Annotated in this window: 46 protein-coding genes and 5 pseudogenes (1 of these 51 cut by a window edge); 25 read left to right on the top strand and 26 right to left on the bottom strand. The window is 70.6% G+C overall.

The genetic code is table 11. The annotated features are described in order from the left end of the window. From ACIBCM_RS10955 to ACIBCM_RS10915, 9 genes are all read right to left on the bottom strand, one after another. Positions 1–1,617 carry the 5' portion of an ABC transporter substrate-binding protein gene (locus ACIBCM_RS10955; protein WP_399241703.1) on the bottom strand. The gene continues 12 nt to the left of window position 1, outside the view, so the window shows 1,617 of its 1,629 coding nt (coding positions 1–1,617); the start codon lies at positions 1,615–1,617; its stop codon lies beyond the left edge, outside the window. A gap of 196 nt (positions 1,618–1,813) precedes the next feature. Then, positions 1,814–2,764, bottom strand: a complete 951-nt coding sequence (locus tag ACIBCM_RS10950) for a GNAT family N-acetyltransferase (protein ID WP_399241701.1) — start codon at positions 2,762–2,764, stop codon at positions 1,814–1,816. A 208-nt stretch (positions 2,765–2,972) separates the two neighbouring features. Further along, positions 2,973–4,088, bottom strand: coding sequence for an ABC transporter ATP-binding protein (locus ACIBCM_RS10945; RefSeq protein WP_399241700.1), 1,116 nt, complete (start codon positions 4,086–4,088; stop codon positions 2,973–2,975). Between the two features lie 14 nt (positions 4,089–4,102). After that, positions 4,103–5,164: an ABC transporter ATP-binding protein gene (locus ACIBCM_RS10940; RefSeq protein ID WP_399241699.1), complete on the bottom strand. Its 1,062-nt coding sequence runs from the start codon at positions 5,162–5,164 to the stop codon at positions 4,103–4,105. A 10-nt stretch (positions 5,165–5,174) separates the two neighbouring features. Beyond that, complete coding sequence (locus ACIBCM_RS10935; RefSeq protein ID WP_399241698.1) at positions 5,175–6,152, bottom strand: ABC transporter permease; 978 nt, start codon at positions 6,150–6,152, stop codon at positions 5,175–5,177. 163 nt (positions 6,153–6,315) lie between these two features. Then, positions 6,316–8,106 carry an ABC transporter substrate-binding protein gene (locus tag ACIBCM_RS10930; RefSeq protein WP_399241697.1) on the bottom strand — a complete coding sequence of 597 codons (1,791 nt, stop codon included), beginning with the start codon at positions 8,104–8,106 and terminating at the stop codon, positions 6,316–6,318. Between the two features lie 106 nt (positions 8,107–8,212). Further along, entirely contained in the window at positions 8,213–9,247 is a 1,035-nt protein-coding gene (locus ACIBCM_RS10925) for an ABC transporter permease (RefSeq protein ID WP_399241696.1), read from the bottom strand. 944 nt (positions 9,248–10,191) lie between these two features. Next, positions 10,192–12,093 carry a translational GTPase TypA gene (typA, locus tag ACIBCM_RS10920; RefSeq protein ID WP_399241695.1) on the bottom strand — a complete coding sequence of 634 codons (1,902 nt, stop codon included), beginning with the start codon at positions 12,091–12,093 and terminating at the stop codon, positions 10,192–10,194. A gap of 605 nt (positions 12,094–12,698) precedes the next feature. Beyond that, positions 12,699–15,158 (bottom strand): ABC transporter family substrate-binding protein, encoded by a 2,460-nt coding sequence (locus ACIBCM_RS10915; protein WP_399241694.1) that lies wholly within the window; start codon positions 15,156–15,158, stop codon positions 12,699–12,701. A 329-nt stretch (positions 15,159–15,487) separates the two neighbouring features. Between ACIBCM_RS10915 and ACIBCM_RS10910 the strand changes: the two genes are divergently transcribed. The 6 genes from ACIBCM_RS10910 (at position 15,488) to ACIBCM_RS10885 (ending at position 22,040) form a co-directional block, all read left to right on the top strand. Further along, positions 15,488–15,748, top strand: a complete 261-nt coding sequence (locus ACIBCM_RS10910) for a hypothetical protein (protein ID WP_399241693.1) — start codon at positions 15,488–15,490, stop codon at positions 15,746–15,748. Positions 15,749–15,758: 10 nt separating this feature from the next. Further along, on the top strand, positions 15,759–16,580 hold the full coding sequence (locus tag ACIBCM_RS10905) for a hypothetical protein (RefSeq protein WP_399241692.1): 822 nt from the start codon (positions 15,759–15,761) through the stop codon (positions 16,578–16,580). Between the two features lies 1 nt (position 16,581). After that, positions 16,582–18,534: a fumarate reductase/succinate dehydrogenase flavoprotein subunit gene (locus ACIBCM_RS10900; protein ID WP_399241691.1), complete on the top strand. Its 1,953-nt coding sequence runs from the start codon at positions 16,582–16,584 to the stop codon at positions 18,532–18,534. Further along, positions 18,531–19,304, top strand: coding sequence for a succinate dehydrogenase/fumarate reductase iron-sulfur subunit (locus ACIBCM_RS10895; protein ID WP_399241690.1), 774 nt, complete (start codon positions 18,531–18,533; stop codon positions 19,302–19,304). The genes ACIBCM_RS10900 and ACIBCM_RS10895 overlap by 4 nt, the downstream gene beginning before the upstream one ends. Before the next feature lie 394 nt (positions 19,305–19,698). Then, positions 19,699–21,603 carry a TPM domain-containing protein gene (locus tag ACIBCM_RS10890; protein WP_399241689.1) on the top strand — a complete coding sequence of 635 codons (1,905 nt, stop codon included), beginning with the start codon at positions 19,699–19,701 and terminating at the stop codon, positions 21,601–21,603. Positions 21,604–21,659: 56 nt separating this feature from the next. Continuing rightward, positions 21,660–22,040 (top strand): hypothetical protein, encoded by a 381-nt coding sequence (locus tag ACIBCM_RS10885; protein ID WP_399241688.1) that lies wholly within the window; start codon positions 21,660–21,662, stop codon positions 22,038–22,040. Positions 22,041–22,174: 134 nt separating this feature from the next. Here ACIBCM_RS10885 and ACIBCM_RS10880 read toward each other — a convergent pair whose 3' ends face one another. From ACIBCM_RS10880 to ACIBCM_RS10860, 5 genes are all read right to left on the bottom strand, one after another. Continuing rightward, complete coding sequence (locus ACIBCM_RS10880) at positions 22,175–24,790, bottom strand: SpoIIE family protein phosphatase (RefSeq protein ID WP_399241687.1); 2,616 nt, start codon at positions 24,788–24,790, stop codon at positions 22,175–22,177. A gap of 147 nt (positions 24,791–24,937) precedes the next feature. Further along, positions 24,938–25,354 (bottom strand): ATP-binding protein, encoded by a 417-nt coding sequence (locus ACIBCM_RS10875; RefSeq protein ID WP_399242088.1) that lies wholly within the window; start codon positions 25,352–25,354, stop codon positions 24,938–24,940. A 125-nt stretch (positions 25,355–25,479) separates the two neighbouring features. After that, on the bottom strand, positions 25,480–25,896 hold the full coding sequence (locus tag ACIBCM_RS10870) for a (deoxy)nucleoside triphosphate pyrophosphohydrolase (protein ID WP_399241685.1): 417 nt from the start codon (positions 25,894–25,896) through the stop codon (positions 25,480–25,482). A 19-nt stretch (positions 25,897–25,915) separates the two neighbouring features. After that, the gene (locus ACIBCM_RS10865) at positions 25,916–26,095 is read right to left on the bottom strand and encodes an SPOR domain-containing protein (protein WP_399241684.1); all 180 of its coding nucleotides are present in this window, start codon (positions 26,093–26,095) and stop codon (positions 25,916–25,918) included. 764 nt (positions 26,096–26,859) lie between these two features. Further along, positions 26,860–27,612, bottom strand: coding sequence for a GntR family transcriptional regulator (locus ACIBCM_RS10860; RefSeq protein ID WP_399241682.1), 753 nt, complete (start codon positions 27,610–27,612; stop codon positions 26,860–26,862). A gap of 319 nt (positions 27,613–27,931) precedes the next feature. Here ACIBCM_RS10860 and ACIBCM_RS10855 point away from each other — a divergent pair, with 319 nt between their 5' ends. After that, positions 27,932–29,374, top strand: coding sequence for a glycoside hydrolase family 18 protein (locus tag ACIBCM_RS10855; RefSeq protein ID WP_399241681.1), 1,443 nt, complete (start codon positions 27,932–27,934; stop codon positions 29,372–29,374). A 292-nt stretch (positions 29,375–29,666) separates the two neighbouring features. On the opposite strand, the gene ACIBCM_RS10850 is transcribed toward ACIBCM_RS10855, so the two are convergent. Then, on the bottom strand, positions 29,667–30,845 hold the full coding sequence (locus ACIBCM_RS10850) for a DUF4190 domain-containing protein (RefSeq protein ID WP_399241680.1): 1,179 nt from the start codon (positions 30,843–30,845) through the stop codon (positions 29,667–29,669). Between the two features lie 666 nt (positions 30,846–31,511). Here ACIBCM_RS10850 and ACIBCM_RS10845 point away from each other — a divergent pair. The 5 genes from ACIBCM_RS10845 to ACIBCM_RS10825 all read left to right on the top strand — a co-directional run bounded on the left by ACIBCM_RS10845 (position 31,512) and on the right by ACIBCM_RS10825 (position 36,151). Beyond that, positions 31,512–32,795 carry a pyridoxal-phosphate dependent enzyme gene (locus tag ACIBCM_RS10845; protein ID WP_399241679.1) on the top strand — a complete coding sequence of 428 codons (1,284 nt, stop codon included), beginning with the start codon at positions 31,512–31,514 and terminating at the stop codon, positions 32,793–32,795. Positions 32,796–32,925: 130 nt separating this feature from the next. Continuing rightward, entirely contained in the window at positions 32,926–33,252 is a 327-nt protein-coding gene (locus ACIBCM_RS10840; protein WP_399241678.1) for a DUF4326 domain-containing protein, read from the top strand. Next, complete coding sequence (locus tag ACIBCM_RS10835; RefSeq protein ID WP_399241677.1) at positions 33,249–34,511, top strand: sigma-70 family RNA polymerase sigma factor; 1,263 nt, start codon at positions 33,249–33,251, stop codon at positions 34,509–34,511. The genes ACIBCM_RS10840 and ACIBCM_RS10835 overlap by 4 nt, the downstream gene beginning before the upstream one ends. Positions 34,512–34,656: 145 nt before the next feature. Continuing rightward, positions 34,657–35,253 carry a dihydrofolate reductase family protein gene (locus tag ACIBCM_RS10830; RefSeq protein WP_399241675.1) on the top strand — a complete coding sequence of 199 codons (597 nt, stop codon included), beginning with the start codon at positions 34,657–34,659 and terminating at the stop codon, positions 35,251–35,253. 310 nt (positions 35,254–35,563) lie between these two features. Continuing rightward, positions 35,564–36,151, top strand: coding sequence for a Uma2 family endonuclease (locus ACIBCM_RS10825; RefSeq protein ID WP_399241674.1), 588 nt, complete (start codon positions 35,564–35,566; stop codon positions 36,149–36,151). Between the two features lie 217 nt (positions 36,152–36,368). Here ACIBCM_RS10825 and ACIBCM_RS10820 read toward each other — a convergent pair whose 3' ends face one another. From ACIBCM_RS10820 to ACIBCM_RS10805, 4 genes and pseudogenes are all read right to left on the bottom strand, one after another. Further along, positions 36,369–36,584 (bottom strand): hypothetical protein, encoded by a 216-nt coding sequence (locus ACIBCM_RS10820; protein ID WP_399241672.1) that lies wholly within the window; start codon positions 36,582–36,584, stop codon positions 36,369–36,371. Between the two features lie 10 nt (positions 36,585–36,594). Continuing rightward, positions 36,595–36,909, bottom strand: a pseudogene (locus ACIBCM_RS10815) (sensor histidine kinase); the annotation flags it as partial. Between the two features lie 207 nt (positions 36,910–37,116). Next, positions 37,117–37,704: pseudogene (locus ACIBCM_RS10810) on the bottom strand (HAMP domain-containing protein); the annotation flags it as partial. A 380-nt stretch (positions 37,705–38,084) separates the two neighbouring features. Continuing rightward, entirely contained in the window at positions 38,085–38,804 is a 720-nt protein-coding gene (locus ACIBCM_RS10805) for a response regulator transcription factor (RefSeq protein ID WP_399241671.1), read from the bottom strand. A 480-nt stretch (positions 38,805–39,284) separates the two neighbouring features. Between ACIBCM_RS10805 and ACIBCM_RS10800 the strand changes: the two genes are divergently transcribed. Genes ACIBCM_RS10800 through ACIBCM_RS10785 form a run of 4 tightly spaced genes read left to right on the top strand, consistent with a single transcriptional unit; the run spans position 39,285 to position 42,887 of the window. Next, the gene (locus ACIBCM_RS10800; protein ID WP_399241670.1) at positions 39,285–39,776 is read left to right on the top strand and encodes a hypothetical protein; all 492 of its coding nucleotides are present in this window, start codon (positions 39,285–39,287) and stop codon (positions 39,774–39,776) included. Then, positions 39,773–40,930 (top strand): peptidoglycan-binding protein, encoded by a 1,158-nt coding sequence (locus tag ACIBCM_RS10795; RefSeq protein WP_399241669.1) that lies wholly within the window; start codon positions 39,773–39,775, stop codon positions 40,928–40,930. The genes ACIBCM_RS10800 and ACIBCM_RS10795 overlap by 4 nt, the downstream gene beginning before the upstream one ends. Positions 40,931–40,956: 26 nt before the next feature. Then, positions 40,957–41,658 carry an ABC transporter ATP-binding protein gene (locus ACIBCM_RS10790; protein WP_399242086.1) on the top strand — a complete coding sequence of 234 codons (702 nt, stop codon included), beginning with the start codon at positions 40,957–40,959 and terminating at the stop codon, positions 41,656–41,658. Further along, entirely contained in the window at positions 41,655–42,887 is a 1,233-nt protein-coding gene (locus ACIBCM_RS10785) for an ABC transporter permease (RefSeq protein WP_399241668.1), read from the top strand. The genes ACIBCM_RS10790 and ACIBCM_RS10785 overlap by 4 nt, the downstream gene beginning before the upstream one ends. A 236-nt stretch (positions 42,888–43,123) precedes the next feature. Here ACIBCM_RS10785 and ACIBCM_RS10780 read toward each other — a convergent pair. Both ACIBCM_RS10780 and ACIBCM_RS10775 read right to left on the bottom strand, forming a co-directional pair. Next, positions 43,124–43,404 (bottom strand): annotated as a pseudogene (locus ACIBCM_RS10780) (ATP-binding protein); the annotation flags it as partial. A gap of 49 nt (positions 43,405–43,453) precedes the next feature. Further along, positions 43,454–43,831 (bottom strand): hypothetical protein, encoded by a 378-nt coding sequence (locus tag ACIBCM_RS10775; RefSeq protein WP_399241667.1) that lies wholly within the window; start codon positions 43,829–43,831, stop codon positions 43,454–43,456. Positions 43,832–43,917: 86 nt separating this feature from the next. On the opposite strand from ACIBCM_RS10775, the gene ACIBCM_RS10770 reads away from it, so the two are divergent. Next, positions 43,918–44,226: an ArsR/SmtB family transcription factor gene (locus tag ACIBCM_RS10770; RefSeq protein WP_399241666.1), complete on the top strand. Its 309-nt coding sequence runs from the start codon at positions 43,918–43,920 to the stop codon at positions 44,224–44,226. Between the two features lie 173 nt (positions 44,227–44,399). Here ACIBCM_RS10770 and ACIBCM_RS10765 read toward each other — a convergent pair. Further along, positions 44,400–44,552 (bottom strand): annotated as a pseudogene (locus tag ACIBCM_RS10765) (tetratricopeptide repeat protein); the annotation flags it as partial. On the opposite strand from ACIBCM_RS10765, the pseudogene ACIBCM_RS10760 reads away from it, so the two are divergent. Together ACIBCM_RS10760 and ACIBCM_RS10755 are read left to right on the top strand one after the other, a co-directional pair. After that, positions 44,552–44,890 (top strand): annotated as a pseudogene (locus tag ACIBCM_RS10760) (hypothetical protein); the annotation flags it as partial. The pseudogenes ACIBCM_RS10765 and ACIBCM_RS10760 sit on opposite strands and share 1 nt — an antisense overlap. Positions 44,891–45,016: 126 nt before the next feature. Continuing rightward, a complete protein-coding gene (locus tag ACIBCM_RS10755; RefSeq protein ID WP_399241665.1) occupies positions 45,017–46,444 on the top strand; it encodes a hypothetical protein in 1,428 nt (475 codons plus the stop codon). Positions 46,445–46,800: 356 nt separating this feature from the next. Here ACIBCM_RS10755 and ychF read toward each other — a convergent pair whose 3' ends face one another. Further along, positions 46,801–47,889 carry a redox-regulated ATPase YchF gene (ychF, locus tag ACIBCM_RS10750; protein WP_399242084.1) on the bottom strand — a complete coding sequence of 363 codons (1,089 nt, stop codon included), beginning with the start codon at positions 47,887–47,889 and terminating at the stop codon, positions 46,801–46,803. 317 nt (positions 47,890–48,206) lie between these two features. Between ychF and ACIBCM_RS10745 the strand changes: the two genes are divergently transcribed. Continuing rightward, a complete protein-coding gene (locus ACIBCM_RS10745; protein WP_399241664.1) occupies positions 48,207–48,791 on the top strand; it encodes a DUF6542 domain-containing protein in 585 nt (194 codons plus the stop codon). Between the two features lie 398 nt (positions 48,792–49,189). Here ACIBCM_RS10745 and ppgK read toward each other — a convergent pair whose 3' ends face one another. Continuing rightward, on the bottom strand, positions 49,190–49,930 hold the full coding sequence (gene ppgK / locus ACIBCM_RS10740; RefSeq protein WP_399241663.1) for a polyphosphate--glucose phosphotransferase: 741 nt from the start codon (positions 49,928–49,930) through the stop codon (positions 49,190–49,192). Positions 49,931–49,960: 30 nt separating this feature from the next. Next, positions 49,961–50,974 carry a 4-hydroxy-3-methylbut-2-enyl diphosphate reductase gene (locus ACIBCM_RS10735; RefSeq protein WP_399241662.1) on the bottom strand — a complete coding sequence of 338 codons (1,014 nt, stop codon included), beginning with the start codon at positions 50,972–50,974 and terminating at the stop codon, positions 49,961–49,963. 80 nt (positions 50,975–51,054) lie between these two features. On the opposite strand from ACIBCM_RS10735, the gene ACIBCM_RS10730 reads away from it, so the two are divergent. From ACIBCM_RS10730 to ACIBCM_RS10715, 4 genes are all read left to right on the top strand, one after another. Continuing rightward, positions 51,055–52,437, top strand: a complete 1,383-nt coding sequence (locus ACIBCM_RS10730) for an APC family permease (protein ID WP_399241661.1) — start codon at positions 51,055–51,057, stop codon at positions 52,435–52,437. A gap of 434 nt (positions 52,438–52,871) precedes the next feature. Beyond that, entirely contained in the window at positions 52,872–54,080 is a 1,209-nt protein-coding gene (gene xseA / locus ACIBCM_RS10725; protein ID WP_399241659.1) for an exodeoxyribonuclease VII large subunit, read from the top strand. Between the two features lie 72 nt (positions 54,081–54,152). Beyond that, complete coding sequence (locus ACIBCM_RS10720) at positions 54,153–54,422, top strand: exodeoxyribonuclease VII small subunit (RefSeq protein WP_399241658.1); 270 nt, start codon at positions 54,153–54,155, stop codon at positions 54,420–54,422. Positions 54,423–54,630: 208 nt separating this feature from the next. Next, positions 54,631–55,221, top strand: a complete 591-nt coding sequence (locus ACIBCM_RS10715) for a malonic semialdehyde reductase (protein ID WP_399241657.1) — start codon at positions 54,631–54,633, stop codon at positions 55,219–55,221. A 261-nt stretch (positions 55,222–55,482) separates the two neighbouring features. Here ACIBCM_RS10715 and ACIBCM_RS10710 read toward each other — a convergent pair whose 3' ends face one another. Beyond that, positions 55,483–56,064, bottom strand: a complete 582-nt coding sequence (locus ACIBCM_RS10710; protein ID WP_399241656.1) for a DUF4245 domain-containing protein — start codon at positions 56,062–56,064, stop codon at positions 55,483–55,485. A 123-nt stretch (positions 56,065–56,187) separates the two neighbouring features. Between ACIBCM_RS10710 and glpX the strand changes: the two genes are divergently transcribed. Next, entirely contained in the window at positions 56,188–57,222 is a 1,035-nt protein-coding gene (gene glpX / locus ACIBCM_RS10705) for a class II fructose-bisphosphatase (protein WP_399241655.1), read from the top strand. Positions 57,223–57,457: the final 235 nt, after the last annotated feature.

Below are 57,457 nucleotides of genomic sequence, written 5' to 3'. Positions count from 1 at the left end.
GATCTCGTTGTAGACCGGGACGCTGAAGGGGTTGAGCGAGACGTCGGAGAGCCGCTGGGAGTAACCGGCGCTTCCGTTCTGGTACCAGAGCGGAATGGCCGCCATCTGGTCGCGTACGACTTCCTCGGCCTTCTGGAAGGTCTCGACGGCCTTGGCGGTGTCGCTCTCGGCGTTGGCCTGGTCGATGAGCTTGTCGAAGTCCTTGTTGCTCCACTTGCCGTCGTTGGAGGAGGCGTTGGTGTAGTAGAGCGGCTGGAGGAAGTTCTGGATCAGGGGGTAGTCCATCTGCCAGCCCGCGCGGAAGGGGCCGGGCATCTTGGACTGGGTGATCCGGTTGCGGAAGTCGGCGAAGGTGCCGATGGGGTTGCCGACGCAGGCGCGGTCGTTGCCCAGCGCGTTGTTGATGCTGTTGCAGACGGCGTCGACCCATTCCTTGTGGGAGCCGGTGTCGGCGTTGTACGTGAGTCTCATCGTGCCGCCGGGGATGCCGCCGCCCTCGGTGACGAGCTTCTTGGCCTCGGCCGGGTCGTACTCGCAGGCGCTGCCGCAGAGCGTGTCGCTGAAGCCGCCGTCCTTGCCGAGCACGGGTGAGGTCCAGTCCTTCGCGGGGGTGCGCGTCTTCTGGAAGATCGTGTCCGTGATCTGCTGACGGTTGATCGCCATCGACAGCCCGGTACGGACCTTGGCGCCGTCGGGGGTGTTCCACGCGGGGTCGTAGAAGGGGAAGGCGAGGGTCTGGATGATGCCGGCCGGGGTGTTGATGTAGCGGTCGCCGAGGTCCGCCTTCACGTTCTTGAGCTGGGAGGCGGGTACGTCGTCGACGAGGTCGAGGTTGCCCGCGACGAGGTCCGTGTAGGCGGTGTTGTTGTCGGTGTAGACCTTGAGATCGACCCCGTCGTTGCGCGCCTTGTCGTCACCCATGTACCCGTCCCACTTGCGCAGGGCCATGGTGGAGCCCTTGGTGTACGAGTCGACGGTGTACGGGCCGTTGCCCACGGGCTTGGAGAGCCAGGCGGCGTGGTTGTCGAAGAACGCCGTGGGCAGCGGCGCGAAGGCGGCGTAGCCGAGGGTGTCGGGCCAGGTGGAGAACTTCTGGGTGAGCTTGACGGTGAAGGTGCGGTCACCGGTGACCTTCAGGCCGGACATGGTCCCCGCGGTCGGCTCCCCGCTGTCGGGGTGGACCTGGGAGTAGCCCTCGATATAACCGAAGAAGTAGGCGTTCTTCTGGTTGTTCCTGAGGTTGGCACCGTAGTTCCAGGCGTCCACGAAGGACTTGGCGGTGATCTTCTCGCCGTTGCTGAAGGTCCAGCCGTCCTTGACCGTGATGGTGAAGTTGGTCGAGTCGGCGGTCTCGATCTTCTCGGCGAGCATGTCCTTGGCCTCGCCGGTCTTGGGGTCGTACCGCTTGAGACCGCGGAAGATCATGTCGAGGACCTTGCCGCCCTGCACCTCGTTGGTGTTGGCGGGCTCCAGGGGATTCTGCGGATCTCCCCAGGAGGAGCTCACGATTCCACCGGTGCCGCTTCCGCCGTCGCCGCCGCCCCCTCCACAGGCCGTCGCCGCGAGGGCTACGGCCACCGCGCATGCGGCCATCCGGGCGTGCGTGGCTCCACGCATGAACTGCCTCCTCGGTCCTGAGTCCTACTTAGGACCGAATATCACCCTATAAAGGAGTAATCCGCATGTCCGCTCACCCGTCCGGAGGAGTCGGCGATCGCTCCGGCCGGCACGGGCACCACACCGGTGACCGGGGCGCGGGACCGCGCCGACGGAGCCGCCGGCGCCTTCCGCGGAGCGCCGGACCGCCGCGTTCTCAGTCCCCGGAGACCGGAAGTGTGACCTCCCAGGTGTCCACCGCGAAGTGGAGCGCCATGCCGTGCGCTTCGTAGAGCCGCAGCGCGCCGGTCTCGTTCCCGGTGTCCACGCCGAGGCCGACGGTGTCGCGGCCGAGACCCGCGTACACGGCGAACGCGTGGCGCAGCAGATACCCGGCGACGCCCTGGCCGCGCGCGTCCTCGCGTACACCGAGATTGCGGATCCAGCCCATCGAGGCGCGGTCGTTCCTCGTCAGCATCACGGCCGCGTCGCCCTGCGGACCCGCCGGGCCGCCGAAGGAGGCGATCCACGCGAGGGACCAGTCGACGGTGGGACCGAGGTCGTCCAGCCACTGCTGATATGTACGGGACTGATGGTCGAAGTGCCCGGCGAAGGTCTCCTCGACCAGCTCATGGGCGCGGATGCGGTCGGCCTCGTCCCGGCAGTCCCGCAGGGTGAGGCCCGGCGGCGGCGCGGGGGCGGGGTCGGCGGCCCGGTTCACGGGACGGCTCATGACGTTGTAGCGGCGTACGGTTCGCCAGCCGCGCCGGGTCAGCAGGGCGGTGTCCAGGGTGGGCCGGACATTGAGGTGCAGATGGACGACGGCCCGGTCCGCGCCGTTGTGCCCGGCCCGCTCGGCGGCCCTGGCCTCCATCAGTTCGAGCAGACGCGCGGCCGCGGGCTGGTGTCCGGGCAGGACGTACTGGTCGATGTCGATGCGCTCACCGCCGGAGTCGTCCCAGAGCAGCCCGTACGCGACCAGTTCGCCGCCGTGGAAACCGAGCCAGGAGTTACGGGGGAGGTCGGCCTCGGGATGGGCCAGATCGTTCTCCACCTGGTGCAGGTCGGTCTCGGGGCGTCCCACCTCGATGGTGTCGACGGCGTTGAGCAGCGCGCAGACGGCCGGGGCGTCGTCGGTCGTGGCGGGGCGGACTGCGAGGTCATCCATCGCATCACTGTCCGGGGAGCGGTACGGACGCCGCAACACGTTTTCCCGTGGCCCGGCGAGGGCCACCGGCCCGGGGAAGACCCGGAACACACCGCCCCCGGGAACCCCTGGCACCCTCCGGCAAGGGAACGGCCCCGGACACCGGGACGGCGTCCGGGGCCCGGGGCCTTCGCCCGGTGGTACGGCCGGTGTCGCGGCCGCAGGGACCTCAGCCCCCGGAGTCCTTCCGGTCCTCCAGAGCCGCGAGCGCCGGGTCGAGGATGACGTCCTCGGTACGCTCCGTCGTCGGGTCCTCCGGGAAGTGGCAGGCCGTCAGATGCCCGTCGAGGTTGCCGGAGAGCTGCACCAGCGGCGGCTCGTCCGTCGCGCACTTGTCCTGCGCCTTCCAGCAGCGGGTGCGGAAGCGGCAGCCGGACGGCGGCATGATCGGCGAGGGGACATCGCCCGAGAGCCGGATCCGCTCCTTCTTCCCGCTGTCCACGTCCGCCTCGGGCACGGCCGACAGCAGGGCGTGGGTGTACGGGTGGCGCGGCCGGTTGTAGAGGGAGTCCCGGTCGGCGATCTCCACGATCTTGCCCAGGTACATCACGGCGACCCGCTGCGAGAAGTGCCGTACGACCGCGAGGTCGTGGGCGATGAAGAGGAAGGCGATGCCCATCTCTTCCTGGACCTTCTGGAGCAGATTGACGACCTGCGCCTGGATGGACACATCCAGCGCGGAGACGGGCTCGTCCGCGACGATCAGCTTCGGCTGGAGCGCGAGCGCGCGCGCCACCCCGATGCGCTGGCGCTGGCCGCCGGAGAACTCGTGCGGGAAGCGGTTGAAGTGCTCGGGGTTGAGACCCACGATCTCCAGCAGCTCGCGCACCCTGGCGTCCCGCCCGCCGGGCGGGTGGATGCTGTTGACCTCCATCGGGCTCTTGATGATGGTGCCGACGGTCTGGCGGGGGTTCAGCGACGAATAGGGGTCCTGGAAGATCATCTGGATCTCGGACCGGATCGGCGCCAACTGCCCGCGCCCGGCGTGGGTGATGTCCTGGCCGGCGTAGGTGATCTTCCCGCCGGTCGGCTCCAGCAGCCGGGTGATCAGCCGTCCGGTGGTCGACTTGCCGCAGCCGGACTCACCGACGAGGCCGAGGCTCTCACCGCGGTAGACGGCCATGTCGACGCCGTCCACGGCCTTGACCGCGCCGACCTTGCGCTTGATGGGGAATCCCCCGTAGATGGGGAAGTGCATCTTCAGGTCCTCGACCCGGAGCAGTGGCTCGCCCCGGTCGGTCCCCGTGCCGGAGCCCTGCTTCGGCAGAGTGACGTTCTCGCTCATGTCTCCGCGTCTCCCTAGCCCAGCCGGGGCTTGATCTGATCGATGAAGATGGACTGCTTCTGCTGGGCCGAGAGGTGGCAGGCGGCGGCCCGCCCCTTCTCCAGCGACGGGCGCTCGCCCGAGCACCGCCCGTCGCTCACCTGGTCCTTGAAGGCGCAGCGGGGGTGGAAGGGACACCCGGTCGGCGGGTTGAGGAGGCTCGGCGGGCTGCCCGGGATCGGGGTGAGCTCCTCGCTGATGTCGCTGCTGAGGCGCGGCATCGAGCTGAGCAGACCCCAGGTGTACGGGTGCCGGGGGGTCTGGAGCACCTCGCGGACGCTGCCGCGCTCCACCGCCCGTCCCGCGTACATCACCAGGAGGTCGTCCGCCATATTGGCGATGACGCCGAGGTCGTGGGTGATGAAGACGATCGCCGAGCCGAACTCCTGCTGGAGGTCCTTGAGCAGATCGAGGATCTGGGCCTGGACGGTCACATCGAGCGCGGTCGTCGGCTCGTCGGCGATCAGCAGATCGGGGTCGCAGATCAGGGCCATGGCGATCATCGCGCGCTGGCGCATACCGCCGGAGAACTGGTGCGGGTAGTCGTTGAAGCGGATCGCGGGCTGCGGGATGCCGACCTTCGCCAGCATCTCGATCGCGCGTGCCTTCGCCTCCTTCTTGGAGGCGCCGGTGTGCTTCACATACGGCTCGGCGATCTGCCGGCCCACGGTGTAGTACGGCGACAGGGCCGTCAGCGGGTCCTGGAAGATCATCGCGATCTTGTTGCCGCGGAGCTTCTCCATCTCCTTCTCGGGCGCGTCGACCAGTTCCCGGCCGTCGAGGTAGATCTCCCCGTCGACGGCGGTGGTCCGCTTGCTGTGCAGCCCGAGGATGGTCAGATTGGTGACGGACTTGCCGGAGCCCGATTCGCCCACGATGCCGAGCGTCTTGCCGCGCTGTACGTCGAAGGAGAGTCCGTCGACTGCCTTGACGATGCCGTCCTCGGTGGAGAACCGCACCCGCAGGTCGCGGACCGAGAGGAAGGCGTCCGGCCCGGTCGGGGCCGGGGTGCCCTCGGTCTTGGTCAGAGTGGTCACGGTCGTTCTCCTAGGCGAGGCGCACGCGCGGGTCGATGTAGGCGTAGGTGAGGTCCACGATGATGTTCAGAATCAGGATGAAGAAGGCTCCGAACAGCATCACGCCCATGGTCAGCGGCAGGTCCTTGCTGAGCGAGGAGTCCACCGCGAGACGTCCGACTCCCGCGAGGTCGAAGGTGAACTCGGTGACCACCGCGCCGGTCAGCAGCGCGCTGAGGTCCATGCCGAGGATGGTGACGATGGGGGTCAGCGACCCGCGCCAGGCGTACCGGAAGAATACGTACCGCTGCCTCATGCCCTTCGCCCGGGCCGTGCGGACGTGCTCCTCCTGGAGCTGCTCGATCATCGTGGAGCGCGACATACGGGTGTACTGCGCGGTGAAGATCGTCGCCATGACCGCCCAGGGGATCAGCATGCCGACCGCCCAGCCCGCGGGGTCGTCCAGGAACGGCACGTACTTGGGGTTCTCCATCCAGCCCGTGCTGTAGACGAGGATGCCGAGGACGATCGGGCCGAGGACGTAGATCTGGATCGAGCTGAGCACCATCGAGGCGCCGGAGACCGCCTTGTCCACCGCCGTACCGCGCTTCCAGGCGGCGAGCATGCCCGAGCCGAGGCCGAGGATCAGGAAGATGACCAGTCCGCCGGCGGTCAGCGAGAGCGTCAGGGGGAAGCGGTCGATGATCGAGTCCCAGACGAACTCACGGGACTCGAAGGAGACTCCCAGACAGGGAGCCGAGCAGTGCCCCTGCGCGAAGTCCCGGCCCGTCAGAATGCCCCCCATGAACTCCCAGAACTGGGTGGCGATGGGCTTGTCGAGGCCGAGGTTCTCGCGGATGACCGCGATGTTCTCCGGCGAGCAGTTCTTGCCGCAGGCCAGCTCGGCGAAGTCCTGGGGGATTGTGTAGAACAGGAAGAACGTGAACGCGCCGATCAGGAACATGATGACGACGGCGCCGGTCAACCTGCGGATGAGGAACTGAAGCATCGCGGGAGGCTGCTCTCTTCGGAATGCGGCGGGGGGTGTGAGACGTGGCCCGTGGGGGTGCGCTCCGCCTGGCGCGCACCCCCACGGATCAGCCGTGGGACCGGAGGGTGGTGGACCGGTGCTGCTGGTCGGGTCCTGCCCGTTGAGTCCCCCGGGTCGAGTCCTACGGGTTGATCAGGAACAGCCTGTTGATGTCGATGTAGCTCGACTCGGTGCTGTACCGGGAACCACCGATGTTGGAGCCGGAGAGCTGGATCTGCTTGGCGTAGTAGACCGGGGCGGCCGGGTTGATCTCCTCGACGATCCGGTGGTGGGTCTTCTCCCACTCCTTGGCCGCGAGCGTGGGCGAGAGCTCGGAAGCCAGCTTGATGCCCTCGTTGACCTTGGGGTCGTTGATGTGCGAGTAGTTCGGCTGACCGTCGCCGATCAGTTCACCGTCGTAGACCGGGGTGATGACCGTGGACGGCGACGGCCAGTCCTGGCCCCAGCCGGTCATGTACAGGTCGTAGGGGTTCTTGAGCTTGCCGATCTGCTCGTAGAACGTGGCCCGGTCGATCTCCTTGGCCTGGACGTCGTAGCCGAGCTTGGTCAGCGTCTCCTTGATGATGACCATCTGCTTCTGGCTGCGCGGCGCGGTGGCGTAGGCGTAGGTGAGCTTGGTGCCCTTCTTGACGCCGGCCTCCTCCAGCAGCTCCTGGGCCTTCTTCAGGTCGCCGTTGGGCTTCTTCAGCTTGCCGTACGGGTCGTAGTTGGGGTCGTAGCCCGGCAGTGTCGGTCCCATCAGACCGCCGGCCAGCTCACCGCCGTACTTACCGCCGTCCGCGGCGATCATCCGCTTGCTCGGGATCGCGTGGGTGATGGCGTCGCGGACCTTCTTGTCCTTCATCTTGGGAGAGTCCAGGTTGAAGGACATCTGCCAGACGTAGGGCTGGAAGCCCTTGATGCTGCGCTTGTTGACCGCGGGGGTGTTGATGACATCCTTGATCATGGTCGGATCGACCGAGTCCGTGAACTGGATGGCGTTCTTGGCCTCGCCCTGGTCGGCGATCAGGCGCTTGGTCTGGCTGGCCTGGTCGACCGTCAGGTTGAAGTTGTAGCCGTTCGGGTACTGGTGGCGCACCGCGTCCGTCTTGGGGTCCCAGTTGGTGTTCTTCACCAGCGTCATGGACTTGCCCGGCTTGCGGTCCGCGATCTTGTACGGGCCGAGGGCGACGGGCTTCTTGTCGTACGCCTCCTTGGTGTCCGCCTTCTCCGGCACGATGCTGTATCCGGCCATGGCGAGCGCCTGGGGCAGGTCACCCTGGGGCTGCTTGAAGTTGAAGACGACGGTCTTCGCGTCCGGGGTCGCGAGCACGGTGTCCGGCAGGTGCTTGCCCTTGTACGGGCCGTCCGGCAGCGCCTTGCGGTAGTCCTTGCCGGAGAGCCAGCTCTGGACGTAGCTCGGACCGTCGAAGATCATCTTCGAGTACATGCGCTCGATGGTGTGCCGGACGTCGGCGGACGTGATGGGGTTGCCGTTCTCGTCCTTGATGTTGTCCTTGAGCGTGTACGTCCAGGTCTTGTTGTCGTTGCTCGCCTTGCCGGCGTCCGTGGCGATGTCACCGACGACGGTCAGGTTGCCCTTCTCGTCCTCCTGGAAGTTGGTCAGCCCGCGGTGGACCAGGTTGGAGAACTGGCCCGCGTCGCTGACATAGATCTGAGCCGGGTCCAGATGGCTCATGTCGGCTTCCATGTACACGGTGATCGTGCCGCCGGGCTTGGCTCCGGTCACCGGCGCGGCCGGGCCGGTGGAGGCGGCGGCGTCGCCGTAGACGACGGGTTTCGACTGGGCCGCGGCGTCCTGCTTGGACTTGGACTCGTCCTTGGTGTCGCCGTCGTCCTTGGCGCAGCCGGTGAGCGCCAGGGATCCGGCCGCTGCCGCGGCGATTATGACGCGCGTTGAGCGCGATCGCATGTTCATGATGCTCGATGCACCTACCTGTCCGTTGTTGTTCATCGAAGGGCTGCCCGACCGACCGGTTGCCCGGCGCGGGGGCGGCAGCGGCCCCCGCCCACGGGCGTCACCGTCCGGTCTTGGGATCGAAGGCGTCCCGAACCGAGTCGCCGAGGAGGTTGAAGGCGAGGATGAAGATCACCAGGGCCACACCCGGGAAGAGCAGGAACGCCGGGTTCTGCTCGTAGACCTCGCTGCCGTCGGCGAACATCCGCCCCCAGTCGGGGGTGGGCTCCACGAAGCCGACACCGACGTACGAGAGGAACGCGATGGTCAGGATGGTGGAGGGCAGCATGTAGGTGCCCTGCACCAGGATCGGTGTGACGATGTTCGGCAGGATCTCCTTGAAGGCGATCCGCCACCGGGAGGCTCCCGAGACCTTGGCCGCCTCGACGAACTCCCGTTCCCGCAGGGAGAGTACGGAGCTTCGCACCAGTCGCGCCAGGCTCATCCAGCCCAGGAACCACATCACCAGGATGATCGCGACGGCCCGCAGATAGGTCGGGGTCTCGTCCGTGGGAGAGACGAACAGCGCGGTCACCACGGGCATGAAGGCGATGAAGAACAGCTGCTGGGGGAAGGCCAGGAAGAAGTCGGTCATCCGGCTGAGCCAGTAGTCGACCTTGCCGCCAAAGTAGCCGCTGACCATGCCGATGATCACGCCCGTGATGACCGTCAGCAGGGTGACGATCAGCGCCATGAACAGCGAGGTGCGCATGCCGTAGAGCAGCATGGTGAACACATCCCGGCCCAGGTTGGGCTCGACGCCGAACCAGAAGTCGCCGGACACACCGCCGAAGGAGCCGGACGGCATCGAGAAGTCGTCGAGGATGTCCTCGTAACCCGGCTCGCTCGGGTAGAGCGTGTACGGGTCCTTGCCGTACAGCGCGGAGATCACCGGGGCCAGCGCGGAGATCGCGAAGTAGAAGAGCACGACGGCGGCGGCGATCATGCCGACGCGGTCGCGCCGGAAGCGCGCCCACATCAGCTGGCCGGGCGAACGGCCGATGTGGCCCTTCTCCCCGGCGGAGTCGGTCTCGGTCGCGGTCTTCTTGTCCAAGGCGACGGAGGTGGCGCCCTCAGTCTCGATTGGACTGGTCATGATGTGTCCATTCACGGGTGTCGGGTGACCCGCGTCCTGCGCACGGCAGCGTCGACGGCCGAGTGGGTGCACTCGTACGTCTGGTACTGCCGCGTGACGATCCCTGTCACCGGCCGACACCTTTCGGGCAGGTGTGGGCCGTACTACCTCACGCCGGTGGGATCACCCACGGGCAAATCGGTAGGAAAGAGTGTCAATAGGGATTGATTCCACCCTCAGGAGCGCGAGCCGAGCGGTTGACCGGGGCTCAGAATCGCTGTCCGCTGCCGCCGCCGGCGGCGCGACCGGATGGAATGCGCTGGAAACCAGCCGTCCAGGCATGCTGTGACGACCCGACCCCACTGGCGCTCGCGGCACCGCGCATGGGTTCCTCCTCATGAGTCCACGTGTTCACTGCAAGGTTGGGCACAAGACAATCCACCGACACCCCTGACGGTGGAGAGCTGTACCCCGTGTGCTCGTGAGTCAGCACTCCCCACAGCGCATGACCCGTTGACCCGAGCTCAGTGAAGCCAACTATTGGGTAAGTTCGGGCCGTAAACCACACTTAAAGCATCTCGTTTTGGCAACATCAGTCAGCCCCTGAGGCCCAAAATTCGGACAAAGGGATCGCAGACAGACACCCCCGAAACGGACTGTTAATACAGGTTTCCGGTGAGCTACGCCCGATAGTCGGACGGGCGGGGTAGAAAACCCGTTTGACGCCGGGCCCCCGAACGCGGTCCAATCCATCAGTTTTCCACCCTCCGGACAGAGGCAAACGGCTGGGGCGGCCCCAACTCCCGGGACCGCCCCAGCCGTTCGTCGTCTCGTGCCTCACCCTGCGCTCACCGCACCACGGTGCGCCCCCTCTACCGGGGAGCGTGTGACCCCTGGGGGGCTCCTGTGTGCCTTCGGGGGCGCCTGCCCGCTCGGAGGGCGCGCGGCCGCTCGGAGGGCGCGCGTCAGCCGTGCTTGGCGCGCGAGGCCGCGCGGGCGCGCTCGCGGGCGTCCAGGTTCACCTTGCGGATCCGGACCGCCTCGGGGGTCACCTCGACGCACTCGTCGTCACGGCAGAACTCCAGGGACTGCTCCAGCGAGAGCTTGCGCGGCGGCACGATCGACTCCGAGACGTCGGCCGTGGAGGAGCGCATGTTCGTGAGCTTCTTCTCCTTGGTGATATTCACGTCCATGTCGTCGGAGCGGGAGTTCTCGCCCACGATCATGCCCTCGTAGACCTCGGTGCCCGGCTCGACGAAGAGGACACCCCGCTCCTGGAGGTTGGTCATCGCGAAGGCCGTGACGGCCCCGGACCGGTCCGCGACGAGCGAGCCGTTGTTGCGGGTCGTCAGGGCGCCGAACCAGGGCTCGTGGCCCTCGTGGATCGAGTGGGCGATACCGGTACCACGGGTGTTGGTGAGGAACTCCGTACGGAAGCCGATCAGACCGCGCGACGGCACGACGAACTCCATGCGCACCCAGCCGGAGCCGTGGTTGGACATATTGTCCATCCGGCCCTTGCGGACGCCCATGAGCTGGGTGACCGCGCCCATGTGCTCCTCGGGGACATCGATCGTCATCCGCTCGACGGGCTCGTGGACCTTGCCGTCGACGTCCTTGGTGACCACCTGCGGCTTGCCGATGGTCAGCTCGAAGCCCTCCCGGCGCATCTGCTCGACCAGGATGGCCAGCGCCAGCTCACCTCGGCCCTGCACCTCCCAGGCGTCCGGGCGCTCGGTGTCGAGGACCCGGAGCGAGACATTGCCGACCAGCTCGCGGTCGAGACGGTCCTTGACCTGGCGGGCGGTGACCTTGCGGTCCTTGACCGCGGCCTTGTTCTCGGCGCCCTTGCCGGTGCCGCCCCGGCCGACCAGCGGCGAGGTGTTCGTACCGATGGTCATGGAGATCGCGGGCTCGTCGACCGTGATCAGCGGCAGCGCGACCGGGTTCTCCGGGTCGGCCAGCGTCTCGCCGATCATGATGTCCGGGATGCCGGCGACCGCGCAGATGTCGCCGGGGCCCGCGACCTCGGCGGGCTTGCGGGTGAGCGCCTCGGTCATCATCAGCTCGCTGATGCGGACACTGGCGACGGAGCCGTCACGCTTGATCCACGCGACCGTCTGCCCCTTGCGCAGTTCGCCCTGCTCCACACGGAGCAGGGCGATCCGGCCGAGGAAGTTGTCGGCGTCCAGGTTGGTGACATGGGCCTGGAGCGGCGCGGACTCGTCGTACTCGGGCGCCGGGACGGTCTCCAGCAGCGTGGAGAAGAACGGCTCCAGGCTGTCGCTGTCGGCCGGGACCGTGCCGTCGGCCGGCTTGGTCAGCGAGGCGACGCCGTCGCGGGCGCAGGCGTAGACGATCGGGAACTCGATCTGGTCCTCGTCGGCGTCCAGGTCCAGGAACAGGTCGTAGGTCTCGTTGACGACCTCGTCGATACGGGAGTCCGGGCGGTCCGTCTTGTTGATGCAGAGGATCACCGGCATCCGGGCCTGGAGGGCCTTGCGGAGTACGAAGCGGGTCTGCGGGAGCGGGCCCTCGGAGGCGTCGACGAGCAGCACGACCGCGTCCACCATCGACAGGCCGCGCTCGACCTCGCCGCCGAAGTCGGCGTGGCCGGGGGTGTCGATGATGTTGATCGTGATGGGCGCACCGCCCGCCTTCGGGTGGTACTTCACCGCCGTGTTCTTGGCGAGGATCGTGATGCCCTTCTCACGCTCCAGGTCGTTCGAGTCCATCATGCGGTCGTCGAGCTGCTGGTGGGCCGCGAAGGCTCCGGCCTGCTTCAGCATGGCATCGACCAGGGTGGTCTTGCCGTGGTCGACGTGGGCGACGATGGCGACGTTACGGATGTCGTGGCGCGTGGGCATAGCTGGCTGGCGCTTCTCTCGATCGTGGGATGCGGCGTTCGTGAGGGCGGTGTGGTTCTCGTATTCCTCGTACGTTCCTCGTACGCCCCGCCGGGGCGGACACGCCACGGCTCGTCCCATGGTACGGGCCCGTGGGATTCCGGGCTTCCTCGTCCGGTGCGGGAGACGCCGGGCGGCACGGGCGGGGCCGTCCGGCGTGGGCGGGGCGCGCTGGTGGGAGGGGGTGCGCACGGATGCGCCGGAGCGTGGAACTGCGGCGGCGGAGCTTTTGAACCACGGTCAAACGGCCTGCCCGTGATCCTGTCCCGGGGGCCCTCCGGCGGCCCTCCGGCGGGCAGGCCGCCGGGCACCGGAAAGCCCCGGGGGTGCCGGGGCTTTCGGGTGTGCCGGGGTGCGGGAAGGCAGGTGTCGGGCCCGGGATGTGGGGGTGCGGATGTCGGGCCGGGGTGCGGGGATCCGGGGTACGGGGATCCGGGGTGTCGGGGGTGTCGATCCGGGGTGCCCGGGGTGTCGGGCCCGGGAGGCAGGGGTCCCGGCGGCGGGCCCCGGGGGTTGCCGGGGCCCGTGGGTCCGCGGGGGCCCTGGGAAGTGCCCTCGCGCGGGGCCTACTCCTCGGTGGAGTCGCCGGACTCCGGGGTGGCGTCCGCCCCGTCCCCGTTCGCGGCCCCCTCGGGGGCGCTGGGCACGGTCCGGGCGGGTGCCGCCTTCTTGAGCGCCGACTTCTTGAACCCGACGTCCTGGTAGCGGGGCGTGGCGAAGCCGAAGGCACCGGCGTTGAGGACGGTGGACCTGACCGCCACCAGCTCGGGCCGCTGGTAGAGCGGGATGGACCCGGCGGCGGCCCAGATCCGGGCGTCGGCCCGGCGTACCAGCTCACGGGCCTCGTCCTCGTCCAGCTCGGAGGCCGCCTGGTCGAAGAGCTGGTCGATGTAGTCCGTACCGACACGGGTGTAGTTCTGCTCGACCAGCAGGGAGCCGTCGCTCGCGGGCTCGGGCTTGGAGTAGATCGGCCGGGCGTCGGTCGCCGGGTAGGCGGTGGCGGGCCAGGAGTAGAGGGCCAGGTCGTAGTGGCCGGAGGCCACATGGTCCGTGAAGTAGCTCTCGTCGCTGACCTTGGTGATCTGGGTCCGTACGCCGATCTTGTCCAGCATCCGGACGATCTTCTCACCGACCGCGCGCACCGCCTCGGTGCCCGGGCCCGAGGGCAGGACCAGACGGAGGGAGAGCGGCTTGCCATCCTTGCCGAGGCGGCCGCCCGCGGCGACGGGGGCGGCGGTACCCGCCGGTGCGTACGCCCCCGTGGCCCCGCCCTTCCCCTTGGCGCCCTCGGTGTCCTTGTCCTCCGTGTCGGCGGAACCGCCGTCCCCGCCGTCGGTCTCGGCCCGGGGCTGGCGCGAGAGGTCCACGTAGTCCACGGGGGCGGGTGCCAGGACGAACGAGCCGTCGGTTCCCCTGCCGGGCCGGGCCTTCTCGTCGCCGACGACGTACAGCCCGTCGGCGGACGGCGCGTCGGGCCCGGCGCGCATGGCCCGGTTCCCGCCCTTGTTCTTGCCGTCGTTCTTCTTGCCGTTCTTGCCGTTCTTGCTGCCGTTCTTGCCGTTCTCGTCGTCCGACTCCTCGGACGGGGAGGGACCGGCGCTGCTGCCCGACGCGCCCACTTCCCCGCCCGCCTTGGCCGGGGCGGGCTTCTTCAGCGCTCCGCCGGGGGTCCAGCCGGCGTCGGCGAGCAGCGCCTGCGCCTCCTGGGTGTTCTGCTCGCCGAGCGCGCCGCTGTTGTCGGTGTACGCGCGCTGGCCCTCGAGCGCCAGATGGCTGCCGGGCGGGCTCGCGGGAAGCCCGAGCGGGCGCAGTACGGTCTCGGCCAATTCCTTGCGGTCGAGCGCGCGGGCCACGGCCCGGCGCACCCGGTCGTCGGAGAGGGGTCCGGTCTCCCCGTTGAGCGCCAGCTGGGTGTAGGCGGGCTCCAGGGACTTGCGGACCACGAAGCTCCGCAGCGCCGCCTGCTGGGTGCCGTAGACCCGGATCGCCTCGGCGGTCCGCTTGCGCGCGGCCAGGGCCACCTCGGCCTGCTCCTCGTCGGAACCGTTGGCCATGGCCCAGGAACGCAGCAGGGCCGACGGGGGCTGGGCGGCGGCGGGCCCGTGGCCCGGCCGGCTGCCGCCCGTCTGCTTGTGCCGCAGGGCGAGGGAGATGCGGTCGGCGGCCGTCCGGTCGACCTCGGCGACGTCCACCCGGCCGTCGGCGAGGGCCGCGGCACGCTTGTCGCGCGGTACGGCGGCCAGGACGAGGCGCTCCAGTTTGGCCTGGTCACCCCACCAGCGGGGGTTCCGTACCAGGGTCGCGGTCCTGGCCTTGCGGTTGATCGCCTCAAGCTGGAACGGCCCCGCCATCGCCTTGAGCCTGGTGCGCGCTCCGTCGTTGAAGGCGGCCGGTGTGCCGGTGATGTCCTTGGGGTAGAGCGGGGTGAACAGCGACTGCCAGTCCGCGTACGGCTTGGAGAAGGTGACCTTGACCTGGAGGTCGTTGGCGCCCTTCTGGATCTTCTCGATCCGCTCGTACCCGGCGTTGCGTGCCGTCCAGTACGCGCTGTTCCTGCCGTTGAGCGCCCGCCACTGGGCGACGAAGTCGGGCGCACCGATCTCCCGGCCGTCGCTCCACACCGCCTTCTGGTTGAGCTTGTAGAGCACGACCTGCTTGGGCTCGCGCTCGACGATCTCGGCGGACTCCACATAGTCGGGGTTGCGCTGCGGCCGGCCGTTCTGGTCGAGCGTGAAGAGGGCGGGGAGCACCGCCCCGGCGATCCTGGTGGTGGAGCTGTCGGCGTCGGCCTGGAAGGCGTTGAGCGTGGTCGGCATGGTGTCGACGGCCCAGCTCAGGGTGCCGCCGTCGCCGACCCGGTCGCGCGAGGTCGCGGCGATGTCCTGGGCCGTGGCCTGGCCGGTGCGCTCGGTTTCGTCGGCGCCGCACCCCGCCAGAGCGGGGATCGTGAGCACCCCGCTGGTGAACAGCGCTACGGAGCGGAGCTTCCGGGTCCGGAGGGTCTTGGAGGTCCGGGCCTGGGCCATGGGTCTACCTCTTCGTCCTGGTCATTCCGTTTCGCGGAATTTGGAGATGATCACACCGATTCCGCCCCACTGAAGTGGACGGAGTACGCCAGGGGGCGCATCCTCCGGGCGACGCGCGGCAAAGTCACCCGAGCAGACCAGCAAAAAACCGGTCACAACCGTACAAACATGGTGAAAATAGGAACAGCGAGAATCAGACAACACTGGGCGCACTGGCAACGCCTGCGCTGGGAATCCACTGCACGTCCCTTCACAAGGGGGGAAGTGACGCGCAACACTCGCAGGCGCATGAACGACGCCACCGCACCCTGCGGAAGTGAGGGCAAGTCATGTCCCAGCAGGAAGAACTGACCACGATCACGCGCCGCCTCGACGAACTGGTTCAGCGTGTCGGAGAGCTGGAGCGGACCGTCGATCAGCTACGTGGCGCAGGCGATCAGCCCCGTGGCACCCGTCCGGCCGCACAGCGAGGACCGAAGCCGGCAGCCCGCCATGAGCTGGTCACCATCCCCGACGCTCCGTACAACAACGCTCTGTGGACGGACTCGGACGACGAGGGGCTGGGCGTCCGAGACCGGCACGCTCCCTAGGAGACCTTCGTTGTCCACTGGTACCGAACCACCACAAATCCATACGGGTGTGCACAGCGCCACGCGCGCCGCCATCGCCCCCCGTCATCTGCGGACGGACCGCTGGTGGCTGTCACCGGCCCTGACCGCCGGTGGTCTGGTCGCCTTCATCGTCTACTCGACCTGGCGGGCGTTCTCGAACGCCGACTACTACGCGGCGCCGTATGTGTCGCCGTTCTACTCGCCCTGCCTGGCCGAGAGCTGCGAGCCGATGAAGGGCGGCCCCAACTGGGAGATCTTCGGGAGCTGGTGGGGCCTGTCCCCCGCGCTGCTGATCCTGATCTTCCCGTTGGGCTTCCGGCTGACCTGCTACTACTACCGCAAGGCGTACTACCGGGGCTTCTGGGCCTCGCCCCCCGCCTGCGCGGTCGCCGAGCCGCACAAGAAGTACACCGGTGAGACCCGCTTTCCGCTCATCCTCCAGAACATCCACCGGTACTTCTTCTACGCGGCCATCCCGGTCGCCGCGATCCTCACGTACGACACCGTGCTCTCGTTCCGCAACGAGGACTACGAGTGGGGCCATATGGGCCTCGGCACGCTCATCTTCCTGGTCAACATCGTGCTGATCTGGGCGTACACCCTCTCCTGCCACTCCTGCCGCCACATCATCGGCGGCCGGCTGAAGCACTTCTCCAAGCATCCCGTGCGCTACCGCCTGTGGGGCTGGGTCGGCAAGCTGAATGAGCGTCACATGCTCCTCGCGTGGGCCTCCCTGATCAGCGTCGCGCTGGCCGACTTCTACGTGTATCTCGTGGCGTCCGGTGCCATCGACGATCCGAGGTTCTTCTGACATGACCCAACTCGAACGCCAGCAGTGGGACGTTGTCGTGGTGGGCGCGGGCGGGGCGGGTCTGCGCGCCGCCATCGAGGCCCGCGAGCGGGGCGCCCGCACGGCGGTCATCTGCAAGTCCCTCTTCGGCAAGGCCCATACGGTCATGGCGGAGGGCGGGATCGCCGCCTCCATGGGCAATGTGAACGCCGGAGACAACTGGAAGGTTCACTTCCGCGACACCATGCGCGGCGGGAAGTTCCTCAACCAGTGGCGGATGGCCGAGCTGCACGCCCAGGAGGCCCCCGACCGGGTCTGGGAGCTGGAGACCTGGGGTGCGCTCTTCGACCGCACGGCCGACGGCAAGATCTCCCAGCGCAACTTCGGCGGACACGAATACCCCCGGCTCGCCCATGTCGGCGACCGCACCGGCCTGGAACTGATCCGCACCCTCCAGCAGAAGATCGTGGCCCTGCAGCAGGAGGACAAGGCCGAGTTCGGCGACTACGAGGCACGGCTGAAGATCTTTCAGGAGTGCACCGTCACCCGGATCCTGAAGGATCAGGGCGGCGCCGACGACGAAGGCGGCGCCCGGGTGGCGGGCACCTTCTGCTACGAGCGGGAGTCGGGACGCTTCTTCGTCCTGGAGGCACCCTCGGTCGTCCTCGCCACCGGGGGGATCGGCAAGTCCTTCAAGGTGACGTCCAACTCCTGGGAGTACACGGGCGACGGGCACGCCCTCGCGCTGCTGGCGGGCGCACCGCTGCTCAATATGGAGTTCGTGCAGTTCCACCCGACGGGCATGGTCTGGCCGCCGTCGGTGAAGGGCATCCTCGTCACGGAGTCGGTGCGCGGCGACGGCGGGGTACTGCGCAACTCCGAGGGCAAGCGGTTCATGTTCGACTACATCCCGGATGTCTTCAAGGAGAAGTACGCGCAGACGGAGGAGGAGGGCGACCGCTGGTACGAGGACCCGGACAACAACCGGCGTCCCCCCGAACTCCTGCCGCGCGACGAGGTGGCCCGCGCCATCAACTCCGAGGTCAAGGCCGGCCGCGGCTCACCCGCGGGCGGGGTCTTCCTCGATGTCTCGACCCGGATGCCCGCCGAGGTCATCCGCCGGCGGCTGCCGTCGATGTACCACCAGTTCAAGGAGCTGGCGGACGTCGACATCACCGCCGAGGCGATGGAGGTCGGCCCGACCTGCCACTATGTGATGGGCGGTATCGCGGTCGACTCCGACAGCGCCGCCGCCGTCGGGGTCCCGGGTCTGTTCGCCGCGGGCGAGGTCGCGGGCGGTATGCACGGCTCCAACCGGCTCGGCGGAAACTCACTCTCCGATCTCCTGGTCTTCGGCCGCCGCGCGGGACTGCACGCGGCGCAGTACGCGGAGGACATCGAGACACCTCCTCTGGTGGACGACGATCAGCTGGACACGGCGGCGGCGGAGGCACTGCGCCCCTTCAGCGGCGAGGGCCCCCCGGACGGCGGGCCACCGGAGAACCCGTACACCCTCCACCGGGAACTGCAGCAGACCATGAACGACCTGGTCGGCATCATCCGCCGCGAGGGCGAGATGGAGCAGGCGCTGGAGCGGCTGGCCGGCCTGCGGGTCCGCGCCCGCCGGGCCGGTGTCGAGGGCCACCGGCAGTTCAACCCCGGCTGGCACCTCGCGCTCGACCTGCGGAACATGCTGCTGGTCAGCGAGTGCATCGCCCGCGCCGCCCTGGAGCGCACCGAGAGCCGTGGCGGGCACACCCGTGAGGACTGTCCCACGATGGAACGCGACTGGCGGCGGGTCAATCTGCTGTGCCAACTGGTCGATCCCACGGGCGGATCGGCGACGGCCGATCCGGCGGCGGACCAGATCGCGCTCGTACGGAAGACGACCGACCCCATCCGTCCGGACCTGCTCGCCCTCTTCGACAAGGAGGAGCTGGTCAAGTACCTCGCCGAAGAGGAGCTCTACGAGTGAGTTCGTACCAAGCCAGCTTCAGGGTGTGGCGGGGTGACCAGGAGGGCGGTGATCTCGAGGATTTCTCCGTCGAGGTCAATGACGGCGAGGTCGTCCTCGACATCATCCACCGGCTCCAGGCCACCCAGGCGTCCGATCTCGCGGTCCGCTGGAACTGCAAGGCGGGCAAGTGCGGTTCGTGCAGCGCGGAGATCAACGGCCGGCCGCGGCTGATGTGTATGACACGGATGTCCGTGTTCTCGCGTGAAGAGACGATCACGGTGACTCCTCTGCGCGCCTTCCCCGTGGTGCGCGATCTTGTGACGGATGTGGGCTTCAACTACACCAAGGCACGCGAGGTGCCCTCGTTCGTCCCGCCGCCCGGGGTGGCGGCGGGTGACTACCGCATGCAGCAGGTCGATGTGGACCGGTCGCAGGAGTTCCGCAAGTGCATCGAGTGCTTCCTGTGCCAGGACACCTGTCATGTGGTGCGCGACCACGAGGAGAACAAGGCGGCGTTCGCCGGACCGCGCTTTCTGATGCGGGTGGCGGAGCTGGACATGCACCCCCTCGACGCGGCGGCCGAGACCGGTCTCGACCGCAAGAAGACCGCGCAGGACGAGCACGGGCTCGGCTACTGCAACATCACCAAGTGCTGTACGGAGGTGTGCCCGGAGGGCATCAAGATCACTGACAATGCGCTCATCCCCCTGAAGGAGCGTGCGGTGGACAGGAAGTACGACCCGCTGGTGTGGCTCGGTAACAAGATCAAACGACGGGGCGAGTCCTAACCGGCCGACAGTGTCGTCGCGGCCGCGGTCGCGGCCGACCGTCCCGGTCCCGGTCGGCCGAGTCGTCGCGGTCCCGTCCGCCCGGTGCGCTCTCCGGGCGGGCGACACTGCTGTGACGGCACTCCCCGGCCGGCCGCGGCCCGCCTCGGCTCGTGTGCCGGCCGGCCGTCCCCGTACCTCCTCCCTGCCTCCCTTCTCCCGGACGGTCCCGGTGACGGTGTGTGCGCCCGAGTCCCAGCCGGGCGCGGCATACCGCGGCCGGGACCGCTCGGCGTCCGTCCGCCGTTGGGCGTCCTCTGGTCTTCAACCGTAGGCGCGACTACGGACAGTGACGAGCCCTTGGCGACTTCACGCCAGGTCGCACCCCTCAAGGGGCGGACATAATCTCCCAAATGTGACGCAAACGGCTTTGGGATTCCTCGCTGCCGCGGTGCTGGCGGCAGGGTGGCCGGGCGTGCCCGCCGCCTCCGGCATGGTCGCCCCACCCGTCAAGACCCCCGTAAACGCCGGACCCGGCGCTCCCGCCGATGCCCCCGCCGCCCCGGCCCGCGACGGTCGGATCCCCGGTCCCGCGGGCGCGCCCGGTGCCCACGGGCCGGAGGCCGCCCGGCCGCCCGGCCCGCTCTTCCACGACGAACGGCCTCAGCTCTTCTCGTTCTCTGTGCGGGACACCTCCGCCCGGCCCGTAACCGTCCCCGCCGTGATTCCGGGCGGCCCGGGTGCGGCGCCGGCCCGGACCGGGGCCGGGGACCTGGTGCTCCCGGTCGCGCTGATCGTCGGCGCGGGCGCGGTCGCCGCGTACAGCCAAGTCAAGCGCAGAAGACGTACGGCGACCCGCAGCACACCGCGGGGCGGACAGACCGGCTGGGGCGGCGGTGAACTCCCGGAGCCTTCCGCACCGCCGCTCGCCGAACTGGACGCCCGGGCCCGGCAGGCACTCGTCGCCGCCGACGACGCGCTGCTGACCAGCCGGGAGGAGCTGGGCTTCGCCACCGCCCAGTTGGGGGAAGCCGCGACGGCGCCCTTCACCGACGCGGTCGCCGACGCGGGGAACGAGCTGACGGCGGCGTTCCGGCTGCGCCGGGAGCTGGACGACGCCGCCCCGGAGGGCGACGCCACCAGGCGGCGGCTGCTGGAGGAGATCCTGGCGCGCTGCGCCGTCGCCGACCGGCGGCTGGACGCGGAGTCGGAGGACTTCGACCGGCTGCGGGCCCTAACAGACACCGCCCCGCAGGCACTCGCCGCGGCACAGGGCGTCTACAGCGAGCTGAACGGACGGATGATCACGGCGGAGGCCACGCTGACGGTCATGCGCGGCCGCTACGCCCTCTCGGCCTCCGCACCCGTCGCGCACCACGCCGAGGAGGCCCAGAACCGGCTCGTCTTCGCGAAGACCGCTCTCGACCGCGCCCGTACGGCGATCGAGGCATCGGGCGACGGCACGGCCGCCGTACAGATACGGGCGGCCGAGGGCGCCCTCGCGCAGGCGGGCCTGCTGATCGACGCGGTGGACCGGCGGGCCCGGGAACTGGCCGAAGCGGCGGGCAGGCTGCCGGGCGCGCTGACCGAGGCGGACGGCGATCTGGCGCAGGCGCGCGGAACACCGCGGGACACCCCGGCCGGGCAGCCGGCGGGACTCCAGGGCCTGATCGCCCGCGCGGACGCGGTGGCGGTGGGGGTACGCGGGGAGATGGAGGCCGGTCCGTACGACCCGATCGACGCGCTGCGGCGGCTCGGGGAGGCGGCCGCGGCCCTGGACGAAGTGCTCGCCGGGGCGCGCGGCAGCCGCGAGGCGGCGCGGGCGAGGGCGCTGCTGGACCTGGCGGCACTGGTCGCCGAGTCCTCGGCCGCTGCCGCCGACGACTACATCACCACGCACCGGGGCGCGGTCGGCTGCGAGGCGCGGACCGGGCTGGCGGAGGCGCTGTGGCGACTGGCGCGGTCCCGGGAGGCCGCGCGGACGGGGAAAGCGCGGGACGCGCTGGCCGAAGCGCGGCAGGCGGAGGGCCCGGCCCGGCGGGCGCAGGACCTGGCCGAAGAAGATGTGCGCGGATTCGGGAACCCGTTCGGTCCGGGCGGTGTAGAAGAAGCAGGAAGCGCGGGGGGTGGGCTCGGGGGCGCGGTGCTCGGCGGGATCATCCTCGGCGGAGTGTTCGACGGGGGAAGGGGCGGAAGCCGTGGCGGAGGTTTCGGGGGCGGGAGCCCCGGGAGTGGACTCGGGTACGGCGCCGGCGGCGGCGGACCCGGCAGTTTCGGCGGCGGGGGCACCCGTGGCCGGATGGGCGGGGGGCGGTTCTGAGGGCCGTTGTCCTCCCGGGCGCGGCTCCTCCCGCGGTGCCCGGCGGGAGAAGCACGATGACCGGCCCGGCCATCCCCGGCCGGGGCGCCTCGTCGGCGAGGACCGGCATCAGTGCCCTGTCCGGCCTGGCCGAGGTTCCCCGGAAGACGCTCGAACGGCTGATCCGGGACGGTACGCAAGGCATCGGCGAGGCGGAGCACACCGCCGGGGACATCCTCGGCGATCCCCGGAAGCAGGAGCAGGACCACCGGGAGGGCGGGATCACGGCGGGGCAGTGGCGCGACGAGGCGCTCACGCCGGGCGGCGAGACGGACGGGCCGATGGGCGCGGGCAGGCGCCCGGCGGGGGACACCTCCTGCTCTCCGGCCGAGGTGGGGCCGGGGCGGAGGCCCGGATCCCGGAGCCTGCCCCGCGCCCGACGGCCCGGGGCCGGGTGAGGACCCGGGGGCCGGTGGCCGTACGGGCGTGGCTGCGGTTGGTCGTATGGCTGTGGACTGCCGTACGGGCCCGGGGCGCCGTACGGATGGTGGCCGCACGGGCCCGGGGGCGGGTGCCCGCGCCCGGGCCCGGGTCAGAACATACTGAGGAGCTGTTCCACCGTGGGCTCGGTGGCCGAGTCCCCGTCCGGCAGGGCGAGTTCGAACCAGACCGTCTTGCCGCGCGGGGTACGGCGGGACCCCCAGGCCGCGCTCAGCAGGCCGACGAGCTGGAGGCCGCGCCCGCCCTCGTCGGTGTCGCGGGCCCGGCGGCGGCGCGGCTGGACGAGACCCGAGTCCCAGACCTCACAGACGAGGGTGCGGTCGCGGAGCAGCCGGAGCCGTATCTCGCCCTCGCCGTAGCGCAGGGCGTTGGTGACCAGTTCACTGACGAGCAGTTCGACCGTGTCCACCAGCGCTTCCAGGTCCCAGGAGACCAGCAGGGCGCGGGCCAGCTCTCGGGCGCGGCCGACCGAGCGCGGTTCCCGGGGCAGCTGCCAGTCGCCGACGGCCTCGACGGGCAGCCCCTGGATGCGGGCCATCAGCAGGGCGATGTCGTCCTCGCCGTGCCGGGTGTCCAGCGTGCCCAGCACATGGTCGCAGACGTCCTCCAGCGACCGGGAGAGATCGGCGCGCAGCGCCGCCGTCGGGGAGTGGTGGCCGGGCGCCGGGCGGGAGGGGTCGGTGAGCGCGTTGCGGAAGGCCCGCAGCCCCTCGTCGAGCGGATGGTCACGGGATTCGACCAGCCCATCGGTGTAGAGCGCGAGGAGGGCGCCCTCGGGAAGCTCGACCTCGACCTCCTCGAAGGGCTCCCCGCCGACACCGAGCGGCATCCCGGGCGGGACGTCGAGCAGCAGCGCCTCCTCGCCGGGTTCGACGAGGACGGGCGGCAGATGGCCCGCGTTGGCGAAGGTGCAGCGCCGGGTGACGGAGTCGTAGACGGCGTAGACACACGTCGCCAGATAGACCTCGGAGAGATCGGCCTCGCGGGCCTTGTGGGCCACCCGGGACGCCTGCTGGGTGCCGCTGGGGCTGCCGAGCCCCCGGGCTATCTCGTCGAGCGCGGACAGCACCTCGGCGGGTTCGAGGTCCAGCAGCGCCAGGGTCCGTACGGCCGTGCGCAGTTCGCCCATGGCGACCGCGGCGCGCAGTCCCCGGCCCATGACATCACCGACGACGAGGGCGGTACGGTGGCCTGGCAGTTCGATGACGTCGAACCAGTCCCCGCCGACCTCGGTGGCGGTGTTGCCCGGAAGATAGCGGCAGGCGATGTCGAGGCCCGCGGCCTCGGGGTCACCGGGCGGCAGCAGACTGCGCTGGAGGATCAGGGCCCGTTCGTGCTCCCGGCGGTAGAGCCGGGCGTTGTCGATGCAGACCGCGGCGCGGGCGGCCAGTTCGACGGCGAGTGCCCGGTCGCGTTCCCCGAAGGGTTCGCTCCCCTTCGTCCGGGAGAACTGCACGAGTCCGACGACCGCGTCGTGCGCCACCATCGGCACGGCGAGCGTCGACCGGACGAGACTGCCGTCCTCGCCCGGTATGGACTGCACCCGCGCGGTGCGCAGGGCGCTGGCGCAGGGCGAGTTGAAGGAGTAGCGGTGGACCTCGCCGACGGCGGTGGGGGTGTCGCCCTTCGATCCGCAGCCCGGCGTGGTGATCAGCGGGGCGTCGGACACGGCGCTGGAGAAGGCGACCCGGCGCAGTTCTGCGCTGCCGCCGCCGTAGCGGTCCGACCGGGGGCTGTCCCAGCGGCCGGGCGGGGCCTCGTCACCGGTGAGGAGTCCTTGGTAGAGGTCTACCGACGCCAGGTCGCAGAAGCCCGGGACGGCGAGGTCGAGAAGTTCGCGGGCGGTGGTCTCCAGATCGAGGGAGTTGCCGATCCGGGCGCTGGCCTCGTTGAGGAGGGCGAGATTGCGCCGGGCGCTGGCGGCCTCACGGGCGGCGACATGACGGCGGGTCACATCCGTGCCGACTCCCGCCACCCCGATGGGCCGGCCGCTCCCGCTGTGCACCCGGTAGAGATTGATGGACCAGTGCCTGCGGTCCGTGCTGTTGGGGGCCGCCCCGACGAGTTGGAGGTCGATCGCGGCCTCGCCCGTCTCCAGGACCCGGCGGAGCGACGCGGTCATCCGGTCGGCCTCGGAGCGGGAGAGGTAGTCGTGGACGGTCCTGCCGCGGTGTTCCTCGACGGAGCCGCCGAAGACCGTGGCAAACCGCTGGTTGGCGCGTTGCACGGTGAGGTCCGTGCCGAAGAGGAGGAAGCCGAAGGGGGATTGGCCGAATATCGCCTGCGAGGCGGCGATGTCGGTCTCGATCCGGCGCAGGGCGCGGACGTCCACGACGATACAGAGGGCGGCCCGCTCGCCGGACTCCGTTTCGCTCGGCATGACATAGACCTCGGCGACACCGCCCGGGCCTTCGGCTCCCGGCGCCCGGAAGGGCACCAGCCCGGTCCACTCCTTGCCGTCGAGGATCTCTTTCATATGGCGGTGGCCGCGGGGACGCAGCTCCGGAGGAAGGAGGACCTCGACCGGGTCCTTGCCTCTGACCTGGGCCGCCGTGATCCCGAAGAGATCGGCGGCACGTCGGCTCCACTGGTCGACCAGGCCGTCGGGGCCTATCGAGAAGGAGGCCACCCTGATGTAGTCGTAGATCGAGCCAGGCGGGCTGCTCTGCCACACGACATCGCCCGTCGTCTCAGGTATCTCGCTCACGCGACCGTCCCCTCCAGCTCACCGCACCGGACCGGCCATGACCGCAGTATTCAGCACTACGGCTCCGAGGCGCACGGCGTTCACGATCACAGCACGGTCTCGTTCATTTTGCGCCGTGCGGGCCGTGATCGTTGTCCCTTCACACTTTTAACCGGTGAGAGCCAGCTCGAACCACACGGTCTTGCCCGTCGTACCGCGCCTGGTTCCCCACCGCCGGGCGGAGCGCGCGACCAACTGCAGTCCGCGGCCGCCCTCGTCGTCGGGGGCCGCGATTCTCTCGGTGGGAGGGTCCGGAAGGGGATCGGACACCTCCACGAGCAGCGCGGGGTGGTCGTCCGGGGGCGACTGGCGCGCCAGCCGGACGCCGATGGGCCCCGACGCGTAGCGCAGGGAGTTGGTCACCAGCTCGCTGACCAGCAGCACCGTCATATCGCAGACCGAGGGTTCCAGTTCCCAGGCGCGCAGGGTGTCCCGGACGGCATGGCGTGCGGCACGGACGGCATCGGCTTCGGCCGGGAAGGTCCATGCGGCACGGACGCCGTCTGTGTCGATCACGCGGCTCACTTCCCGGACCAGCAGCGGACCCACGCCCCTTTTCGGGTGGTCAATCACCACATACCCGAAATATGGGGCAAGGTATCCCGTCCGGTCCGGTTGGGGGCACACCGTTGACGCGAACGGCGTACGCGTCAGTCGTGCGCGCCTCCCCGCCGGCTCTCCCGGAGCAGCCGGGCGGCCTCGGCGACGGCGGGCCGGTCCTGGTCGAGCCAGTCGACGGCGTCGGTCTCGTCCGGGGCGAGCCATCGAAGGGCGTCATGGTCCTCCAGCGGCCGGGGCTCACCCGAGACCAGACGCGCGGTCCACACCTGGAGCACATAGCCCGGCTTGAGGGGCCATTCGCCGGGGATCCGGGCCAGGGGCTCCGTCTCGACGCCGAGTTCCTCGCGCAACTCACGGACGAGAGCTTCCTCGGGGCGCTCCCCCGGCTCCAGCTTGCCGCCGGGCAGCTCCCATCGGCCGGCCAGCTCCTCGGGGGCGCTGCGGCGCGCGGCGAGCAGACGCCCCCGGTCGTACACGGCTCCGGCAACCACTACACGGTCTGTCATGCGCCGGAGCGTACTGGTGTCAGCGCGCCGTCCTCGAGATGCGCTCCACCCAGTAGAGCTGCCGATGACCCTTGGCATCGAGGGTGTCGACGATCTGCTGCGCCTCGTCCTCGGTGGCGTACCGGCCGACGCGGTAGCGGTTGCCGTTGTCGTCCTGGCGTATGACGAGCCACGGGAGCACTGTGGTGCTGTCGTTCATCGCGCCCCTCCCTCGGTGGGTCCGCAGGTCCGTAAAGATCGCCGGGAAACCGCACTAAGCATATGCCGGAGCCTACGCCTGACCTTCACTCAGCGGATACGGATTTTCACAAAGAGATAGGAAACAGGGGCGCACCAGGCTGGATGCGCCCCTCTTTGGCCGGATCCGACAGCTTCTCCCAGCTTCCCTCCACCCCCGCGTACGCCGGATCGCGCCGCCACCGCCCCAGGCCCTCCTGGTGTCGTCGCCCCGCGACCGCCCCCGCGGTGCCACTCATCCGGGGCTCCCGGCGCCAGCCCCCACCACCCGCGCGGTCGGCGGGCCCGAGGCGGTGGCACCGATGGGCGAGCCGACCGGTACGAGGAGGGTAGTGGGGGCGGCCCTGCCGGCATCGCCCGGACCGGGCCGGACCGCGCCGGGCAGGGCAGGGCCGCGCCGAGCGAGGGCACGGGTGCCGAAACTCGCGTACAGCACCCCGGTGACCGCCCGGACCCGGTGCCATGACACGGGTAGCCCCACGGACCCGACACCGACGCCGGACCTGGGACACAGCACCGCACCGACGCGCCCCCGCCAGGCCCGCCGGGCCCGCCGGACCCGGCGGGCAGTGGCCGGTTCCGGGGCATACGGTCTCGGCACCCCGTACACCACGGCGTGATGCCAGGCCGACCCCGGGCTACCTGGTGCGCCCCCGGGCCCGCCCCGGCCCGCCCGGCGCACCCCCGGCCCGGCCCGGGGCACTCAGCGCGTCCGGGGCGCCGGCGTCACTTCACCGGAAGGCGGTAGGCGATCCGGAAGCGGTCGGCCGGGACGACGATGTCCGCGGTCTCGACCGCGCGCCCGGATGCGAAGTACGTACGGGCGACGACCATGACGACATGTCCCGGTACGCCACCGAGCAGCAGGAGTTCCTCCGCCAGACCGGGCCGGGCGCCGACCTCCTCGGAGACGTTGTCCACGACGACATCGATGGCGGCCATCCGTTCGACGACCCCGCACCCGCCGAGGGGCCCTTCCTCGGGGAGCATCACGGGAGTGCGCCCGGTGACTTCGAGGGGCTCCCAGGAGGTGGACAGCATCATCGCCTCTCCCCCGTCGCGGAACACATAGCGGGTACGCATCACCCGCGCCCCGGCGGCCACACCGAGCCGGGCGGCGATCTCCACACCCGCCGCCTCCTGTTCGCTGCTGGACTCCCAGGTGCCGCGCGCTCCGTCGGCCGCCTGCTCCTGCCGGAACGGGTTGGCGCCTGCCGGCGGACGGTAGCCGGAACGGGCGATGGGGCGCGGGACCGGACGCTCACGGACATATGTCCCCGAACCGGAGCGGCCCTCCACCAGCCCCTCGGCCATCAGGACCTTGCGCGCCTCCAGGGCGACGGTGTCGGAGACCCCGTACTCCTCGCGGATACGGGCCTGCGAGGGAAGGCGGGTGTGCGGCGGCAGCGAGCCGTTGACGATCTTCTGGCGGAGATCGCTCGCAACGCGAAGATAGGCGGGCTGCTCACCGAATGTCACTGGCCACTCCCATCACATTGACAGACAGCGACAGCCTGACAACCGTGGGTTGTTGCCCGCAACCATAGGCCAAAACATAACCCGAGGTGACAACTTGCCGGGAGGCGGGCACCTCGCGCCTGCGGAGACGCACCCTTACCCCCGGTAGCGGCGACGACCGTGTCCGAAAGCATTGACCTTAATGGTCCAGACCAATACGGTCCTGTGCTGCACGACGCCCCTTCACGTAACTGTCCCGGCACCGGTGTGCGCTGTCGCGCGTGCCATGTAGGCGCTGCCCGCGCACGACTGCCGGAATCACGCACAGGAGAGCCCCCCCATGCGTCGAAGAAGCCTTGTCCGAACGGCTGTTGCAGCCGGTTCGCTCTCTCTCATCGCCACCCTCGCGCCGGCGGCGTCCGCGGATTCCCCCACGGCGGCTCCCGCCGCCCGCGCCGACCGTGATCACCAGCCCGCGTACAAGCGCGTCGGCTACTTCACCCAGTGGGGTATCTACGGCCGGGACTTCCAGGTCAAGGACCTGGACACCAGCGGCCAGGCCGCCAGGCTCACCCACATCAACTACGCGTTCGGCAACGTCAGCCCCGACGGCAAGTGCTTCGTCGGCGGCCCCGCGGGCGAGGGCGACTCCTGGGCCGACTACGTCCGCCCGGTCCCGGCCGCCGATTCGGTGGACGGCGTCACCGACTCCCCCGGCCAGAAGCTCGCGGGCAACTTCAACGAGCTGCGCGAGCTCAAGGCCAAGCACCCCGGCCTCAAGGTCATGATCTCCCTCGGCGGCTGGAGCTGGTCGACGCACTTCTCGAACGCGGTCCTCACCGAGGCCAAGCGGAAGGCGTTCGTCTCCTCCTGCATCGATCTCTACATCAAGGGCAATCTGCCCGTGGACGGCGCACGCGGCGGTGCGGGCGCAGCGGCCGGGGTCTTCGACGGGATCGATCTCGACTGGGAGTGGCCCGGTTCCGCAGGCGAGGACGACACGATCTACCGGCCCGAGGACAAGAAGAACTTCACCGCGCTGGTACGGGAGTTCCGCACGCAGCTCGACGTGTACGCGAAGAGCGAGGCGCGCGAGCAGAGACAGCAGCGGGAACAGCGCGGGGACCGGCGGGACCAGCAGGACCTGAACCAGGACCGGCGGGACCAGAACCAGCAGCGGCACGGGCAGCGGAAGCACTACGAACTGTCCGCGTTCGTACCGACCGCTCCCGCGAAGATCGACGCGGGCTTCGAGGTACGCAAGATCATGCGCGACTTCGACTTCGTGAACCTCCAGGGCTACGACTTCCATGTCTCCGGCGAGAAGACCACGGCCCAGCAGTCGGCGCTGTACGCGAAGAACGACTTCAGCGTCGACCAGACCGTGGGGGACTGGCTGCGGCGAGGTGCGCCGGCGCACAAGCTGGTGATGGGCATGCCGTTCTACGGGCAGGGCTGGACCGGGGTGACCGGCGGCGGCGACGGCATGGGGCAGCCGGCCGCGCGGCCCGCGCCGGCGACCTACTCCGCGGGTTACGAGGACTACAAGGCGCTCAAGAAGCTCGCCGGCTCCGGGGCGTACAAGGTGCACCGGAAGTACGGGCAGGCGTGGCTGTTCGACGGCAACACGCTGTGGACGTACGACGATCCGCAGGTGCTGCGGGCCAAGACCTCGTACATCCGTGACCGGGGGCTTGGCGGCGCGATGTTCTGGTCGCTGGACGCGGACACGGCGGACGGCGAGCTGACGAAGGCCGTCGACCGGGGGCTTTCCCAGGGCTAGAGGGCGGGGCGCGAACTGGGCAGGGGCCGGTTCGCGCCCGGGTCGAGGCCGGTGCGGGGGCTGTCGGTGGCTCCCGGCACCGGCCTCTTCCATGGGGAGGGCCGGAGTCCCGGTTCCATGAGGGAGGGCCGGAGTCCCGGAACACGAATCACCGAGCCCCGAACAGGGAACAGGGATTGCGGCTCCCGCACCGGAAGGGCCCGGACAGGAAGGTCCTCGGCAAGGACGGTCCTCGGCAAGGACGGCAACCGTGACCGGTGCTGTCGGTGGGTCGGGAGACCCCGGCGCCGGGTCAGGCCCTGGTGTCAGGGCCGGGCGGGGTCGACTTCAGGTCGAGGAGCTTGCGGATGGCGGTCTCGGTGCGAACGTCGAGGGCCTCCTCCGCGGCCAGGACGTGGTCCCAGAAGGTGTCCTCGTCCTCGGCCGCGGCCGCCTTGTCCCAGTTGCGGGCGGCTTGGTCGAACTCGCCGGCCCGCTGAGCGGCGAGTTCGGCCGGGCCGGGCGCGAACCCGTAGGTCCGTAGGGCGTCCGCTCCCTCGGTCAGCGCCCCCGAGGTGACGCGGGCCCAGGCACGGTAGGCGTTCGCGGCCTGGGGGAAGTCGTCCTCGGGCTGCTCGAAGGCCGTACGGACGACCCCCGTCTCCGCCTTGAGATAGGCGAGCTGGTGGCCGTCCAGATCGCTCTCGTCGCGCCGGACGGACCCGCGGGTCCTGTCGCCCTTGACCGTCCCGAACCCGCAGGTGACCCCGCGGTCGCCGAGCTTCCAGCCCTCGGGGGTCGGCAGGTAGTAGTACGGCTCGACCGTGGCCGGGATCTCCCAGGGGTCCATGGCGTACGAGAACTCGATGTCCTCGCAGCGCCGCTCGGCCACGGGTCCGAGGACCGCTTCACCGGGGTACCGGTCGTAGGCGGTCAGCTGGAAGGTGCCGGAGACCTCGGCCTCGTGCGGATCCTCGCAGGTCACGATCTCGACCTGGTACGTCTCCTCCTTCGGCTCGCCGCTGCCGGGCGCGTTGAAGCAGTCGCCCTGGCGCAGATCCGTCACGGGGCGGGAGCGGGCCGCTTCGTTCACCCCGTCCTTGAAGCCGTTCCACAGATCACCCGCCGCTCCGCTCAGCAGGCCGACCGTGACCAGAAGGGTGGCGATCGCGGAGAGCACCGTGCCAGCCACGGCCAGACCCTTGCCCCGCTGGTTCTTCTTCTTGATCTGGGAGAAGGCGACCAGCCCGAGGACCAGACCGAGCGGCGGCAGACAGCAGACGATCCCGCTCACCAGGGACGCGATGGAGAAACCGTTCACCGGGGGCGCCACAGGAGGTATGGGGTACGGCGGGAACTGCTGGTACTGCGGGAACTGCTGATACGGCTGATACGCCGGATGAGGCTGCCCCGGTGGCACGGGTTGCGGCGGGAACGGCTGCTGTCCGCCCGGCTGCTGCGGCTGCTGTCCGCCCGGCTGCGCTGGGTCCACGGGTGCGGCGCTCCTCGGAGTGGCAGGGAGAAGGAAAATGGGCCCGACCCTCGCCCTCCCGCACCTCGACCGGACCGACCGGCCGACCAGACCGGCACAGAGCCTGAACCGGACCTGAAGGCCGGACCGGTCGGATCCGGCGAACGGAACCGAAGCCGGAACCGAGTAGCCGGAACCATCAGGCGGAACCCACATCGGAATCAGAAATCGGAACCGCAGTCGGGTCGGGCAAGGGAACGCATCGGGATCAATCCGGAATCGTACAAACACCGGCGGGGTCCCCGGCAGACCGGGGGCGGGAGTGACGGGAACCATGGAACTGAGAAGCCGGGAAACCGGCGTACCGGGGAGCCCCGCAAGCCGCAAGAATCGGAAAGCGCGGAAGCGGAGGGCCAAGCAGCCGGGCCGTCAGGAGAGCCGGAACAGCCGGGTGTCCAGGACAGCAGGACACCCTGAATAGCAGGACACCCTGAACAGCAGGACACCCTGAACACCCGGGCACCCCGGATCCCCAGGCACCCGGGCGCGGGGGACGGTCCCGTCCACGGGCCCCGGTGCGGGACCGGAGCCGGGATCCGGGGCGCCGGACAAGGGGCACGCGGTGCGAGCGAGCCGGCGGGCCACACATGGGCCGCACACGCAACACGGCTGTCATGCTGAGGCACCATGACCTCCGCTCCTGCCGCGCGTTCCCTCCAGGGCTCCCCGGCCCATCTGCCCCCGTACCGCTGTCCCGGCTGTCACCTCACCTCCCCCGTCGAGGAGCTGAAGTGGTGCTGCCCGCGCTGCGGCGGGCCCTGGGACCTGGACTTCAGCGCCGGAGCGGTACCGGGGACAGCCCTGTCCGGCCGGGTCGACTCCCTCTGGCGGTACGAGGAGGCGCTGCCGCTCTCCTCCCCCGCGACCTCCCTCGGCGAGGGCCGCACTCCGCTCGTGCCGCTCGTCCCCGGTGTCTCCGCCAAGCTCGACTACCTGATGCCGACGCTCTCCTTCAAGGACCGGGGCGCGGTGCTGCTCGCGGAACTGGCGCGCGCGGTGCGGCCCCGGCGGGTGATCGCCGACAGCAGCGGCAACGCGGGCACCGCCGTCGCCGCGTACTGCGCACGGGCGTCTCTCGCGTGCACGGTGTACGTCCCCGAGGGCACCTCGGCGAAGAAGGCCGAGCAGATCGAGGCGCACGGCGCCCGCCTCGAACGTGTCCCCGGTGACCGCGAGGCGACGGCCGGGGCGGCGCGGGCGGCCGCAGGCGCGCCCGGCACGTTCTACGCGAGCCATGTGTACAACCCGTACTTCCTGCACGGCACCAAGACCTATGTCTACGAACTGTGGGAGGACCTGGGCGGCTCGCTGCCCGGCACGATCGTCGTCCCCGTCGGCAACGGCACCCTGCTGCTCGGCGCGGCGCTCGCCGTCGACGAGCTGTACGGCCACGGGCTCATCGGCCGCCGCCCCGCGCTGGTCGCGGTCCAGGCGGCGGCCGTCTCTCCGCTGGCGGCGGCGTTTCGAGCGGGGGCCGACGACCTGCTGGACGGAGGGGCGGAAACCGGAACCCGAACCGGACCGGGAACAGGAACAGGAACCCCCGCCGGGCGAGGCGGGACGGACTGCCCCGCCGGGCAAGGCGACTCCGGCAGGGCAGGCGGCCCCCGCGCGGCAGCCGGCCCCGCCGGGACCACACTCGCCGAGGGCATCGCCATCCCCCGTCCGCCCCGGGCCCGCGCGATCCTCGCAGCCGTACGCGCGTCGGGCGGCACCTTCCTCACCGTGACGGAGGAGCAGATCCGCTCCGCGCAGCTCGATCTGGCATCCCGTGGGCTGTTCGTGGAGTCGACCGCGGTGGCCTGCTGGGCGGCGGTGCGGGAGCTGCCGGAGGGAACGGGCCTGCGGGAGGGGGCGACCGTCGTACCCCTGTGCGGCGCGGGCCTCAAGACCGGCCTGGCACCTCGGTAGCCGGGCGGGCACTCGCGGAACGCTCTCCGCCGGGGGCACGGGCGGTGGCGGCGCCCGTTGGAGTCGGCCTGGGGACCCGAGTGGCAGGAACCGGTGGCGGGGACCGTTCCGAAGCCGCAGGATCCACCCCATGGAGAGAACCACCGTGGTCAACCTCAAGGGCCACCGCGACGACCCCGCGTACGCGGACGTCGTCTATGTGGGCCGTGCCATGCACCGCGGCGGCTGGGAGCTCGACGGATCCCCGCTGGCGAGCCCGTACCGCCCGGGACCCGACGGCACCCGTGAGGAGGTCGTGAAGCGGTACCGGGCCCATCTGCTCGCCCGCCCCGACCTGCTGGCGCTGCTGCCCGCACTGCGCGGCCGGCGGCTCGGCTGCTGGTGCGTACCGGAGAAGTGCCACGCGGAGGTCATCGCGGAACTCGCCGACGCCGGTCTGGGAGAGGAGTCGCCGTGACACAGCTCAGAAGCGACGACGACGACACCGCGTACGCCACCGGCCCGACCGGCACCACAGGCGCCGACGACACCACGGACGCAACCAGCACCACCAACCCGACCGGCACCACCAGCACCACCAGCACCACCAGCCAGACCGGCATCACCGGCCCGACCAGCGCCACCGACCCGACCCACACCCCGGGCGCCACCGGCCCGCCCCGCACCGCCACCCCGGAGAACGCGCTGCTCGCGGCTGCCCGGCAAGGGGACTCGGCCGCCTTCGAGGCCCTGGTCAAGGTCCACCGCCGTGAGCTGTACGCCCACTGCTACCGGATGCTCGGCTCGGTGCAGGACGCAGAGGACGCGCTCCAGGAGTCGCTGCTCGGCGCCTGGCGCGGGCTGTCCGGCTTCGAGGGCCGCAGTTCGCTGCGCGCCTGGCTGTACCGCATCTGCACCAACGCCTGTCTGCGTTTGGCGGCGCACCGCCCCCGCCGGATGCTGTCACCGGACCACGGCCCACCGCGCCGGAACACCGCCGACCTCGGGGAACCCGTCACCGGACCCGTCTGGCTGGAGCCCTGGCCCGACGAGGGGCCCGCGCCCGAACCGGAGGATCAGCCGGCCGGAGCGGGCGACCCCGAGGCCCGGTGGCTGCGCCGGGAGAGCGTGGAGCTGGCGTTCGTGGCGGCGCTCCAGCATCTGCCCGGCACCCAGCGCGCGGTGCTGATCCTGCGGGAGGTCCTCCAGTTCTCGGCCGCCGAGACGGCACGGATCCTCGACACCACCCCCGCGTCCGTGAACAGCGCCCTTCAGCGCGCCCGCAGGACCGTCGCACCGCTGACCCCCAAGACCACCCAGCGGGCCGAACTGGAAGCGCTCGGCGAGGACGGCCGCCGGGAGCTGGTGGACGCGTTCATGACCGCGTGGGAACGTGCCGACGTATCCGCGCTGCTCCGGCTGCTCACCGAGGACGCGCGCTTCGGCATGCCGCCGCTGCCCGCGTGGTTCGACGGCCGGGAGGACGTCGTACGGTTCTTCACGGAACGGGTCTTCGCGACCCCCTGGAGGCTGATGCCGCTGCGGGCGAACGGCCAGCCCGGGTTTGCCTGCTATCTGCGGGAGCCGGGCTCACCGGCGTACCGCATCGGCGCGATCAACGTCCTCACGGTCCGCTCCGGGCGGATCGCGGAGATCACCGGCTTTCTGGACCCCGAGCTCCACCGCCGTCTCGGGCTCCCCCCGGAACATCCCGCCCCCGCCCGCCGTGAAAGGTGACCACACGATCCAAGACGGCCCGGAACGATCCGGAACAATCCGATGCGATCCGAGAAGAGCGATGAATTCCGCGGGCTGTCCGTCTCTCAACCTTCGAAGGCCGTGAAACCGGCGTTGGACGAAGGACCGAGAGACAGAGGCCGCCATGCGCAAGCTCATCGTCACCAACATCATCTCCCTGGACGGCTACTACGAGGGGCCCGGCGGCGACGTCATGGCCCTGCCGATGGACGGCAGCTTCAACATCCACAACGCGGAACGCCTCCGCGCGGCCGGCACCCTGCTGCTCGGCCGGCGGACGTACGAGGAGTTCCTGGCCTACTGGCCGCAGCGGGCGACCGACCCGGAGGAGACCCCGCTCGCCCGGGAGACCGCCCGGCTCAACGGAGCGATCGAGAAGGTCGTGGTCTCCGACAGCCTCACCCCGGACACGTCGTCCCCCTGGTACTCCACCACCCGGATCGTGCGCCGCGCGGACGCCCACCGGGAGATCGGGACCCTCAAAGAGACCGACGGCCGGGAGATCCTGGTCTTCGGCAGCCACATCCTGTGGAACGACCTGCTCGCCGCGGGTCTGGTCGACGAACTGCATCTGATGATCGGCCCGACGGCGCTCGGCGCGGGCACACCGGTGTTCACCAAGGGGTTCACGGAGACCGGGGTCCCGCCACTGCGCCTGCTGTCGACCCGTACCGCCGAGCAGTCGGACAACCTCCTGGTCCGCTACGCGGCGGGCGCCTGACCACCGAGGCGGGCGCTGCGGCCCCTGCGGGACGGCGGAACGGAACGCCGAAGAGGGCCGGGGCCGTAGGACCCCGGCCCCTGGGCACCCCGCCGTATCGGCGACGCTGTGTCACCGGGTCGCATGCGCCTCCCTCCCGGTGCACCGGAGGTCCCGGCCCCGGGAAACGGCGACGCCGTCATCGGGGGCGACACCTCGGGCACCCGTAGCGACGCTGCCTCACGTTCCTCGTCGATACCCAGGTGCGGATGCTGGATCAGCAGCACGCACACCGTCTCTTCCTGACGGCCGCAATCGCTAAGGTGGGTTCATGACCGCACTGCCCGGCTGGATGCGCCCGCCGCGCGCGGAAGGCTGGTTCGCGGAGGACCTGGACCGCCTCCCCGAGGCACCGCGCCACACCGAGCTCATCGACGGAGCCCTCGTCTTCATGACGTCCCCACAACGGTCCTGGCATGGCCGCCTCGTCACCGCCCTGACCACCACGCTGATGTCACAGGCACCGACAGGCTTCGAGGTCGAGCGAGAGATGACGATCCGCCTCGATGCCCGCAACCGTCCCGAGCCGGACCTCTTGCTGACCGACCGGCCCTATGACCCCGACCGCACCTGGTACGCCCCGGAAGATGTGAAGCTCGTCGTGGAGGTCGTCTCCCCCGAGTCCGCCCACCGGGACCGTACGGTCAAACTCCGCAAGTACGCGGAGGCCGGCATCCCGCACTACTGGTGCGTCGAGGACGAGGACGGGGCACCCGTCGTCCATGTCTACGAGCTCGACGAGCCGACCGGCGTCTACGCGCCCGCCGGCTTCTTCCGGGGCGCCCTCAAGCGCCCCGTGCCCTTCGAGATCGCGCTGGACCTCGACAAGCTCACACCGACACCGCCCCGCAGCACCTGAGTCCGTTCCTTCCTCATCCCTGTGCCCGACGGGATCGGGCGTACGCGAACACGGTTCAGGGGGATCACACGCTGAGCCGATGAGGTCACCGAACCACGCCGGTCGTCCGCGACTTCGCTACCGCGTGCGCGTGGCATTCACCGACCGGACCGACTGCGAGACATTCCTCGGCCAACGCGCCACAACCGACCCGCGGGCAGGGCAAGCGCTCTGCCGGTCACCGCCAGGCGCGTACGAGGTCCTCCGGACCCCAGTGGGCCGCGAGCGGCAGGCCGTCGGCAAGGCCACCGCGTGAGACCGCGACCAGAGGAGTGTCCGTTCCCGCGCCGGGCACGGCGAGCGTGTCACGGACCAGGGCATCGTAGTCGTGGCGGTCGAACGACCGGTCCTCCAGCCACTTGATGGAACCGAGGAAGTGCACCTGCCCGGCCACCGGCTCCCGGTCACCCCCGCTCCGAAGTCGCCTCCGCCTCGGCGAGCGGCAGTGTGAGGCAGAACGTCGCTCCCTCGCCGGGTGCGGTGGTCACGCTCACCGTGCCGCCGTGGGCGGTGGCCAGCGAGGCCACGATGGCGAGGCCCAGGCCGGAGCCGCCTGTGCTGCGGGTGCGTGAGGTGTCGGTGCGGTAGAAGCGCTCGAAGACGCGTTCGGCCTGCTCGGCGGTGAGGCCCGGGCCCTGGTCGGCCACGTCCAGGACCAGGGCGGGGGCTGTGCCGAGGCGGCCGGGGCGGAGCCCGAGGGTGACCGGGGTGCCGGGGGGAGTGTGGGTGAGGGCGTTGCCGGTCAGGTTCGTCAGGATCTGACGGAGCCGGTTCTCCTCGCCGCTGACGACATAGGCCGTGCCGTCGTCCGCCGTGAGCCGGATCTCCCGGTCGGGGGCGAGCAGGCAGGCGTCGCGGGCCGCGTCGGCGGCCAGGGCGCGCATGTCGACCGGACGGCGGGTCAGGGGACGCTGCTGGTCCAGTCGGGCCAGCAGCAGGAGGTCCTCGATGAGGGTGCCCATCCGGGCCGCCTCGGTTTCCACGGTGGCCAGGATCCGTTCGAGTTCGGCGCGGTCCCGGCGGGGTCCGCGGCGGGAGTAGTCGGCCCAGGCGCGGATGACCGCCAGCGGTGTCCGCAGGTCGTGCCCGGCGTCCGCCACGAATCTGCGCATGCGCTCCTCCGAGCGCCGGGCCGTCGCCTCCGACTCGGCCCGCGCCCGGAACGCCTCCTCGATCTGGCCGAGCATCCCGTTGAGGGCGCGGCCGAGCCGGCCCAGTTCGGTCCCCGGCGGATGTTCCGGGACCCGCCGGGTCAGGTCGCCGGCGGCGATGGCGGCCGCCGTCTTCTCCACCTTGACGAGCGGTCGCAGGGCCGCCCGTACGAGCACGACGCCGACGACGGCGACGGCGAGCAGACCGAGCGCGCCCACGGTCACGTCGACGGTCACGAGTCCGGAGACGACGGCCTCCAGGTCGCCGAGTGCGGCGGCGACCACGATCCATCCGGACGTGTCCGGCAGCGGATGAATCAGGATGCGCCAGTCGCCGTCGCCGGTCGTCGACGACACGGTCATCGGGCGACCCGTGTGCTTCTTCAGCCAGGCCGGGTCCTCGGGTACGTCGAGAACCGTCGGTTCGTCCCCGGCCACGGGCTCCGGTTCACGGGGATTCCTCATCTGCCTGCCCCCGGCGTCGTACCGCTGGACCCGGTACAGCGCCACACCACCCGCGCGGGGTCTGTGTCCGGCGTCGCTGCCCGCCGGGCCGTCGTCGATCGGTGCGTCGGGGTACCCCAGAGCCACCAGGCCGAGCTGGGCGTCGGTCCGGTCCAGCAGTTGCCCGCGCAGGACCAGCACTCCGGCGGTGCTGATGGCGGTGAGCGCCACGGCGACGAGCAGCAGGATCGCGGCCACCAGCCGGAACCGCAGCGACAGCCGTCCGAGTCCGCACCGGATCACGACGGCGGCCGCAGCACATAGCCGACTCCGCGCACGGTGTGGATCAGCCGGGCCCGCGGCTCGCCGATCTTGCGGCGCACGGAGTGGACATACGTCTCGACGATCCCGCCGTCCCCGCGGAAGTCGTAGCTCCACACCTGGTCGAGGATCTGCGCCTTGGACAGCACCCGGCCGGGGTTGGCCATGAAGTAGCTCAGCAGCTTGAACTCGGTCGGCGACAGGGCGATCCGCTCACCGCCGCACCACACCTCGTACGTCTCCTGGTCCAGTTCGAGGTCGGCGAAGGTCAGCCGGGCCGCCGGGAGGCCCGAGGCGGCGTGGGGCCGACGGCGCAGCACCACATGGATGCGGGCGATCACCTCGTCCAGGCTGAACGGCTTGGTGATGTAGTCGTCACCGCCGATCGTCAGACCGCGGACCTTGTCCTCGGTGGCGTCCCTGGCGGTGAGGAACAGCACCGGGACCGGTGTGTCCGCGCGCAGCCGGCGCAGGACCTCGAAGCCGTCCATGTCGGGCAGCATCACATCGAGCACGACCGCGTCGGGGCGATGCCGCCGTGCCTCGGCCAGCGCCTCCCGCCCGGTGGCCGCGGTGACCGCGTCGAATCCGGCGTAGCGCAGGCTGCCCGCCAGCACTTCGAGGAGGTTCGGCTCGTCCTCGACGACCAGCAGCCGCGGCTTCGTCCCCGGCCGGAGTTCCGTGCCCGCCTCATTCATCCGCGCCTCCCGTGCGCCCATCCGTGCCTTCCGCGCACGGGTCCCTGCCCTTCCGCGCACGTAACCTGCCCTTCCGCACCCGCGCACGCATCCCTGTCCCTCCGCGCACGCGTCCACGCCCTCCGCGCGCATACGAGCGGGCCGGTGGGGGCATCCTGGCGCGCCGAGCTGAGCGCCGGCTGAGAGTTCGCTCAGAAACCGCTGACCGCGCGGCCGTTGTGCCCGGGGCGAATCCTTCTGAGGCCAGGCCGAGGAGGCGTTCCCCTCGCGCGTTCTCATCCGATTGCGCCCGCATCGTCCATCGGCGGCATCGGCGCGGCCCGAGGGGGCACACGGCGGCGGCCACCCCGTCGGGCTCCGGCGCTCAGAAACCTCTGAGGTTCGGCTCAGGGCCCGCTGATCCCGCTCCGGCACGCTCCCCCTCGTACGACGGGTCGGCCGGACCGGGCCGACGGCGTACCGGGACAAGGAGTGTCGAGGATGGAACGAGCACCGAGGACCGGAACGACGAGGGGCCGGGCGGTGACGGCGGTCGTCGCGGCGCCCGCGCTGGCCCTGCTCCTGGCCGGCTGCGGGTCCGGCGGCCTGGGCGGCTCGGACACGTCCGAACTCCAGGACAAGGCCCTGCAGCTCACGGAGTGCCTGCGCAAGCAGGGCCTGGACGTGGAGGACCCCGTGAACGGCGCTCCGGCTCCGGTCAAGGGCGCGGATCCGCAGAAGCTGGAGAAGGCCATGGAGGCGTGCCGCAAGTACCAGCTGCCGAGGACCGGCGGCGACGCCGATGACCACAAGGAGGACGTACGGCGCGGGCTGAAGATGGCCGAGTGCCTGCGTAAGAACGGCGTGCCGTCCTGGCCCGACCCCAAGGCCGACGGCGGCTTCCCGCCCGTACCCGAGGCCATGTCCGACCCCGACCGCGAGGCCGCCGAGAAGAAGTGCCAGGCCGAGCTGCCCGATCCGGAGGAGCAGTGAGCGGCGAGCCGGAGCCGGTGCGGTCGGCACAGCAGCCGCCACCCGATCCGCCCGGTCCCTCCGGGTCGCCCCGGCGCCGGCGCACCCGGCGCGGCAGAAGGGCCGCCGTCGGCGCCCTGGTCCTGGCCACCGGTGGCGCCCTCACCCTCGCCTGGTTCACCCTGCGCGGCGACGGCCCGGGGGCCTCGGGGTCGGACGGGCTGCCGCCGAAGACCACCACGGTCGCGAAGCAGACGCTGCGAGCCACCCGCAGCGAGGACGGCGAGCTGGGCTACGGGCCGCCCACCACCGTGCCGGGCCGGCTGCCCGGCACCCTCACCGCGCTGCCCGCCGAGGGCAGGCGGATCGGCCGGGGCGGGATGCTGTACGAGGTCGACAGCCGGCCCGTCGTGCTGATGTACGGCGCGAAACCCGCCTTCCGCGACCTGGGAACGGGGGTCGAGGGACCGGACGTCAAGCAGTTGGAGGCCAATCTGGCCGCACTCGGCTACACCGGGTTCACCGTGGACGAGCAGTACAGCGAACTGACCGCCGAAGCCGTCAAGCGATGGCAGAAGGACCGGGGGCTGCCCGAGACCGGCAAGGTCGAGCTGGGCCGGGTGGTGTTCATGCCCGGGGAGGTACGCGTCGAGAGCCGTGAGGCCGCCACGGGCGAGCAGACCGGGCCGGGCGGCAAGGTACTGACCTCCACGGGCACCGCCAAGGCCGTCACCGTGGAACTCGACTCCGCGGACCGGCGGCTGGCCGTGAAGGGCACGAAGGTCACCGTCCGGCTCCCCGACGACAGCACCGCCGCGGGCACGGTCACCGACGTCTCCACCGAGATACAGCCCGCCACCGACAAGGAAGACGCGAAGACGAAGATCAACCTGGTCATCGGGCTGAAGGGCGGCACGGCGCAGAGGTCCGCCGCCTCGTACGAACAGGCGGCGGTACGGGTGGACTTCACCACCGGCACCCGTCAGGACGTGCTCACCGTGCCGGTGGCCGCGCTGCTCGTACTGCCCCGGGGCGGCTTCGGCGTGGAAGTCGTCGACAAGACGGCCTCGACGACACGCTATGTCTCCGTCACCACCGGACTGTTCGCCGACGGACGGGTGGAGATCTCCGGCGACGGCATCTCCGAAGGCACCACGGTGGGGATGCCCGAATGACGACCGACACGGGTGGGGACACCCACATGATCACCCTGACCGATGTCACCAGGACCTACCCCGGCGGGGTCACCGCACTCGACGGCGTCCATCTGCGCATGAGCCGCGGCGAACTCCTCGGCATCGTCGGCCCGTCCGGCTCGGGAAAGTCCACCATGCTGCACATCCTGGGCACGCTCGACAAGCCGACCTCCGGCACGGTACGGATCGGCGGCCATGACGTCGGCGCGCTGTCGGACGCCGAGCTCTCCGCGCTGCGTGCCCGTCGGATCGGCTTCGTCTTCCAGCAGTTCCACCTGGCCTCCGGCACCTCGGCGCTGGACAACGTGGCCGACGGGCTGCTGTACACGGGGCGGGCGCGCGCGGAGCGCCGCCGCCGTGCGGAGGCCGTGCTGCACCGCGTCGGTCTGGGCCACCGTCTGGACCACGAGCCGCACGAGCTGTCCGGCGGCGAGCGCCAGCGGGTCGCCATCGCCCGCGCGGTGGCGGGCGAGCCCTCCCTGCTGCTGGCCGACGAGCCGACCGGAGCACTGGACACCGCCGCCGGAGCCGGAGTGCTGCGCCTACTGCGCGATCTGCACGCCACCGGCACCACCGTCGTGATCATCACGCACGACCGGGAACTCGCCGCCGGCCTGCCCCGCCAGGTCCGGATGCGCGACGGCCGCATCGTGGAAGACTCCGCGAATCCGGCATATGTCACCGACCGGGCGGAGGAGCACCGATGACCGCCGGTATCCGCCGCCCGCCCGCGGAGGCCGAGGAGCTTCGGCCGACCCGTATGCGCCCCGGCGACATGGTCCGGGCCGGAGCGGTCGGTCTGCGCACCCGCCCGCTGCGTGCCTTTCTCTCCGCGCTGGGCATCGCCATCGGCATCGCCGCCATGGTCGCCGTGGTGGGGATCTCCTCGTCCTCCCGGGCCGGACTCGACCGTACGCTCGCCTCCCTGGGCACCAACCTGCTCACCGTCTCCCCCGGCCAGACCATCGCCGGAGGGGACGCCCCGCTCCCCTCCACGGCGGAGAGCATGATCGCCCGCATCCGCCAGGTGGAATCGGTGTCCGCCGTCGGCGAGATCAAGGACGCCGACGTCTACCGCAACGACAAGACCCCGAGGATCGAGACGAAGGGGCTCTCCGTCTACGCCACCCGTACCGATCTGCGGGCCACCATCGGCGCGAAGCTCCGCAGCGGCACCTGGCTCAACGACGCCATGAGCACCTATCCGGCCGCGGTGCTGGGCGCGACCGCGGCCGAACGCCTCGGCGTCGGACACGCCAAGGCCGATACCCAAGTGCTCATCGGCGGGCGCTGGTTCACGGTGGTCGGCATCCTCGCCGAGGCCCCGCTCGCCCCCGAACTGGACGCCGCCGCCCTGATCGGCTGGCCGGCGGCCCGGAGCGAACTGGGCTTCGACGGCCTCCCCACCACCATCTACACCCGCACCCAGGACGCGTACGTCGAGCAGGTCGGCGCCTCCCTGGGCGCCACCGCCAACCCCGGGGCCCCCGGCGAGGTCCAGGTCTCCCGCCCCTCCGACGCCCTCGCCGCCAAGCAGGCCGCGAGCCAGGCGTTCACCGGCCTGCTGCTGGGGGTCGGCGCGGTGGCCCTGCTGGTCGGCGGTGTCGGCGTGGCCAACACCATGGTCATCTCCGTCCTCGAACGCCGCGCCGAGATCGGCCTGCGCCGCTCACTGGGTGCCACCCGGGGCCGGATCCGCTCCCAGTTCCTCACCGAATCCCTGCTGCTGTCCGCCCTCGGCGGCCTCGGCGGCGCCCTCCTCGGCAGCGGGGCGACCGCCGCGTTCGCCCTCTCCCAGCACTGGCCCGCCGTCGTACCGCCCTGGGCGCTGCTCGGCGGCCTCACCGCCACCCTGGCCATCGGCGCACTGGCCGGCCTCTACCCGGCGGTCCGCGCCTCCCGCCTGTCCCCGACGGAGGCCCTGGCCACGCCGTGAGGAGTCCCCGGCACCTTCCCGGCGCGGGAGAACGCCGGGGCCCGACCCCGACAGGCCGCACGTGCCAAATCTCATTCAGCACCGATCCGGCCCGGGACCGACGGCGGAGATTGGACACCGGTGGCCCGGCCCCTTCTGCCCGGCGTGTTCGCCACGCCGGCTACATGCCCGGCATCTGCGGCCGGTCCCGCTCAACGACTCCCGTACCTCTCCTTAGCTCGCTTGCGATCCGCCACTCACAGCGGCCAATCACCGGGACCATAGGCGGCGTCAAGGCCCGGTGAGTCGACGCCGCCGCGCGAGACCGCCACAACCGGAACGGGTTCGTCGGCGAGGGCGGCCAGGTGTCGCTGAAGAGCCACCAGGTCATGGCGGTCGAAGGGTGACCGCTCCAGCCACTTGAGAGAGCCGGGGAGCAGCAGCTCCTTGGCGATGGGGGCGCGATCCGCGCCGACGATATCGATCTCGATGTCGTTGGTGCGCGTCAGTAGCCGCCTACCGCAGGGACCGCGGGCAGCCATTCCATCAGACTGGCGTATCGACGGCCGGTGGGCGACCGGGCCGGTTCATGCGAGCGTCGACCGTGCGGTCGCGTGGAACTGCACGTACTCGATGGTCGCGCCGCCGGGGTGTCGCACGGTCAGGTTGGTGCCGGTCGGCACCTCGTTGGGGCCGTCGAGGATCTCCCCGCCGCGCTGCTCGGTGATGCGCAGGACCTGGTCGATGGACTCGACGATCGTGGTGGCGTGAGTGCCGCGGTACGGAGTGAGGGCTTCCGCCGAGCCTGCGAGAAGCAGATAGCCGCCGACGCTCGCGAGTTCCAGGTCGCGATAGGTGAACCGGAGCCGTGGCTGCTCTCCGGTGAGTTCGACGAAGGTCGGCAGGGCGACGTCCAGGTCGTCCACGTAGACGCGGGCAAGGGTGGCGAGCACTGTCACGGCCATCTCCTAGATCATTTCGACATTCCCGAAACATCGAAGTGATCTGCATACTACAAGGGGTGGCACGCGGGCGAAGACGAGGAGGGCCGGTGGGACAGCGCGACCATGAGGACCTGCACCTGGACCTGGACCTGGCCGTGGTGCTCCATGCCCTCGGTGATCCGGTCCGGCTGGCACTGCTCCGCGGGATGGCCGAGGGCGGCGAGAGCGTATGCAGCCCGGACGGCCTGGACGTGCCCAGATCGACCCTGTCCAACCATTGGCGGATCCTGCGCGAAGCCGGAATCACCCGGACCCGGCACGTCGGAAAGGCTCGCCTGATGACTCTGCGTCGCGCCGCTCTCGACGCCCGCTTCCCGGGACTCCTTGCCGCGGTGCTGGCCGAGGACAGGCGATGAGGCCGGATCGTCGGGGCCTCCGCCCGCCGCGCATGCCGAACGACGATGTCCCCGCCGCGTACGGGCTTCTGTTTCCGGGCAGCCCCGCATGGCCAAGCCCCCGCCTGACGCCAGTACCGGGCGGTGACCTGTCGCAGGCCCGTCCTCAGAAGGACCTCAGCGTCCGGACGCACACCGGGAACGCGGCTGCGCTGTTGACCGCCCAGGATGGAGCGGATTGAGGTGCTCGCCTTTCTGAGGACCAGGACCAGGACCTGGGACCAGGCGGCGACGGCCTCGTCGGCGCGGGTCCGGGCGGCGAGGCCGTCGCCGAGGCCGGTATGACTGGTGCACCAGCTGACGCCAGGACGCCACCCCCCTCATCGGGCCCCTCCTCGGCCTTCCGACCCTGTCGTACGTCGATCTCCCACGTCCGCGGATCACCACCAGCCACCCCAACGGCTACCTGTGGAAGCGCGACCACGTCGACGCCTGGCTCGGCGACGCCCCCGCCGTCTGGATCGATGACGACTTCACCTGCCTCGACCATGAATGGGCGGCGGAGCGCACTGCGAAGGGAACGGCGACCCTCCTCATTCAGCCCGACCCGCACCTCGGTCTACAGCCCGGGCACCTGACCGAGGTCACGAGGTGGGTCGCGCAGTTGCCCACAGCCCGCGCCGCCCGACGACTGATGCGCTCGCTGCCACGAGCAGCGAGGGCATCAGAGTGTTGCTCGAGCGTGAGCCGTCTGCGGTCTGTGGCACGTATCGGCGGCGCTGATGTCGGAGTCGGCTGGAACACTGCGGCCATGATCAACGAGATGCCCCCCGACCTTCCTGATGCTCCCGTCGGCTCCCTGCCACCCAGAGCGCAGACAGAGCTCGCCGGCACCGCCTGGGAGGAGCTGCCGCACGTCTGTACGGGCCAGCACAGGGTGCCTGACACACCGGACATCCTCGGCTCTGTGCTCGCCACCGACCCGGCGCACCGGGTGCGGGCGGTGGGGGATCTGTATCGGCTGCTCCTCAATCGGGAGCAGGTGTTTCCGGCGACCGCTCCGGCGGCCTCGGTCCTCGCTCGTCTTCTCGACGATCCGCGCACCCTCGCCGAAGACCGGTGGGAGCGCAGGGCCGGTCGGCGATCGCTCCGCGCCGAACTGCTGAACTGGCTGACTTCGTTCGCCGACATCGCCCGCCTGGACGTCGAGGACGGCATCGGCACGGCGCAGGATCTGGCCGCCGCCCGTGCGGCAAGGCCAACACTCCACGACAGCATCGCGGATTTCTGCGACGACAACGATCCACTGGTGAAGGAGGCCGCGCTCGCGGCCACCGCCCTGCTCCTGGCCGACCCCGCCCTCGCCTCGTCCGTACCCCGGTACGCGCCCGCCGTTCGCGAGGTCCTGGCCGTGAGCGCGGACTCGTACTACCGGTGGATCGCCCGGGAACGGCTCGCTGCCTGGGGTGAGGACGTCACCGGCCTCATCACCGCGGAGAAGGAGCGCCGCGCGGCCCTGGACCGGGCAGGCGAGTTGGCGGAGGACCCGTTCGGCGGCCAGGAGCAGGAGCAGGCGATCCGCCGGCTGGAAGAGCAACCCGAGGACACCGCGGCTCCGGAACGACTCGGCCGCCGGCGTGAGCACCGGACCGCGCCCATACCGGCCGCCCTGCACGAGCCGGCACCCGAGCTGCCCGTGGCCGCCCCGGGGAGCGAGGCGGGGTACCGCGGCCCGTGGCGGATCGCCCGGGAGGAGGAGCGCGCCGAGTGGACGTTCACGCCGTACGCAGGAGTCGGCCCCCTGCACTTCGGGATGACCTTGGAGGAGATCACCCGTGCTCTCGGCGAAGGGCCGGCCGTCTCGTCCTGCTCCCACCACGGCGAAGACCAGCAGCTCAACTACGCCGACTTCGCCGAGAGCGGGATCAGAGCCCTCTTCCACAACGGCCGCCTGGGGTGCGTCGCAGCAGACGCCCTCACCGGCCCCCAGGTGAGACTGGAAGCGGCCCCACTGACCGGCTGCGCACCTTCCCACGTGGAGGACTGGCTCGTCCACCGCACAACACGGCCCGGCAGCCTGGCGTACAGCGTCGCCGGCGATCCGGTCTTCGCCGACCTCGGCCTGGCAATCCGCTCCCAGCGGGCCGGCGACGTCGTCCTGACCCGCCCCCTCTTCCTGCTCCACGACTGGCTCGACCTGTGGCACGCGCTGCCCAGCGAGGAGTGGAACTGCTCCTGAAGCGTGGTCCGCCGATCGGCTCTCGAAGGAGTGCTGAAGGTGCAGCAGAACCTTCGTCCCTCGCCCGCGGTCATACGGCGAGTTGAACGCCTCCGCCGCAGCGACCATCGACGAGACGGCCTCTTCTTTCAGGACGCGAGCTTCTTGCCTGAGTCTCACCCGCAACCTCACCTGCTCTGAGCTTGCCCTGCCCGCGCTGATCAGCGTAGAAGCACCGTGCCTGGCACTGAACGGGTGAGCGAAGTCCTGAGCGACCCGGACTCAGTCCGCAGCAAACACCCTGCGGACTCTGCGCGGACCACAAAGGGCCGCCCAACCCGCTTCGTCACAGGTCAGACGGCCTTTCGCCGATCGAATTAGACGTTGAACCTGAACTCGACCACGTCGCCGTCCTGCATCACATAGTCCTTGCCCTCCATGCGCGCCTTGCCCTTGGCGCGGGCCTCGGCGACCGAGCCGGTCTCGATGAGGTCGTCGAAGGAGATGACCTCGGCCTTGATGAAGCCCTTCTGGAAGTCGGTGTGGATCACACCGGCCGCCTCGGGAGCCGTCGCGCCCTTCTTGATCGTCCAGGCGCGGGTTTCCTTGGGGCCCGCCGTCAGATACGTCTGGAGGCCCAGTGTGTCGAAACCGACCCGGCCGAGGGTGGCGAGTCCGGGCTCGTCCTGGCCCATCGACTGAAGCAGTTCAAGGGCCTCGTCGTCGTCCAGTTCGATCAGCTCGGACTCGATCTTGGCGTTGAGGAAGATCGCCTCGGCGGGGGCGACCAGGGCGCGCTGCTCGTTCTTGAAGTCCTCGTCGACCAGTTCGTCCTCGTCGACGTTGAAGACGTACAGAAACGGCTTGGTCGTCAGCAGATGCAGCTCGTGCAGCAGGTCGCCCTGCTCGGTGCCCTTGGTGATCCCCGCGGAGAACAGGGTCTGGCCGGACTCCAGGATCTTCTGCGCGGACTCGACGGCCGCGAGGACGGCGACCTTGTCCTTCTGGAGACGGGACTCCTTCGTCAGCCTCGGCAGAGCCTTCTCGACGGACTGGAGGTCGGCGAGGATCAGCTCGGTGTCGATCGTCTCGATGTCGTCCTTCGGAGAGACCTTGCCGTCGACATGGACGACGTTCTCGTCCCGGAAGGCCCGGATGACCTGGCAGATCGCATCGGACTCGCGGATGTTCGCCAGGAACTTGTTGCCCAGGCCCTCACCCTCGCTCGCGCCGCGGACGATGCCCGCGATGTCGACGAAGTCCACGGTCGCCGGGAGGATCCGCTGGGAGCCGAAGATCTCCGCGAGCCTGGCGAGACGGGCGTCGGGGACACCGACCACGCCGACGTTCGGCTCGATGGTGGCGAACGGGTAGTTGGCCGCCAGCACGTCGTTCTTGGTCAGGGCGTTGAACAGGGTCGACTTGCCGACATTGGGCAGGCCGACGATTCCGATCGTGAGCGACACGTTGGCGACTTCCTGGAGTAAGGGCTGGAGCATCGGGTGGACTGGAGCAACGGGTGGATAACACTCGCTGCCGGCCGGACGGGGGCCGATCCCCCAGTTTACGGTCCGGCCGCGCGGGGCCATGACGGGATGCGCGAGGGCGGGAACGGGGCGGTCCCGGGGCCGGGCGCCACCCGCCCGGGGCGCCCCCGGGGCCGTGGCAAGGGGCCAGTGGAGGGGCCGCGGAGGGGGCCGAGGAGTCGAACTCTTCCCCAATGGTCGGCCAAAGGGCGTGTCCTGGGCCCGGTTCTTCCCCACCGGCCACCTACGTTGGTGGGGTGGAGCAGCCAAGGACGAGTCACCCCCAGCGCCGCCGGCGGCCGCAGGCCCCTCTCTCGCCCCAGGGCCCCCTGTCACCACAGGGGGCCGTCGCGGACCGTCCGGCGGTGTACGGGGTCCGGCCCGCGCCCGCGCCACGGGCCGTGCCGCCCGTGGTGCTCGCACTGCGCAAGCTGCCCAGTCCCCGGCTGACCGGCCTGGGCGGCGGGCTCTTCGCCGTCACCGCGATGCTGGCGATCGGCTCCCTGGACTGGCTCCTCTTCGACGGCTCGCCCGTCGTCTACGGGGTGCTCTTCCTGCCCGTCTGCGCGCTCACCGCGCTCTGGGTCCGCGAGGCGGACCTGGTCACCGCGCCCATCAGTGTGCCGATCGCCTTCGCCGTCGGCGTCATCCCCATCGCCGGGGGCGAGGGCGGAATCGGCGGGCAGATCATGGCGGTGGTGACGGCGCTGGCGGTGCACGCGGGGTGGCTGTACGGGGGCACGCTGGTCGCGGGCCTGATCACCTGCGCCCGCAAGATCCGGGCACTCCCCCACCGCAGGCGCCGCCCCCGCCCGTCCCAGCCGCCGGCGGCCCGCCGCTAGGGCCCTCCGGGCGGGCTGGGTGGTACGGCTTCCGGGGGACACCGTTCTGCCAAGGTGACCGGCCATGTGGCCGGGGTCCGTCCTCAAACGCCGGACGGGCTGGAACCCACCCCTCCAGGCAGGCCGGGGGCACAGGTTTCCCGGGCCCCCCGCCGAAGCGGCCCGGCCCCGCAGCCGAGGTCCGTCCTCACACGCCGGACGGGCTGGAACCCACCCCTCCAGGCAGGCCGGGGGCACAGGTTTCCCGGGCCCCCCGCCGAAGCGACCCGGCCCCGCAGCCGAGGTCCGTCCTCAAACGCCGGACCGGCTGGAAATGCCCGGAGGCCCGCCCGGAAGCATTCCGGGCGGGCCGGGAAACCCTCCGGGCAGCGGGGCCCGCGGCGGAGTCCCGGAGGGGGCTACCCGGGGGTCGAGGACATCGCCGCGCCGACGATGCCCGCGTTGTTGCGCAGCTCCGCCGGGACGATCTCCGCCCGGATGCCCTCGATATGCGGGATGAACCTGTCCGCCTTGCGGCTTACCCCGCCCCCGAGGACGAACAGTTCCGGGGAGAAGAGCATCTCCAGATGGGTCAGGTACTTCTGTACGCGGCGCGCCCAGTGCTCCCAGCTCAGGCCCTCGTCGTCCTTGGCCTTGGTGGACGCGCGCTTCTCCGCCTCGTGGCCGTGCAGTTCCAGATGCCCCAGCTCGGTGTTCGGCACCAGGCGGCCCTCACTGAAGACCGCGCTCCCGATGCCCGTACCGAGCGTCAGGACCATGACCGTGCCCGTGCGGCCCCGGCCCGCGCCGAAGGCCATCTCCGCGATGCCGGCCGCGTCCGCGTCGTTGAGGAGGGTGACGGGAGCGCCGCCGAGCCGGTCACCGAGGAGCCGGGCCGCGTCCAGGTCGATCCAGCCCTTGTCGACATTCGCCGCGGTACGGGTGATACCCCCCGTGACCACTCCCGGGAAGGTGATCCCCACCGGTCCCGACCAGCCGAAGTGCTTCACCACCTCGGCGACGCCGTCCGCGACCGCGTCCGGCGTCGCCGGGTGCGGGGTCAGGACCTTGTGGCGCTCCTGCGCCAATTCTCCACGCTCAAGATCCACAGGAGCGCCCTTGATGCCGGAACCGCCGATGTCCACTCCGAACACGTTCATGGACCCAACGTTACGGGCAGCAGCCGGCGGTTACTCGCCGGAGGCCTTCGCCGCCCTGGCCACCAGCTCCGCGGCCTCGGCGCGCAGATCGCGCCGCAGTTCCTTCGGGAGCGAGAAGGTGATCGACTCCTCGGCCGACTTCACCAGCTCGACATCCTCGAAACCGCGCTGCGCCAGCCACTCCAGTACGCCCTCGACCAGCACCTCCGGCACCGACGCGCCCGAGGTGAGGCCCACCGTGGAGACACCCTCCAGCCATGCCTCGTCGATCTCGTCGGCGAAGTCGACCAGATGGGCGTCACCCGCGCCCGCGCCGAGGGCGACCTCGACGAGCCGTACGGAGTTCGAGGAGTTCTTCGAGCCGACGACGATGACGAGGTCCGCCTCCGCGCCCATCTGCTTGACCGCGATCTGGCGGTTCTGGGTGGCGTAGCAGATGTCGTCGCTGGGCGGGGAGATCAGCTGCGGGAACTTCTCCTTCAGCCGGTCGACCGTCTCCATCGTCTCGTCGACGGAGAGCGTGGTCTGGGAGAGCCAGACGACCTTCGACTCGTCGCGCACCTCGACCTTGTCGACATCGCCGGGGCCGTCGACCAGCGTGATGTGGTCGGGGGCCTCGCCGGAGGTGCCGATGACCTCCTCGTGGCCGTCGTGGCCGATGAGGAGGATGTCGTAGTCCTCGTTCGCGAAACGGACGGCTTCCTTGTGGACCTTGGTGACCAGGGGGCAGGTGGCGTCGATGGTCGCGAGCCTGCGCTGCGCGGCCTCCTCGTGGACGACCGGGGCGACCCCGTGCGCGGAGAACATGACGATGGACCCCTCGGGGACCTCCGCCGTCTCCTCGACGAAGATCGCGCCCTTCTTCTCCAGGGTCTGGACGACGTACTTGTTGTGGACGATCTCGTGGCGGACGTACACCGGAGAGCCGTACTGCTCAAGGGCCTTCTCAACGGCGATCACGGCGCGGTCCACTCCCGCGCAGTAGCCACGGGGAGCGGCGAGCAGGACGCGACGGGCAGGAGGCGTAGCAGTCATGCCCCCCATCGTAAGGCCGCACAGAACAGGCGGAAGATCGCCACCTGGGGGAACACTGATGCGCAGGCGGACGACGGACGGAGGGCCGCATGACCACGACGGGGGCACCGGAGCCGGGCGGGGCGGCCGAGGGGGAGGTGGTCCGCGAGGCCGGTGAGCTGCGACGGAGCCTCGGATTCCGTGATCTGGTGGTCTACGGTCTGCTCTTCATCGCGCCCATGGCCCCCGTCGGCGTCTACGGCGCCCTCGACGCCACGTCCCACGGAGCCGTGGCGCTGGTCTATCTGGTGGCCACGGTCGCCATGGCGTTCACCGCGCTGAGCTACGCGCAGATGGTGCGGGTCGCGCCGAAGGCCGGTTCGGTGTTCACCTACGCCTCCAAGGGACTCGGCAAGGGGCCGGGGTTCATCGCCGGATGGATGGCGATGCTGGACTATCTGCTGATCCCGGCGGTCGCGTATCTCTTCTCCGGCATCGCGATGGAGGCGCTGGTCCCGGAGGTGGACCGGTGGATCTGGACCGCGATCGCGGTGGTGGTGACGACCCTCCTGAACCTCTGGGGCGTACGGGCGGCGGCACGCGTGGGCTTCGCCGTGCTGGCGATGGAGATCCTGGTGCTGTTGGTGTTCGTGGTGAGCGCGGTGGTGGTGCTCGTACGGGACGGGGCGCAACGCGGCTGGCTCTCGCCGTTCACGGGCGATCTGTCGTTCTCCCTCGCGGCGGTGCTGAGCGGGGTGTCGATCGCCGTCCTGTCGTATCTGGGCTTCGACGCGATCGCCTCGTTCGCCGAGGAGGTGACCGGGGGATCGCGGAAGGTGGCACGGGCGGTGCTGTTCTGCCTGGTCCTCGCGGGTGTGCTCTTCGTGGCGCAGACGTATCTGGTGGCGCTGCTGGAGCCGCGGTCCTCGGCGGAGCTGGCCGCGCGGCCCGAGTTGCAGGGCACGGCCTTCTACGACGCGGTGGACGCCTCGGTGGGGACCTGGCTGCACGATCTGATCGCGGTGAGCAAGGCGATCGGCGCGGCGTTCGCGGCGCTGGCGGGGCAGGCGGCGGCGGGGCGGCTGCTGTTCGCGATGGCCCGCGACCGCAGGCTGCCGCGCGCCCTGTCCCGTACGGACTCGGGCGTCCCGCGCGTCGCGCTGCTGCTGGCGGCCGTGGTGACGCTGATCGCCGCGGTGTGGGCGGCGCGGCGCCCCGACGGGCTCGACCATCTGGTGTCGGTGGTCGACATCGGGGCGCTGACGGCGTTCGTGCTGTTGCACGCGAGCGTGGTCGGCTGGTTCGTGGTGCGGCGGATGGAGGGGCGGCCCGACTGGCTGCGCCATCTGGTCGTACCGGTCCTCGGCGCGGCGGTGCTGATCGCGGTGATCGCGGAGGCGGCGGGCTCGGCACAGGTGGTGGGTCTGATCTGGCTGACCGTGGGACTGCTGGTGCTGCTGGTGCAGCGCGAACGGCTGGGAACGGCGCCGTAGGGAGGTCCTTGACGGGGGTTCTCCGTGAACGGACCGCGGACCGGGCTCGGTGCTTCGGTGGCGTTGTGGCTCGGTGCTTCGGTGGTGGGGTGGTTCGCTGCTTCGGTGGTTCGGTGCTTCGGTGGCGCTGTGGTTCGGAGGCGCGGTGGTGGGGTGGCGCGGTGCACCGGTGGCGCTGTGGTGCCCACATCAGATGCCCGCCGGCCCCCGCGGCACGGGTGGCGCTGTGGTGCCGGGTTTTCCGGTGGCCCGGCCACGCGTAAGGGCGGGAGTACGGGTGCCCGGGGCCCTGCCGTCGCGCCGGTGCGCCCGGGCCCTTCCCGTACGTCGGCCCGGTGCGCGGGAGCCGCGGAAGGACCGGCGGACGGGCGTACGGGGAAGCCGTTCGCGGCGACGGGCTCCCGGTGTCGTACCCGGCCGATACGCTCCCCCGTATGGCTCTCAACACGTCCGCGGAAGCCCCCCTGCCCGTCGGCGAGGTGTCCCGGCTCATCGGGGGGTGGATCGACCGGCTCGGGGCGGTCTGGGTGGAGGGGCAGATCACCCAGCTGTCCCGGCGCCCCGGGCAGGGAGTCGTCTTCATGACCCTGCGCGACCCGTCGTACGACATCTCGGTGAGCGTCACCTGCTTCCGGCAGGTCTTCGACGCCGTCGCCGATGTGGTGGCGGAGGGCGCTCGGGTCGTGGTGCACGCCAAACCGGAGTGGTACGCACCCCGGGGGCAGCTCTCTCTGCGGGCCGTGGAGATAAGGCCCGTCGGCGTCGGTGAGCTGCTGGTCCGCCTGGAGCAGCTGAAGCGGGCCCTCGGCGCGGAGGGGCTCTTCGCCCTCGACCGGAAGCGATCCCTGCCGTTCCTGCCCCACCGGGTGGGGCTGGTCTGCGGCCGGGCCTCGGCCGCCGAGCGCGACGTCCTGGAGAACGCGCGGCGGCGGTGGCCGGCCGTCCGCTTCGAGGTGCGCAATGTCGCGGTGCAGGGGGTGCACGCGGTGCCCCAGGTCGTCCAGGCGGTCAAGGAGCTGGACGATCTGCCCGAGGTGGACGTGATCATCGTGGCGCGCGGCGGCGGCAGCGTGGAGGACCTGCTGCCGTTCTCGGACGAACTGCTGGTGCGCGCGGTGGCCGCCTGCCGTACGCCGGTGGTGTCGGCGATCGGCCATGAGCCGGACTCCCCGCTGCTGGACCTGGTCGCCGATCTGCGGGCTTCGACGCCCACGGACGCGGCGAAGAAGGTCGTACCGGACGTGGGCGAGGAGCTGGACCGGGTGCGGCAGCTGCGGGACCGTTCGCTGCGTACGCTCCAGGGGCTGCTCGACCGCGAGGAGCGCGGACTGGCGCACGCCCTGTCCCGCCCGTCGATGGAGCACCCCCGCCGGATGGTCGACGAACGCGGGGCGGAGGTCGACGCGCTGATCGCGCGGAGCAGGCGGGTGCTGGGGCACCTCCTGGACCGTGCGGACTCGGAGCTGTCCCACACCCGGGCGCGGGTGGTCTCGCTCTCTCCCGCGGCGACGCTGGAGCGGGGGTACGCGGTCCTCCAGCGCGCGGACGGCGCCGTGGTGCGCTCCCCGGACGAGGTGGCCGCGGGGGACGCGCTGCGGGCGCGGGTGTCGGACGGCGAGTTCGCGGTACGGGTCGCCGAGTAGGCCCCCGGGGCCGCTCGCCCCGCGGTCGCGGCGCGGGCCCTCACACACATCACTCAGACGGGAATGGATCAGATGGCTGCCAAGACGGACGGGAACGCGCTCGGCTACGAGCAGGCACGGGACGAGCTGATCGAGGTCGTACGCCGGCTGGAGGCGGGCGGCACCACGCTGGAGGAGTCGCTGGCGCTCTGGGAGCGCGGTGAGGAACTGGCGAAGGTCTGCCGGCACTGGCTGGAGGGCGCCCGCGCCCGCCTGGACGCGGCGCTCGCGGGCGGCTCGGGGGACGCGGAGCGGACGGGCGGCGCCGGGGGTGCGCGGGAGAGCGGCCAGGACGGGGAGTGACCGGGCGGGCGCGCGAGAAGGGCACGCGGGAAGGGGCGCACGGAGGGCCGTGGGACGGAGGAGGCGGCAGCCCGTCGCATCCAGCGATTCCCGTTTCCCTCTGTGAGGACGGGCACACTTTCCAGATAGTTGAAATTTAACCTAACGGTGCCTCGTTGGAGCGGTCGAAAGTCCCCCCACGCCCTGAAAACGGAAGGCACTCGTCCGCATGACTCTCGTCCTTGACACCGCCGCCCAGAACCTCCTCTTCCGGGAGGCGCGCACCGCGAACACGTTCACCGGGGAACCGGTGACCGATGAGCAGGTCCAGGCGATCTACGACCTCGTCAAGTACGGGCCCACGGCCTTCAACCAGACCCCCCTCCGCGTCGTCCTCGTCCGCTCCGCCGAGGCCCGCGAGCGTCTGGTCGCGCAGATGTCCGAGGGCAATCAGGCCAAGACCGGCTCCGCACCGCTGGTGGCGATCCTCGCCGCCGACAACGAGTTCCACGAGGAGCTGCCGGAGCTGCTCCCCCACTTCCCCGAGGCCAAGGACCTCTTCTTCTCCGAGCGCCCGGTCCGCGAGCGGAACGCGGGCCTGAACGCCGCCCTCCAGGCCGCGTACTTCATCGTCGGCGTCCGCGCCGCCGGTCTCGCCGCCGGCCCGATGACCGGCTTCGACTTCGCCGGGGTCCAGAAGGAGTTCCTCGACGACGACCACTCCCCGCTGATGGTCGTGAACATCGGCAGGCCCGGCGAGGACGCCTCGTTCCCCCGGCTGCCGCGCCTGCGGTACGAGTCCGTGGTGACCACGGTCTGACGCGCGCCGGTACCGGCCGGGTCCGACGGAGACCACGGTCCGGGCCTCGCCGGTACGGGCCCGTACGAGTACGGGTGAGGGCCGGTACGGGTGAGGGCCCGGCCCCTGTGGCCGGGCTTCCCGCCCTCCCACCCCGCGCACGACCCGGCCGCCGACCGCTCATCACGCGATACGCACAGGGCCGCCGCCCCCGGAAGGGTGCGGCGGCCCTGTGCGTATCGGCCACATGTCCCCCGGCCGCGGGGGCACGGCGGTGCGCCACTACCTCGCGGGCGAACCCGTCACGGACGGCGCCACCTGGGGCGACTGCGAGGGCTGGGGCGGCTTCGACGACTCCAGCGCCTCCGCCATCGTCGTCAGCTGCGCCATGGGGGCCGACCCGGTCACCACGGTCGTCACGCCCTTGTCCACCCGCACCAGGGCGTCGTACTTCTCACCCTCCCAGCGCTGCCATTCCTTGCCGTCGACCAACTGCGTCGTACCGGTGTCCCGGGCCCGCTGGGTGACCTTCGGGACGTACTTGCCCGGCGCCTGGGTGGACTGCTCGATCGCCACATACCGGCGATCCGGGTCGAGGAACCCGAGATGCCAGGCGTCGCCCTCCGCCCGGTCGTACGAGACCGACGTCGGCCGCCAGCCCTTCGGCAGCCCCTCCGGCGCCATCACCGGATAGGGCGCCGCGCGCTGCGCGGTCACGAGCTCGATCCTGTAGTCGATCGCCCTGACCGGGTCCTTGCTGTCGTCGTGCGGAACGAACATGTAGATCACCGCGACGACGACCCCTATGACCGCCATCGACAGAATCATGTCTCGCACGGTCTGTCTGCCTCGCATACCTGCCACGCCCCCATCGTCGCATCAGCGGCGCGTGCTCAAACGTGGGCCCCTGTGCTCATTTTGTCGACCTGCCGATAGAGTCATGACACCCTCACTTCCGGCCGTCGTCGCTAAGAAAGGCGCGCTCCGATGACCGAGCACAACAACCTGCCGTCCCAGCTCGAGGTCTCGCCCGAGGCCCCGGACCGCAACCTCGCCCTGGAACTCGTCAGGGTCACCGAGGCCGCCGCCATGGCCGCCGGCCGGTGGGTGGGACGCGGCGACAAGAACGGCGCCGACGGCGCGGCCGTCAAGGCCATGCGCACCCTCGTCCACACCGTCTCGATGAACGGCGTCGTCGTCATCGGCGAGGGCGAGAAGGACGAAGCCCCCATGCTCTTCAACGGTGAGCGCATCGGCGACGGCACCGGCGCCGAGTGCGACATCGCCGTCGACCCGATCGACGGTACGACCCTCACCGCCAAGGGCATGCCGAACGCGATCGCCGTCCTCGCGGCCGCCGACCGCGGCACCATGTTCGACCCCTCCGCGGTCTTCTACATGGACAAACTCGTCACGGGTCCGGAGGCCGCCGACTTCGTCGACATCAACGCCCCCGTCTCCGTCAACATCCGCCGCGTCGCCAAGGCGAAGAACTCCTCCCCCGAGGACGTCACCGTCGTCATCCTCGACCGCCCCCGCCACGAGGGCATCGTCAAGGAGATCCGCGAGACCGGCGCGCGCATCAAGTTCATCTCCGACGGCGATGTCGCCGGCGCGATCATGGCGGTCCGCGAGGGCACCGGCGTCGACATGCTCATGGGCGTCGGCGGCACCCCCGAGGGCATCATCACCGCCTGCGCCATCAAGTGCCTCGGCGGCACCATCCAGGGCAAGCTCTGGCCCAAGGACGAAGCCGAGCGCGGGCGCGCCCTCGACGCGGGCCACGACCTCGACCGCGTGCTCCTCACCGATGACCTCGTCCGCGGTGACAACGTCTTCTTCGTCGCCACGGGCATCACCGACGGCGAACTGCTGCGGGGCGTCCGCTACCGCGCGGAGACGGCGACGACCCAGTCCCTGGTGATGCGCTCGAAGTCGGGAACGATCCGCCAGATCGACTCGACCCACCGCCTCTCGAAGCTGCGGGCCTACAGCCAGATCGACTTCGACCGAGCGCAGTAGTTTTTTGCGGCTCGGTTCTCCCCCGGACTCCGTCCGGGGGGACCCCCACCCGGGGGCCTCAAGTGTGCGTCGACGGTCGACCGTGCTCGACCGGTAGGCCGGGCGAGGGGTCTCCGGACGGTGACCGACGCGCGGCTGTTTTTTGTGGCTCGGTTCTCCCCCAGACTCCGTCCGGGGGGACCCCCACCCGGGGGCCTCAAGTGTGCGTCGACGGTCGATCGTGCTCGACCACTCG

The organism is Streptomyces sp. NPDC051018 (assembly GCF_044456085.1).
Taxonomy (GTDB): Bacteria; Actinomycetota; Actinomycetes; order Streptomycetales; family Streptomycetaceae; genus Streptomyces.
Note: the sequence above shows the minus strand (reverse complement) of the source record. Positions and strands in the feature narration are given on the sequence as shown.

What these genes read in the sequence shown, in the direction of transcription:
- ACIBCM_RS10900 (WP_399241691.1), top strand. Translation starts at nt 16,582, where the DNA reads ATGACCCAACTCGAACGCCAGCAGTGGGACGTTGTCGTGGTGGGCGCG.
- ACIBCM_RS10930 (WP_399241697.1), bottom strand. Translation starts at nt 8,106, where the DNA reads ATGCGATCGCGCTCAACGCGCGTCATAATCGCCGCGGCAGCGGCCGGA.
- glpX (WP_399241655.1), top strand. Translation starts at nt 56,188, where the DNA reads ATGACCGAGCACAACAACCTGCCGTCCCAGCTCGAGGTCTCGCCCGAG.
- ACIBCM_RS10720 (WP_399241658.1), top strand. Translation starts at nt 54,153, where the DNA reads ATGGCTGCCAAGACGGACGGGAACGCGCTCGGCTACGAGCAGGCACGG.
- ACIBCM_RS10755 (WP_399241665.1), top strand. Translation starts at nt 45,017, where the DNA reads ATGATCAACGAGATGCCCCCCGACCTTCCTGATGCTCCCGTCGGCTCC.
- ACIBCM_RS10825 (WP_399241674.1), top strand. Translation starts at nt 35,564, where the DNA reads ATGACCGCACTGCCCGGCTGGATGCGCCCGCCGCGCGCGGAAGGCTGG.
- ACIBCM_RS10865 (WP_399241684.1), bottom strand. Translation starts at nt 26,095, where the DNA reads ATGAACGACAGCACCACAGTGCTCCCGTGGCTCGTCATACGCCAGGAC.
- ACIBCM_RS10790 (WP_399242086.1), top strand. Translation starts at nt 40,957, where the DNA reads ATGATCACCCTGACCGATGTCACCAGGACCTACCCCGGCGGGGTCACC.
- ACIBCM_RS10910 (WP_399241693.1), top strand. Translation starts at nt 15,488, where the DNA reads ATGTCCCAGCAGGAAGAACTGACCACGATCACGCGCCGCCTCGACGAA.
- ACIBCM_RS10950 (WP_399241701.1), bottom strand. Translation starts at nt 2,764, where the DNA reads ATGGATGACCTCGCAGTCCGCCCCGCCACGACCGACGACGCCCCGGCC.
- ACIBCM_RS10785 (WP_399241668.1), top strand. Translation starts at nt 41,655, where the DNA reads ATGACCGCCGGTATCCGCCGCCCGCCCGCGGAGGCCGAGGAGCTTCGG.
- ACIBCM_RS10830 (WP_399241675.1), top strand. Translation starts at nt 34,657, where the DNA reads ATGCGCAAGCTCATCGTCACCAACATCATCTCCCTGGACGGCTACTAC.
- ACIBCM_RS10870 (WP_399241685.1), bottom strand. Translation starts at nt 25,896, where the DNA reads ATGACAGACCGTGTAGTGGTTGCCGGAGCCGTGTACGACCGGGGGCGT.
- ACIBCM_RS10840 (WP_399241678.1), top strand. Translation starts at nt 32,926, where the DNA reads ATGGAGAGAACCACCGTGGTCAACCTCAAGGGCCACCGCGACGACCCC.
- ACIBCM_RS10800 (WP_399241670.1), top strand. Translation starts at nt 39,285, where the DNA reads ATGGAACGAGCACCGAGGACCGGAACGACGAGGGGCCGGGCGGTGACG.
- ACIBCM_RS10775 (WP_399241667.1), bottom strand. Translation starts at nt 43,831, where the DNA reads ATGGCCGTGACAGTGCTCGCCACCCTTGCCCGCGTCTACGTGGACGAC.
- ACIBCM_RS10735 (WP_399241662.1), bottom strand. Translation starts at nt 50,974, where the DNA reads ATGGGGGGCATGACTGCTACGCCTCCTGCCCGTCGCGTCCTGCTCGCC.
- ACIBCM_RS10885 (WP_399241688.1), top strand. Translation starts at nt 21,660, where the DNA reads ATGACCGGCCCGGCCATCCCCGGCCGGGGCGCCTCGTCGGCGAGGACC.
- ACIBCM_RS10730 (WP_399241661.1), top strand. Translation starts at nt 51,055, where the DNA reads ATGACCACGACGGGGGCACCGGAGCCGGGCGGGGCGGCCGAGGGGGAG.
- ACIBCM_RS10915 (WP_399241694.1), bottom strand. Translation starts at nt 15,158, where the DNA reads ATGGCCCAGGCCCGGACCTCCAAGACCCTCCGGACCCGGAAGCTCCGC.
- ACIBCM_RS10845 (WP_399241679.1), top strand. Translation starts at nt 31,512, where the DNA reads ATGACCTCCGCTCCTGCCGCGCGTTCCCTCCAGGGCTCCCCGGCCCAT.
- ACIBCM_RS10805 (WP_399241671.1), bottom strand. Translation starts at nt 38,804, where the DNA reads ATGAATGAGGCGGGCACGGAACTCCGGCCGGGGACGAAGCCGCGGCTG.
- ACIBCM_RS10715 (WP_399241657.1), top strand. Translation starts at nt 54,631, where the DNA reads ATGACTCTCGTCCTTGACACCGCCGCCCAGAACCTCCTCTTCCGGGAG.
- ACIBCM_RS10945 (WP_399241700.1), bottom strand. Translation starts at nt 4,088, where the DNA reads ATGAGCGAGAACGTCACTCTGCCGAAGCAGGGCTCCGGCACGGGGACC.
- ppgK (WP_399241663.1), bottom strand. Translation starts at nt 49,930, where the DNA reads ATGAACGTGTTCGGAGTGGACATCGGCGGTTCCGGCATCAAGGGCGCT.
- ACIBCM_RS10925 (WP_399241696.1), bottom strand. Translation starts at nt 9,247, where the DNA reads ATGACCAGTCCAATCGAGACTGAGGGCGCCACCTCCGTCGCCTTGGAC.
- xseA (WP_399241659.1), top strand. Translation starts at nt 52,872, where the DNA reads ATGGCTCTCAACACGTCCGCGGAAGCCCCCCTGCCCGTCGGCGAGGTG.
- typA (WP_399241695.1), bottom strand. Translation starts at nt 12,093, where the DNA reads ATGCCCACGCGCCACGACATCCGTAACGTCGCCATCGTCGCCCACGTC.
- ACIBCM_RS10855 (WP_399241681.1), top strand. Translation starts at nt 27,932, where the DNA reads ATGCGTCGAAGAAGCCTTGTCCGAACGGCTGTTGCAGCCGGTTCGCTC.
- ACIBCM_RS10935 (WP_399241698.1), bottom strand. Translation starts at nt 6,152, where the DNA reads ATGCTTCAGTTCCTCATCCGCAGGTTGACCGGCGCCGTCGTCATCATG.